The sequence below is a fragment of the Streptomyces sp. NPDC015127 genome (assembly GCF_043080095.1).
GTDB lineage: Bacteria > Actinomycetota > Actinomycetes > Streptomycetales > Streptomycetaceae > Streptomyces.
The window spans coordinates 59911-108502 of the sequence record NZ_JBIBVE010000006.1; the positions used below are offsets into that span (position 1 = coordinate 59911).

General features: G+C 71.3%; 47 protein-coding genes, 1 pseudogene and 1 riboswitch (1 of these 49 cut by a window edge). Of the genes and pseudogenes, 15 read left to right on the plus strand and 33 right to left on the minus strand.

Annotated elements, in window-relative coordinates; all coding sequences use genetic code 11:
* From ACF08N_RS13505 to ACF08N_RS13520, 4 genes are all read right to left on the minus strand, one after another.
* Positions 1-239: the beginning of a 6-phosphofructokinase gene (locus ACF08N_RS13505; protein WP_392324745.1), read on the minus strand. The gene continues 790 nt to the left of window position 1, outside the view; the window shows 239 of its 1029 coding nt (coding positions 1-239); the start codon lies at positions 237-239; its stop codon lies beyond the left edge, outside the window.
* A 160-nt stretch (positions 240-399) separates the two neighbouring features.
* Positions 400-1077, minus strand: coding sequence for a response regulator (locus tag ACF08N_RS13510; RefSeq protein ID WP_392324746.1), 678 nt, complete (start codon positions 1075-1077; stop codon positions 400-402).
* Positions 1074-2318, minus strand: coding sequence for a MacS family sensor histidine kinase (macS, locus tag ACF08N_RS13515; protein ID WP_392324747.1), 1245 nt, complete (start codon positions 2316-2318; stop codon positions 1074-1076). Before macS ends, ACF08N_RS13510 begins: the two co-directional genes overlap by 4 nt.
* 33 nt (positions 2319-2351) lie before the next feature.
* Positions 2352-3104 (minus strand): lysophospholipid acyltransferase family protein, encoded by a 753-nt coding sequence (locus tag ACF08N_RS13520; RefSeq protein WP_392324748.1) that lies wholly within the window; start codon positions 3102-3104, stop codon positions 2352-2354.
* 192 nt (positions 3105-3296) lie between these two features.
* On the opposite strand from ACF08N_RS13520, the gene ACF08N_RS13525 reads away from it, so the two are divergent.
* Positions 3297-4103: an alpha/beta hydrolase gene (locus ACF08N_RS13525; protein ID WP_392324749.1), complete on the plus strand. Its 807-nt coding sequence runs from the start codon at positions 3297-3299 to the stop codon at positions 4101-4103.
* Entirely contained in the window at positions 4096-4665 is a 570-nt protein-coding gene (locus tag ACF08N_RS13530) for a hypothetical protein (RefSeq protein WP_392324750.1), read from the plus strand. Before ACF08N_RS13525 ends, ACF08N_RS13530 begins: the two co-directional genes overlap by 8 nt.
* A 135-nt stretch (positions 4666-4800) precedes the next feature.
* Here the strand turns inward: ACF08N_RS13530 and ACF08N_RS13535 are convergent, their stop codons facing one another.
* The 6 genes from ACF08N_RS13535 to ACF08N_RS13560 form a co-directional block, all read right to left on the minus strand.
* A complete protein-coding gene (locus ACF08N_RS13535; protein ID WP_392324751.1) occupies positions 4801-5565 on the minus strand; it encodes an endonuclease/exonuclease/phosphatase family protein in 765 nt (254 codons plus the stop codon).
* Positions 5566-5633: 68 nt separating this feature from the next.
* On the minus strand, positions 5634-6575 hold the full coding sequence (locus ACF08N_RS13540; protein WP_392324752.1) for an ROK family glucokinase: 942 nt from the start codon (positions 6573-6575) through the stop codon (positions 5634-5636).
* Between the two features lie 65 nt (positions 6576-6640).
* Positions 6641-7087, minus strand: coding sequence for a DUF5304 domain-containing protein (locus ACF08N_RS13545; RefSeq protein WP_392324753.1), 447 nt, complete (start codon positions 7085-7087; stop codon positions 6641-6643).
* Positions 7088-7152: 65 nt separating this feature from the next.
* Positions 7153-8517 (minus strand): ArsA family ATPase, encoded by a 1365-nt coding sequence (locus tag ACF08N_RS13550; protein ID WP_392324754.1) that lies wholly within the window; start codon positions 8515-8517, stop codon positions 7153-7155.
* Positions 8517-8966: an SRPBCC family protein gene (locus ACF08N_RS13555; protein WP_392324755.1), complete on the minus strand. Its 450-nt coding sequence runs from the start codon at positions 8964-8966 to the stop codon at positions 8517-8519. Before ACF08N_RS13555 ends, ACF08N_RS13550 begins: the two co-directional genes overlap by 1 nt.
* Before the next feature lie 120 nt (positions 8967-9086).
* Positions 9087-9854, minus strand: coding sequence for a metallophosphoesterase (locus ACF08N_RS13560; protein ID WP_392325051.1), 768 nt, complete (start codon positions 9852-9854; stop codon positions 9087-9089).
* Between the two features lie 290 nt (positions 9855-10144).
* Between ACF08N_RS13560 and ACF08N_RS13565 the strand changes: the two genes are divergently transcribed.
* Positions 10145-11941, plus strand: a complete 1797-nt coding sequence (locus tag ACF08N_RS13565) for an AMP-dependent synthetase/ligase (RefSeq protein WP_392324756.1) — start codon at positions 10145-10147, stop codon at positions 11939-11941.
* Positions 11942-12101: 160 nt separating this feature from the next.
* On the opposite strand, the gene ACF08N_RS13570 is transcribed toward ACF08N_RS13565, so the two are convergent.
* Positions 12102-13244 (minus strand): glycosyltransferase family 4 protein, encoded by a 1143-nt coding sequence (locus ACF08N_RS13570; protein WP_392324757.1) that lies wholly within the window; start codon positions 13242-13244, stop codon positions 12102-12104.
* Positions 13245-13334: 90 nt separating this feature from the next.
* Between ACF08N_RS13570 and ACF08N_RS13575 the strand changes: the two genes are divergently transcribed.
* Positions 13335-14582 carry a glycosyltransferase 87 family protein gene (locus ACF08N_RS13575; protein WP_392324758.1) on the plus strand — a complete coding sequence of 416 codons (1248 nt, stop codon included), beginning with the start codon at positions 13335-13337 and terminating at the stop codon, positions 14580-14582.
* Here ACF08N_RS13575 and ACF08N_RS13580 read toward each other — a convergent pair.
* The 5 genes from ACF08N_RS13580 to ACF08N_RS13600 all read right to left on the minus strand — a co-directional run bounded on the left by ACF08N_RS13580 (position 14539) and on the right by ACF08N_RS13600 (position 20112).
* Complete coding sequence (locus ACF08N_RS13580) at positions 14539-15771, minus strand: hypothetical protein (protein WP_392324759.1); 1233 nt, start codon at positions 15769-15771, stop codon at positions 14539-14541. The two genes, ACF08N_RS13575 and ACF08N_RS13580, sit on opposite strands and share 44 nt — an antisense overlap.
* A gap of 85 nt (positions 15772-15856) precedes the next feature.
* Positions 15857-16888, minus strand: a complete 1032-nt coding sequence (locus ACF08N_RS13585) for an NlpC/P60 family protein (protein WP_392324760.1) — start codon at positions 16886-16888, stop codon at positions 15857-15859.
* Positions 16889-17122: 234 nt separating this feature from the next.
* Positions 17123-18148 (minus strand): NlpC/P60 family protein, encoded by a 1026-nt coding sequence (locus tag ACF08N_RS13590; protein WP_392324761.1) that lies wholly within the window; start codon positions 18146-18148, stop codon positions 17123-17125.
* A 318-nt stretch (positions 18149-18466) separates the two neighbouring features.
* The gene (locus ACF08N_RS13595) at positions 18467-19831 is read right to left on the minus strand and encodes an NYN domain-containing protein (RefSeq protein ID WP_392324762.1); all 1365 of its coding nucleotides are present in this window, start codon (positions 19829-19831) and stop codon (positions 18467-18469) included.
* A 38-nt stretch (positions 19832-19869) separates the two neighbouring features.
* Positions 19870-20112, minus strand: coding sequence for a hypothetical protein (locus tag ACF08N_RS13600; RefSeq protein ID WP_177152820.1), 243 nt, complete (start codon positions 20110-20112; stop codon positions 19870-19872).
* Between the two features lie 149 nt (positions 20113-20261).
* On the opposite strand from ACF08N_RS13600, the gene ACF08N_RS13605 reads away from it, so the two are divergent.
* Positions 20262-20996, plus strand: a complete 735-nt coding sequence (locus ACF08N_RS13605) for a rhomboid family intramembrane serine protease (RefSeq protein WP_392324763.1) — start codon at positions 20262-20264, stop codon at positions 20994-20996.
* Positions 20993-21274 carry an Lrp/AsnC family transcriptional regulator gene (locus ACF08N_RS13610; protein ID WP_031069742.1) on the plus strand — a complete coding sequence of 94 codons (282 nt, stop codon included), beginning with the start codon at positions 20993-20995 and terminating at the stop codon, positions 21272-21274. The genes ACF08N_RS13605 and ACF08N_RS13610 overlap by 4 nt, the downstream gene beginning before the upstream one ends.
* Positions 21275-21769: 495 nt before the next feature.
* Here the strand turns inward: ACF08N_RS13610 and ACF08N_RS13615 are convergent, their stop codons facing one another.
* The 6 genes from ACF08N_RS13615 to ACF08N_RS13640 all read right to left on the minus strand — a co-directional run bounded on the left by ACF08N_RS13615 (position 21770) and on the right by ACF08N_RS13640 (position 28978).
* Positions 21770-23167: an aminotransferase class V-fold PLP-dependent enzyme gene (locus ACF08N_RS13615; protein ID WP_392324764.1), complete on the minus strand. Its 1398-nt coding sequence runs from the start codon at positions 23165-23167 to the stop codon at positions 21770-21772.
* A 211-nt stretch (positions 23168-23378) separates the two neighbouring features.
* A riboswitch (SAM riboswitch) is annotated at positions 23379-23496 on the minus strand.
* 77 nt (positions 23497-23573) lie between these two features.
* Positions 23574-24638, minus strand: a complete 1065-nt coding sequence (gene trpD, locus ACF08N_RS13620) for an anthranilate phosphoribosyltransferase (RefSeq protein WP_392324765.1) — start codon at positions 24636-24638, stop codon at positions 23574-23576.
* Between the two features lie 125 nt (positions 24639-24763).
* The gene (locus ACF08N_RS13625) at positions 24764-26389 is read right to left on the minus strand and encodes a cytochrome bc complex cytochrome b subunit (RefSeq protein ID WP_392324766.1); all 1626 of its coding nucleotides are present in this window, start codon (positions 26387-26389) and stop codon (positions 24764-24766) included.
* The gene (locus tag ACF08N_RS13630) at positions 26386-27459 is read right to left on the minus strand and encodes a Rieske 2Fe-2S domain-containing protein (protein WP_392324767.1); all 1074 of its coding nucleotides are present in this window, start codon (positions 27457-27459) and stop codon (positions 26386-26388) included. Before ACF08N_RS13630 ends, ACF08N_RS13625 begins: the two co-directional genes overlap by 4 nt.
* A complete protein-coding gene (locus ACF08N_RS13635; RefSeq protein WP_392324768.1) occupies positions 27456-28265 on the minus strand; it encodes a c-type cytochrome in 810 nt (269 codons plus the stop codon). Before ACF08N_RS13635 ends, ACF08N_RS13630 begins: the two co-directional genes overlap by 4 nt.
* Before the next feature lie 92 nt (positions 28266-28357).
* The gene (locus tag ACF08N_RS13640) at positions 28358-28978 is read right to left on the minus strand and encodes a heme-copper oxidase subunit III (protein WP_005318575.1); all 621 of its coding nucleotides are present in this window, start codon (positions 28976-28978) and stop codon (positions 28358-28360) included.
* A gap of 169 nt (positions 28979-29147) precedes the next feature.
* On the opposite strand from ACF08N_RS13640, the gene ACF08N_RS13645 reads away from it, so the two are divergent.
* Positions 29148-29552, plus strand: a complete 405-nt coding sequence (locus ACF08N_RS13645; RefSeq protein WP_392324769.1) for a hypothetical protein — start codon at positions 29148-29150, stop codon at positions 29550-29552.
* A gap of 10 nt (positions 29553-29562) precedes the next feature.
* On the opposite strand, the gene ACF08N_RS13650 is transcribed toward ACF08N_RS13645, so the two are convergent.
* The 4 genes from ACF08N_RS13650 to coxB all read right to left on the minus strand — a co-directional run bounded on the left by ACF08N_RS13650 (position 29563) and on the right by coxB (position 34070).
* Positions 29563-30819 carry an Ig-like domain-containing protein gene (locus ACF08N_RS13650; RefSeq protein WP_392324770.1) on the minus strand — a complete coding sequence of 419 codons (1257 nt, stop codon included), beginning with the start codon at positions 30817-30819 and terminating at the stop codon, positions 29563-29565.
* Between the two features lie 121 nt (positions 30820-30940).
* Positions 30941-31339, minus strand: a complete 399-nt coding sequence (locus ACF08N_RS13655; protein WP_392324771.1) for a cytochrome c oxidase subunit 4 — start codon at positions 31337-31339, stop codon at positions 30941-30943.
* Entirely contained in the window at positions 31336-33075 is a 1740-nt protein-coding gene (ctaD, locus tag ACF08N_RS13660; RefSeq protein ID WP_392324772.1) for a cytochrome c oxidase subunit I, read from the minus strand. Before ctaD ends, ACF08N_RS13655 begins: the two co-directional genes overlap by 4 nt.
* Positions 33072-34070 (minus strand): cytochrome c oxidase subunit II, encoded by a 999-nt coding sequence (gene coxB / locus ACF08N_RS13665; protein ID WP_392324773.1) that lies wholly within the window; start codon positions 34068-34070, stop codon positions 33072-33074. Before coxB ends, ctaD begins: the two co-directional genes overlap by 4 nt.
* Positions 34071-34464: 394 nt before the next feature.
* On the opposite strand from coxB, the gene ACF08N_RS13670 reads away from it, so the two are divergent.
* Complete coding sequence (locus tag ACF08N_RS13670) at positions 34465-35847, plus strand: cysteine desulfurase/sulfurtransferase TusA family protein (RefSeq protein WP_392324774.1); 1383 nt, start codon at positions 34465-34467, stop codon at positions 35845-35847.
* Between the two features lie 33 nt (positions 35848-35880).
* Here ACF08N_RS13670 and ACF08N_RS13675 read toward each other — a convergent pair whose 3' ends face one another.
* Entirely contained in the window at positions 35881-36855 is a 975-nt protein-coding gene (locus tag ACF08N_RS13675) for a carbohydrate kinase family protein (protein WP_392324775.1), read from the minus strand.
* 136 nt (positions 36856-36991) lie between these two features.
* On the opposite strand from ACF08N_RS13675, the gene ACF08N_RS13680 reads away from it, so the two are divergent.
* Positions 36992-37198 carry a hypothetical protein gene (locus ACF08N_RS13680; protein ID WP_392324776.1) on the plus strand — a complete coding sequence of 69 codons (207 nt, stop codon included), beginning with the start codon at positions 36992-36994 and terminating at the stop codon, positions 37196-37198.
* A gap of 88 nt (positions 37199-37286) precedes the next feature.
* Entirely contained in the window at positions 37287-38759 is a 1473-nt protein-coding gene (locus tag ACF08N_RS13685) for a hypothetical protein (protein ID WP_392324777.1), read from the plus strand.
* A gap of 95 nt (positions 38760-38854) precedes the next feature.
* Here ACF08N_RS13685 and ACF08N_RS13690 read toward each other — a convergent pair whose 3' ends face one another.
* Positions 38855-39211, minus strand: coding sequence for an iron-sulfur cluster assembly accessory protein (locus ACF08N_RS13690; protein ID WP_030745999.1), 357 nt, complete (start codon positions 39209-39211; stop codon positions 38855-38857).
* Positions 39212-39454: 243 nt separating this feature from the next.
* On the opposite strand from ACF08N_RS13690, the gene nadA reads away from it, so the two are divergent.
* Positions 39455-40651, plus strand: coding sequence for a quinolinate synthase NadA (gene nadA / locus ACF08N_RS13695; protein ID WP_392324778.1), 1197 nt, complete (start codon positions 39455-39457; stop codon positions 40649-40651).
* 66 nt (positions 40652-40717) lie between these two features.
* Here nadA and ACF08N_RS13700 read toward each other — a convergent pair whose 3' ends face one another.
* The 4 genes and pseudogenes from ACF08N_RS13700 to ACF08N_RS13715 form a co-directional block, all read right to left on the minus strand.
* Positions 40718-41404, minus strand: a complete 687-nt coding sequence (locus ACF08N_RS13700; RefSeq protein ID WP_392324779.1) for a response regulator — start codon at positions 41402-41404, stop codon at positions 40718-40720.
* The gene (locus tag ACF08N_RS13705; protein ID WP_392324780.1) at positions 41401-42648 is read right to left on the minus strand and encodes a sensor histidine kinase; all 1248 of its coding nucleotides are present in this window, start codon (positions 42646-42648) and stop codon (positions 41401-41403) included. The genes ACF08N_RS13700 and ACF08N_RS13705 overlap by 4 nt, the downstream gene beginning before the upstream one ends.
* 185 nt (positions 42649-42833) lie before the next feature.
* Positions 42834-43106: pseudogene (locus tag ACF08N_RS13710) on the minus strand (hypothetical protein); the annotation flags it as partial.
* A gap of 35 nt (positions 43107-43141) precedes the next feature.
* Positions 43142-43933, minus strand: coding sequence for a PspA/IM30 family protein (locus ACF08N_RS13715; RefSeq protein WP_392324781.1), 792 nt, complete (start codon positions 43931-43933; stop codon positions 43142-43144).
* Positions 43934-44215: 282 nt separating this feature from the next.
* On the opposite strand from ACF08N_RS13715, the gene ACF08N_RS13720 reads away from it, so the two are divergent.
* From ACF08N_RS13720 to ACF08N_RS13730, 3 genes are all read left to right on the plus strand, one after another.
* Positions 44216-44812 (plus strand): DUF3043 domain-containing protein, encoded by a 597-nt coding sequence (locus ACF08N_RS13720; RefSeq protein ID WP_392324782.1) that lies wholly within the window; start codon positions 44216-44218, stop codon positions 44810-44812.
* Positions 44813-44880: 68 nt separating this feature from the next.
* Positions 44881-45618, plus strand: coding sequence for a class I SAM-dependent methyltransferase (locus tag ACF08N_RS13725; RefSeq protein ID WP_392325052.1), 738 nt, complete (start codon positions 44881-44883; stop codon positions 45616-45618).
* Between the two features lie 76 nt (positions 45619-45694).
* Positions 45695-46777 carry a S1C family serine protease gene (locus tag ACF08N_RS13730; RefSeq protein ID WP_392324783.1) on the plus strand — a complete coding sequence of 361 codons (1083 nt, stop codon included), beginning with the start codon at positions 45695-45697 and terminating at the stop codon, positions 46775-46777.
* 107 nt (positions 46778-46884) lie between these two features.
* Here ACF08N_RS13730 and ACF08N_RS13735 read toward each other — a convergent pair whose 3' ends face one another.
* Complete coding sequence (locus tag ACF08N_RS13735; RefSeq protein ID WP_392324784.1) at positions 46885-47088, minus strand: hypothetical protein; 204 nt, start codon at positions 47086-47088, stop codon at positions 46885-46887.
* A 92-nt stretch (positions 47089-47180) separates the two neighbouring features.
* On the opposite strand from ACF08N_RS13735, the gene ACF08N_RS13740 reads away from it, so the two are divergent.
* Positions 47181-48380 carry a bifunctional adenosylcobinamide kinase/adenosylcobinamide-phosphate guanylyltransferase gene (locus ACF08N_RS13740; RefSeq protein WP_392324785.1) on the plus strand — a complete coding sequence of 400 codons (1200 nt, stop codon included), beginning with the start codon at positions 47181-47183 and terminating at the stop codon, positions 48378-48380.
* Positions 48381-48592 lie beyond the last annotated feature (212 nt).

Here is a 48592-nt window from a genome sequence, read left to right on the forward strand (position 1 = left end):
GTCTCTTCCTTGAGGGGGTTGGTGCGCGAAGAGCCGAGGATGGTGCCGCCGCGGGGCAGAATGCCCCGGACGGCGGGGATGTCGAGCGGGACTGCGTCGCCGTCGAGCGGTCCGCGCCAGCCGTCGCGGTAGCCGACGAACTCGTACGCGTACTCCTGGACGCCCTTGCGGACGAGGCCGCGGATGACCGCGTTGAGGCCGGGGCAGTCGCCGCCCCCGGTCAGTACTCCGACGCGCATGGAACTTCCCTTCGCCTGGGGTGGGTGGGCCCTAGGACTGCCACGCTAATGGTGACGCACGTCACCCGGGGATGGGGCGAATGGTCAATTCCTGTACCGCTCGGGGAGGTTGAGCGCACATCATCACTCGTACGGGTAATACCGCGTGGGTGACGGTGACTCAGGCGTCGTCGAGACCCGCCTCGATGGCGTACCGGACGAGCTCCACGCGGTTGTGCAGCTGGAGTTTGCCGAGAGTGTTCTGCACGTGGTTCTGCACGGTGCGGTGCGAGATGACCAGGCGCTCGGCGATCTGCTTGTACGACAGCCCCTTGGCGACCAGCCGCAGCACCTCGGTCTCCCGGTCGGTCAGCTGCGGCGCCTTGGGGCCGTCGCCGCCCGGCGAGGGCGCGGGCTCGGACGCGAGGCGGCGGTACTCGCCGAGGACGAGACCGGCCAGGCCCGGCGTGAAGACCGGGTCGCCCGCGGCGGTGCGGCCCACGGCGTCCGTCAGCTCCTCGGTGCTCGCCGACTTCAACAGGTAGCCGGTGGCTCCGGACTTCACGGCCTCCAGGACGTCGGCGTGCTCACCGCTCGCGGAGAGCACCAGCACGCGCAGCCCGGGCAGGGCCGCGACGAGCTCCTTGCACACCTGGACGCCGGGCAGCTCGGGCAGGTTGAGGTCGAGCACGAGGACGTCGGGGACGGTGGCCTTCGCACGGCGCACGGCCTGCGCTCCGTCGCCCGCCGTGGCGACCACGTCGAACCCGGCCGCCGCGAGGTCGCGCGCGACCGCGTCCCGCCACATCGGATGGTCGTCGACGACCATCACCGTGATCGGCTGCGTCGCTCCGGTCATTTCTCCGCCTTCCCCCGAGGGATCCTCAACTCGACTTCCGTGCCCTGCCCCGGGACCGAGACCAGCTCGGCCGTGCCGCCCAGGTCCCGCAGCCTGCCGCGGATGGACAGGGCCACTCCCATCCGCCCCTCGCCCTCGGCCTGCGCGAGTCTGCCCTCCGGGATGCCCGGGCCGTCGTCCCGGACCGTGACGATCACCTCGTCCGGCCAGTCCTCGACCAGGATCCACGCCTGGGCGTCCACGCCGGCGTGCCGGCGCACATTGTCCAGAGCGGCGCCGGCGGCGGCCGCCACCTCCGCCGCCGCGTGCGCCGGAAGCATCACCGGGGCACCCGGCTCCGAGAGCGTCACGCGCGAATTCACGAAGGAGGCGAGGAGCGTCCGCACGTCGCACGGCTCGTCCGGGTCGGCGTCGAGGCCGGCGCCGGACAGGGCGGTGCGCGGGTCGCTCCCGGCCGGCACCGCGCCGGCGCCCTCCTTCGCCGGAGCCCCGTCCGGCACGGACCGCGGCGTGGGCAGCAGACCGCCCGCCACCAGGCTGCGCAGCGCGACCTCCTGCTCCCCCGCCATCCGGCCCAGCTCGGCGGCCTCGCCGCCGAGCGCGGTGCCGCGCCGCTGCACCATGGCCAGCACCTGGAGCACGCTGTCGTGGATGTCGCGGGCCAGGCGCTCGCGTTCGCGGGTCGCGGCCTCGATCTCCAGGGCGCGGGCGAGGGTGCGCTCGGAGGCGCGGGCGACCTCCACCACGTAGCCGATGGCGATGGAGGCGACCCAGACGAGCAGCACGTTGTGGAAGGTGTCCCGGCTGGGCTCGCCGCGCTCGATGATGTTGGCGACGGCGACCAGCGAGGAGGCGAAACCGGCCCAGCGCCAGCCGCCTTTGATGGCGAAGGCGAGGACGGAGCCCGCCGTCCATATCGTCGGCAGCGTGGGGCCGTCCTGCGTCTGCGCCTGGGCGTCGGCCAGCGGGGTGAGCAGGATGCCGGTCAGCGCGACGGTGAGGTCCGCGATCAGGAACCCGCGCGTGCAGCGGGCCGCGTTGGACACCTTGGGCAGCGTGGCGAGGGTCCAGACGACCATCACGGCGAGGAAGCCGACCGCGACGGCGGGGCGTTCGAACTTGTCCCGCTGGAAGGCGAACAGCAGCACCGCGTAGACCATCGTCAGGACGCGGTAGCCGGCCAGCGCACGCCACAGCGGCAGCTCGACCGACATCCGTACGACGCGTTCGCGCCCGGCCATCTCCCCCACCCCCGAATACAGTGTCCGCTGCGGCTATGCCGCCGGACGCTGCGCCTTCTTCGCCTTCTCGGCCTCCGCCCTGGCGGCCTTCTCGGCCTTCTCGGCGTCGGCGATCTGCCGCTTGGCGGCCGTCGCGTAGATGTCGACGTACTCCTGGCCGGACAGCTTCATGATCTCGTACATGACCTCGTCGGTCACCGAGCGCAGGATGAAACGGTCGCCCTCCATGCCGTGGTACCGGCTGAAGTCCAGCGGCCTGCCGATCCGGATGCCCGGGCGCATGAGCTTGGGGACGATCTTGCCGGGCGGCTGGATCTTCTCCGTGTCGATCATCGCGACGGGGATCACAGGCGCGCCGGTCGCCAGCGCCACGCGCGCGAGCCCGCCGGGCTTGCCGCGGTAGAGCCGGCCGTCCGGGGAGCGGGTGCCCTCCGGGTAGATGCCGAAGAGGCCGCCCGACTCGATGACCTCGATACCGGCCTTGATCGCCGCCTCACCCGCGCCGCGGGCACCGGAGCGGTCCACCGGGAGCTGGCCCACGCCCTTGAAGAAGGCGGCGGTCAGCTTGCCCTTGACGCCGGGCGAGGTGAAGTACTCCGCCTTGGCGATGAAGGTCACCTTGCGGTCGAGCACGGCGGGGAGGAAGAACGAGTCCGAGAAGGACAGGTGGTTGCTCGCGAGGATCGCCGGGCCCTCGGCCGGAATGTTCTCCAGGCCCTCCACCCAGGGCCTGAAGGCGACCTTCAGCGATCCCCCGATGGAGAACTTCATGGCACCGTAGATCAACTCGAAATCCTCCTGTGTGCTCTCGAACAGACCTTAACCCGTGGCGGCCCGCCCTCCCCCGTGCCGGTCGGCGCCCGTGCGGTGACGGCCCTGGTCGGTGTCGGTCCGGTCGCGTACCGTGAAGTACACCTTCGGGCCTCACACTCGCCCCCTGTACATCTCGCGTGTACACCTCACGAACAGGAGACCTTGGTGCCGGTCCTTCCTGGAGCCGAGCCTTTCCGCCACGAAGGCGGCGAGGTCGGAGTCCTTCTCTGTCACGGGTTCACCGGTTGCCCGCAGTCGCTGCGCCCCTGGGCCGAGTACCTGGCGGAGCGCGGGCTCACGGTGTCCCTGCCGCTGCTGCCGGGACACGGCACACGCTGGCAGGACATGCAGGTGACCGGCTGGCAGGACTGGTACGCGGAGGTGGACCGCGAGCTGCGCTCCCTGCTGGAGCGGTGCGGCCGCGTCTTCGTCTTCGGCCTCTCCATGGGCGGCGCGCTGACCCTGCGGCTGGCCGCCAAGCACGGGGACGCGGTTCAGGGCATCGCGCTCGTCAACCCGGCGAACAAGGTGCACGGCGCGATGGCGTCGCTGCTGCCCGTGGTGCGCCACCTGGTGCCCTCCACGAAGGGGCTGACCAGCGACATCGCGAAGCCGGGCGTGGAGGAGGTGGGGTACGACCGGGTGCCGCTGCACGCCGCGTACTCGGTCCGGCAGTTCTTCCAGCTCGTCGACGGCGAGCTGCCCCAGGTCACCCAGCCGTTGCTGCTGATGCACAGCCCCGAAGACCATGTGGTGCCGCCTGCGGACTCGGCGCGGATCCTCAGCCGCGTCTCGTCGACGGACGTCACGGAGATCCTGCTGGAACAGAGCTACCACGTGGCGACGTTGGACCACGATGCGGAGCGGATCTTCGAGGAGAGTTACGCGTTCATCGGCCGGCTCGCTCCGGAGGCCGGGACCACGGGGTCCCCCGCGACGGAGTCCCTGGGAGGGAGTACGACCGGTGGCTGAGCAGCACGATGCGGACCGAGAGCCGCAGCCGATCGACGAGGAGGCGGCGTGGGCGGCCATCGTCGCCGGGTACGGCGAGGAGCCGGCGGACCCGCCGGGCGCCAAGCCGTTCAAGTCCGTCGAGGACCTGGCGCGCCTGGAGGGCGGGGTGAACGAGTCGCTGCCGCCGTCGCCCGAGCCCCCGAAGGAGACCCCCGACGACAAGCCCGCGCTGGGCAGCTCGGTCACCTTCGCGCCCGGCGTCGGGGGCGGCGGCCCCCGCGACTACAAGGTCGCCGAGCCGAGCGACGACGACTTCGACGAGAGCGACGAGGGCCACTTCGTCCCCCCGGAGCCGCCGCCGCTGCCCGAGGCGGACGTGACGGCGAAGTTCGCGTGGCTGGCGGTGGTGGGCGGCCCGGTCCTGATGCTGGTCGCGGTGCTGCTGCGGTGGGACATGACGTGGTGGCTGACGACGCTGTGCATCGGTGGCTTCCTGGGCGGCTTCGCGACGCTGGTGGCGCGGATGTCGTCGGGCGACGACGAGGAAGACGACGATCCGGGGCGGGGCGCGGTGGTGTGAGGGGGTCGTTTCCGGGGGCTCCGCCCCCCCGGACCCCCGCGCCTCTATCTCCCCCTACGGCCTGGCGGCCGTGGGGGGAGGGCGGGTAGGGGAACGGCCCCGCGCAGCGGCCCCCACGCTCCCGCCACGCCCCGCCTACCCGCCCGCAGGCACCCGCAGCGCCGCCAGGACCGGCAAGTGGTCGGAGGCGGCGCGGAGGTCCGACTCCGTCACCCCGTCCAGCCCCCGCGGGACACCGCAGCCCAGCACCTCCACCCCCCGCGTCGCGAAGATCGCGTCGATCCGCTGGTGCGGATCCACGGGGGTCGACGTGCACTCGTCGCCCCATGGGCGCACCGCCCAGCAGTCCTGCAGCGCACCGGCGAGCCGTCCGAAGCTCCGGCCGCCGGGGCGTTCGTTGATGTCGCCCGCGGCGACCGCGTGCGGCGTCCCCATCGCTGCCAGCCGGTCCAGCAGCATCCCCGCCTGGGCGTAGCGCTCGTCCGCCTGCAGGCTCAGGTGGCAGCTGATCACCCCGAGCCGCGCCCCCGCGAGCCGGACCACCGCGGTGGCGAAGCCGCGCCGGTGCAGGCCCGGGGCCAGCGGCAGCAGGACGTCCTCGGTGCGCTCCACGGTCGCCCGCAGCGAGCACAGCAGCAGCGGCCCGGCGGCCGTCGCGCCGCCTGACAGCATCACGAGATCCGTCTTCGCGGCGAGCCGCGCCGCGTGCTTGCGCCAGCGGAAGAAGCGCGGGGCCTCCTGGACGAAGACGAGGTCCGGCTCGCAGGCGCGGATCACCCGGGCCAGCGCCTCCTCGTCGTCGCGCATCGACCGGATGTTGTAGCTCAGCACCCGGATCACGGCCGAACCATCCGGCTCGGTACGGGAGTTGGGAAGGGCGGGCAGCATGCTGATGGCCATGTGGATCAAGATACGACGGTGCCCGCCGCAATCCCACGAGGACGCGACGGGCACATGGTCGTACGGGTTCAGCCCTGGCGGGCCAGGTCGGCGGCACCCACCAGGCCCGCCTTGCCGCCCAGTTGGGCGGCGAGGACCTGGGCGTGCGGGCGCCACTGGCCGCCGATGAGCCAGCGGCGGAAGGACTTGCGGATCGGGTCGAGCACCAGGTCGCCCTCGTCCGAGACGCCGCCGCCCACGATGAACGCCGACGGGTCGAAGAGAGAGGCCAGGTCGGCCAGACCCGCGCCCGCCCAGCGCGCCAGCTCGCGGAAGGAGTCGATGGCGACCGGGCAGCCCTGCCGCGCGGCCTGGCTGATGTGCTTGCCCTCGATGCCCTCGATCGTGCCGTCGCCGAGACCGAGCAGGATGGTCGCGTTCTCCGGCGTGGCGTTGGCGCGCTGCTTCGCGTACCGCACGAGCGCGCGGCCCGACGCGTACTGCTCCCAGCAGCCCTGGCTGCCGCAGCCGCACAGCAGGCCGTCGGGGACGACGCGGATGTGGCCGAACTCCGCGGCGACGCCGAAGCGTCCGCGGCGCAGCTTGTTGCCGATGATGATGCCGCCGCCGAGGCCGGTGCCGAGGGTGATGCAGATGACGTCCTCGTGGCCCTGGCCGGCGCCGAAGCGGTACTCGCCCCAGGCGGCCGCGTTGGCGTCGTTCTCGACGACGACGGGGAGGCCGACGCGCTGTTCGACCTTGTCCTTCAGCGGTTCGTGGCGCCAGTCGATGTTGGGCGCGAACAGGACGGTGGCGCGCTTGTCGTCGACGTATCCCGCCGCACCGATGCCGACGGCCTCGATGTCGTGCCCCCGGCCGGCTCCCGCGACGGCGGCGCAGATCGCGTCGACGATGCCCTCGGGAGTCGACGGGGTGGGCACGGTGTGCGTCTCGAGAATGGTGCCCTCTTCGTCGACCACGCCCGCCGCGATCTTCGTGCCGCCGATGTCGACGCCGATGGTGAGTCCCATGTGTCCCTCAGTATTCGGTCGAGCCCCGCTACGGCCAACCGTACCCGAGGGCGGGCACACGACGGTCAGTCCAGGTCGATGTGCTCGCTCGGTCCGGGGCCGTCGTCGCGGGGGTCGTCGGTGTCCTTCGTGGGGTGGGAGCGCTGGGTCCAGCGGCGCTCCTGGTTCTCGACGGCGGAGCGGTAGGCGGCGAGCAGCTCGCCCCCCGCGGCCGCGAGATGGTCGAAGACCTGCGGGTTCCGCTCGATGACGGGCTCGACGGCGGCCTTCGCCTGGTTCACGAACTGCTGGACGGCGTTCTGCGCGGCCATGCCGGGCAGCGACGACTGGAAGGCGGTGACCTTGTCGGCGACGACATCGAAGAGCTTGCGCAGTTCCTCGGCCGCGGAGCCGGGCGGTGCCCCGTACTCCGCCCGGCGGCGGGCCTGCTCGGCCCGGAGGTCCTCCTCGCACGCCGTGGCCCAGGCGTCTGCGTCGGCGTCGGCGTCGGGACGCTCGGTGGCATCGCTCATGGCGTACTCCTGCGGCAGGGCTGAGGGGCTGTGTACTCGACGTTACCCGAACGGTGGTACGGCGTTCAGCGTGCCTGCGGCCACTGGGCCGGGTCCGGCGTGAAGCGCACGCTCAGGGTGCCGTCCTTGAGTCCCGCGCCGGCGACCGTGCAGCGGCGCAGCGCGGACGGCAGGTCGACGATCCTGCGGAACGGTCCGACGGTGATCAGCAGTTCATCCCCGCGGCGTACGAGGGTGAGCTCGTCCTTGACGGCGCCGGGCAGGTCGAGGTGCCAGACCAGCGTGCCGTCGTCTGCCATGGGACTGGGCTCGGGCTCCTTCGGGATCGTCCCGTTGCGGCCGTGCCAGATGTTGTCGGTGTCCGCGAGTGCGGCGATCTCCCGGTGGCGGCGGAGGGCCTCCTCGTACACGTTCTCCACCCGCCACGGGCCAGGGCGCGGGTCCTCCTGGTCCCCGTGCAGCGCCATGACCAGTCCGTCGAGGTCATAGCTCTCCGGGTCGGCCGCGAACTCGGGCTCGAAGGAGCAGCTCACCGTCTCCTTCTGGAGCCGCGCGAGGTCGTCGGCGCCGCGCGGGTCCCGGCCCAGATGCGGCAGCAGGTACACCGAGCCGGACGGTATCCAGGTCGCCAGCCACTCCCGCCGGCACTCCTCCTGCTGGGCCGCGACGGACGCCACCCAGGGGTCGGCGGACTCCTCGGGTACGCAGCGGTTGGCGACGACCGCGTCGACGCGGTGGCCGAACAGGGCCAGGCCGGTGCGGGCCGTGCGCAGGGCGTCCGCGGCCGCCGGCCCCGGCTCGGCGACAAGCGTGAGTCCGGTGTTCCCGGACTCGATCACCGACTGGACGCGGGCCAGTTCCGTGTCCCAGCGCTCAGTGGTCTCGTACAGCCACTGCGCGGGCATGGGCACGCCGGCGAGCTGGGCGAGCATGGGGCGCAGGGCGCGGGCGGCCTGCCGTTCGGCGGGCAGCAGACGGCGCAGATAGCGGCGCAGCTGCTCGGGCAGGGCGAGCAGCGCGAGGGTCTCGCGCAGGGGCGGCATGTCGGCGACGAGCACGTCCCAGTCGCCGCGGGAGGCGACCGTCAGGGCCCGCAGCAGCGCGAACTGGTCGCTGCCGGGAAGCTCGGTGAGCTCCTCGTCGTCGAGCCTCGCCGCGCCCAGCAGGTCGAGTCCGGCGGAGGCGCGTTCCTGGAGGTCGAGGAACTCGGCGCGGAAGTCCCCGCCCGCGTCGACGCGGGCGGCCCACAGCCCGTCCGCGATCCGCGCCGGGTGCTCGGGCGTGCCGGTGACGGGGGCGCCGAGCACCGTGTCCGCCTCCGCGGACAGCAGGAGCGTGCGGCGTCCCGCCGCGGCCGCGGCGAGGGCCGTGGCCGCCGCGACGGTGGTGCGGCCCGCGCCGCCGAGCCCGGTGACGAGGACCCGGCGCATCAGGCTGCCGCGCCGCTCTCGACGCGCTTCTTCAGACCGGCGAGTGCGCGGTCGATGATGACCTTCTCGGCCTTGCGCTTGATCATGCCGAGCATGGGGATCTTCACGTCGACGGTGAGCTGGTAGGTGACCTCGGTACGGTCGCCGCCGCCCACGGGGGCGAGGCTGTACGAGCCGTCGATGGCGCGCAGCATCTGCGACTTCACCAGGGTCCAGCTCACCTCGTTCGCGCCGTGCCAGGTGTACGCGAGGGTGTGGTCGTCCTTGATCGCGCCGGCGTCGAGGACCAGGCGGACCTGCTCGGCGCGCCCCTCGGCGTCGGTGGCGAGCACCTCGGCCTCCTTCACCTCGCCGGTCCACTCGGGGTAGCGGGCGAAGTCCGAGATCACGCCCATGACATCGGCCGGCGCCGCATCGATCGTGATGCTCGAGCTGGTGTGTTCCGCCATCGCTGCGGCTCCTCAACAGTGCGGTGATGACCCGGGTGGTGTGGTGGTGAGCAGGCTATCGCGACGGGGAGTCCCGTCTGCGGCGGGCCCGGGTCGGGCGCGGCACGCCGCCGCTTCCGCTCACCAGGTCAGCGTCCAGGGCCGGCCGGTGGACGCGAAGTGCCCGACGTTCACGCATTCCGTCGCCCCCAGACGCATCCGGCGGGCGAGCGGCTGGTGGACGTGGCCGAACAGGGCGTAGCGGGGCCGGGTGCGGCGGATCGCCGCGAGCAGGGCGCGGCTGCCGCGTTCGAAGCGGCGGGCGACGGTGTCGTACGTCAGTTCCGGGACGTCGGGCGGGATGTGCGAGCAGAGCACGTCGACGTCGCCGAGGGCCTCGACCTTGGCGGCGTACTCCTCGTCGGAGATCTCGTACGGGGTGCGCATCGGGGTGCGCAGGCCCCCGCCGACGAAGCCGAAGACGCGTCCGCCGATCTCGACGCGCTCGCCGTCGAGGACGGTGGTGCCGGGCCGGGCGAACTCCGGCCACAGGCCGGGGATGTCGACATTTCCGTATGTGGCGTACGTCGGCGTGGGGAAGGCCGCGAAGAGTTCGGCGTACTGGCGGCGCACCGCCGTCTCGATGGCGCTCTCGCGATCGATGCCGAGTTCGGCCCAGAGCCTGCGGCCGAGGTCACGGGCCTCGTCGAAGCGGCGGGCGGTGCGCAGTTCGACGATCAGGTGGGCGTTCTCGACGCCGAACAGGTCCGGGAAGATGCCGCGCGAGTGGTCGGCGTAGTCAAGGAAGAGCACCAGGTCGCCGAGGCAGACGAGGGCGTCGGCTCCGTCGCCCGCGGTGGCGAGATCCTGGGCATTGCCGTGCACGTCGCTGACCACGTTGACTCGCATGCCTCGCATGGCGATCACCCTAGAGCGCCCCTGCGGGACGCGGGTAGAGGGGGGCGGACCTGCGGTTACTTTCGAGTCGTGGGCGAAGTGCAATAGTGTGCCGGTTGTCCAGCCATTGACGTGTGACGCAGGGAACATTGGCCGGGAACCCCTATCGGGAACCGCGTACTGATGGGTAACGTCCGGGCAGTCCAGTCGTGCTCGCCCCCACGAGCACCTGCCCGATCTTGGACCGCAGCCGGTGCATCACACAGAGCCGTGGCGCCGGCGCCCGATGAGGAGCAGCAGTCTTGCGCGAGTTCAGCCTTCCGGCCCTGTACGAGGTCCCCACGGACGGCAACCTGACGGATCTCATCCGCCGCAATGCCGCTCAGCATCCCGATGTGGCGGTCATGGGCCGCAAGGTCGCGGGTGCGTGGACGGATGTCACCGCCACCCGCTTCCTGACCGAGGTGGTGGCCGCCGCCAAGGGCCTGATCGCCGCCGGCATCCGGCCCGGCGACCGCGTGGCCCTGATGTCCCGCACGCGCTACGAGTGGGTACAGCTGGACTTCGCGATCTGGAGCGCGGGCGCGGTCACCGTCCCCGTGTACGAGACCAGCTCGCCCGAGCAGGTCCAGTGGATCCTCGGCGACTCGGGCGCGGTCGCGGTCGTCGTCGAGAACGACGCACACGCCGCCGCCGTCGAGTCGGTGCGCGGATCGCTGCCGCTGCTGCGCCACGTCTGGCAGATCGAGAAGGGCGCGGTCGACGAACTGACCGCGGCGGGCGCGGACATCTCCGACGACCTGGTCGAGGAGCGCAGTGCGACCGCGAAGGCGGACGACCCCGCGACCATCGTCTACACCTCGGGTACCACCGGCCGCCCCAAGGGCTGCGTGCTCACGCACCGCGCCTTCTTCGCCGAGTGCGGCAACGTGGTGGAGCGCCTGAAGCCGCTGTTCCGTACGGGCGAGTGCTCGGTGCTGCTGTTCCTGCCCGCCGCGCACGTCTTCGGCCGGCTGGTCGAGGTGGCCTCCGTGATGGCCCCCATCAAGCTCGGCTGCGTGCCGGACATCAAGAACCTCACCGACGAGCTGGCCTCCTTCCGCCCGACGCTGATCCTCGGCGTGCCGCGCGTGTTCGAGAAGGTCTACAACTCGGCGCGCGCCAAGGCCCAGGCCGACGGCAAGGGCAAGATCTTCGACAAGGCGGCGCAGACGGCGATCGCGTACAGCCGCGCGCTGGCGACGCCCTCGGGTCCCTCCCTCGGCCTGCGGATCAAGCACAAGCTCTTCGACCGGCTCGTCTTCAGCAAGCTGCGCGCGGTGCTGGGCGGCCGCGGCGAGTACGCGATCTCCGGCGGCGCGCCGCTGGGCGAGCGGCTCGGCCACTTCTTCCGCGGCATCGGCTTCACCGTGCTGGAGGGCTACGGCTTGACCGAGTCGTGCGCGGCGACCGCGTTCAACCCGTGGGACCGGCAGAAGATCGGCACGGTCGGTCAGCCGCTGCCCGGTTCCGTGGTCCGGATCGCTGACGACGGCGAGGTGCTGCTCCACGGCGAGCACATCTTCTCGGGCTACTGGAACAACGAGGCGGCCACGGCGGAGGCGCTGGCGGACGGCTGGTTCCACACGGGCGACATCGGCACCCTCGACGAGGACGGCTACCTCGCGATCACCGGCCGCAAGAAGGAGATCCTCGTCACCGCGGGCGGCAAGAACGTCGCCCCGGCGGTGATAGAGGACCGCATCCGGGCGCACGCGCTGGTCGCGGAGTGCATGGTGGTCGGCGACGGCCGCCCGTTCGTGGGCGCGCTCGTCACCGTCGACGAGGAGTTCCTCGGCCGCTGGGCGGCGGAGCACGGCAAGCCGTCGGGTGCGACGGCGGCGGCGCTGCGCGACGACCCGGAGCTGCTGGCCGAGATCCAGAAGGCGGTGGACGAAGGCAACGCGGCGGTGTCGAAGGCGGAGTCGGTGCGGAAGTTCCGGGTGCTGGCGTCCCAGTTCACGGAGGAGGCGGGGCACATCACGCCGTCGCTGAAGCTGAAGCGGAACGTGGTGGCGAAGGACTTCGCGGACGAGATCGAAGCGATCTACACCGCCTGACCGGGGGCGGGCGCTCCTGTTGGGGCTCCGCCCCAAGCCCCGCGCCTCAAACGCCGGCGGGGCTGGATTTTCCAGCCCGTCCGGCGTTTGAGGACACCGCGCGAAGCGCGGTACGGGGTCCGGGGCCTGCCCCGGTCACGGGAAAACTCCCCCCGCCCCCTCAGAGCAGCTCCCGCAGCCTCTCCGCCAGCAGGTCCCAGCGCCACTTCTCCTCGACCCACGCGCGGCCCCGCTCCCCCATCCGCCTGCGCAGTTCAGGGTCGTCGAGGAGCGCCACGATCCGGTCCGCCGCGTCCTGGGGCGAGCCGCCGGGGACCACCCAGCCCGTCTCGCCGTCGAGCACCGCGTCCGGCGCGCCGCCGGAGTCGCCGGCCACCACCGGGAGTCCGGTCGCCGACGCCTCCAGGTAGACGATCCCGAGGCCCTCCACGTCGAGGCCGCCCCTGCGCGTACGGCACGGCATGGCGAACACGTCGCCCGCCCCGTAGTGCGCCGGGAGTTCCGACCACGGCACGGCGCCGGTGAAGCGCACCGCGTCGGTCACGCCCGTCTCGGCGGCCAGCTTGCGCAGGTCGTTCTCGTACGGGCCGCCGCCCACGATCAGCAGCACCGCGTCGGGGACCTTCGCCAGGATCTCGGGCATCGCGAGGATCAGCGTGTCCTGGCCCTTGCGGGGCACCAGGCGCGAGACACAGACGACCACGGGCCGGTCGCTGAGCCCGAGCCGGTCGCGGATCTCGTCGCCGCCGGAGCCGGGGTGGAAGGTCTTCTCGTCGACGCCGGGCGGCAGTTGGACCATGCGCGCCGCCGCCTCCGGAGTGAGCGCCCGGGCTATCCGCGAGCGGGTGTACTCACCCAGATAGGTGATCGTGTCCGTGCCTTCGCCGATCCGGCGCAGCAGCTGCCGTGACGCGGGCAGCTGGGCCCAGCCCGCCTCGTGCCCGTGCGTGGTGGCCACGATCCGCCGCGCACCGGCCCTGCGCAGGGCGGGTGCCATCAGGCCGAGCGGGGCCGCGGCGCCGAACCACACCGACTCACAGGCGTGCTCCCGCAGCAGCTCGACGGCCCGCCGGGTGACCCTCGGCGTGGGCAGGAGCATCGTCGTGCGGTCGCGTACGACGGTGAACGGCTGCTCCGCGTCGAAGGCGGCGGTCGCCTCGGCGCCCTCGTGTCCGCGCTTCCACGTGGAGGCGTAGACGACGAGCTGCCCGGGGTCGAGCCGCAGCGCCATGTTGTGCAGGAATGCCTGGATGCCGCCGGGCCGCGGCGGGAAGTCGTTCGTCACGATCAGGGTCTTGTGCATCGCCGCCGACAGTACCGAACGGTCTCCTCCCCGTCCCGCACGGCCCCGCGCGGCATGATGGGCAGCCACTCCCCCGACGAAAGGGGCGGCATGCCGAAGGCGGCGGCGCGGGGCGCGGGGGCCCCGCTCGCGGTGTGGGTCCTCACCCGTACGGCGCTGCTGCTGTGCGTCTCCAAGGCGGTCACGTTCCCCGGCCCCGATGTCACGCTCGACGTCTCGGTGATCTACCAGGGCTGGCACGAGGTGCTGCGCACGGGGACGTTTCCGCTGGACGACGTCACCTGGCAGTACCCGCCCGCCGCCGCGCTCGCGATCCTCGCGCCCGGTCTCGTGCCCGGCCTCGCCTACTCCACCGCGTTCTTCGTCCTCGTCCTCCTGTGCGACCTGCTGGTCCTCGGACTGCTGCGGTACGCGGAGCGGGGCGGGACCGGGCGGCGGGGCACCTGGATGTGGGTCGTGGGCGTGCCGCTGCTCGGGCCGACGGGCTACGCCCGCTACGACCTGATGGTCACCGCAGTCGCGGTGGCCGCTCTTCTGGCCGGCTGCCGCCGCCCGCACGCCCTGGGGGCGCTGGCGGGTCTCGGCGCGCTGCTGAAGGTGTGGCCGGTGCTGCTGCTCGTGGGCGTGCCGCGCGGGCGGGCGTCGCGCCGCGCCTGGGGCACGGCGGCGGTGACGGGCGCGTGGCTGACGCTGGCGTTCGCCTTCTCTCTGCCGGGTGCTCTGGCCTTTCTGACGTTCCAGCGCGACCGGGGCACCGAGGTGGAGTCGCTGGGCGCGCTCGTCTTCCATGTCGCCCGGCACTTCGGGTGGCACGGGCAGGTGCTGCTGAACTACGGCTCGGTCGAGTTCGTCGGCCCCTACGTCCCGCTGGTCAGCGGGGTCTCGATGGCACTGAGCGTCCTCGCCCTCGGCTGGCTGGTGGTGTGGCGGCTGCGGGCCCGTCAGTGGGGTGCGGCGACACTGCCCGACGCGGCGTTCGCGGCCGTGCTGCTGTTCACCACCACGAGCCGGGTGATCAGCCCGCAGTACCTGGTCTGGCTGGTGGGGCTCGCCGCGGTGTGCCTGGTGCGGCAGGAGACCCGGATGGTGCGCCCGGCGCTGCTCACGCTGGCCGCGGCCGGGGTCACAGTGCTGGAGTTCCCCGTGTGGTTCGCGCACGTCGTGGCGAGCGACGGTCTCGGCATCGCCCTGCTCTTCCTGCGCAACGGGCTGCTGGTGGCCGCGACGCTCGTCGCCTGCCGGCGGCTGTGGCGGGCCACGGTCCCGGGCCGGCGGGCCGGTGCGGAGGGAGCCGTCAGCCCAGACGCTCGCGCAGATAGTCCTGCCACCGCGCGGTGAACTCGTCCGCCGTGATGCCCAGCACCTCTCCCAGCGCCCGTTCGACCGCGCCCTCCCGATGCTCGGACGCGCCGACGGTCCGGTAGAACTCCCTGAGCGCGTCCTCGCCCCAGCGGTCCGCGACCATCTCGCAGGCCAGCCAGCCGCCTTCGTAGGCCCGTGCCAGGGCGTCGGCGTCCCCGCCGAACGCGAAGCCCTCGTCGTCGGGCAGGGCCACGGGCACCTCTCCGCCGCTCACCGCGTCCCGCAGCTCGGGCGCGGTCTCCGCGGCCGTACGGCCCGTGCCCCGGTAGGCGACCCAGTCGGCGAAGCCCTCGGAGAGCCACATCGGGGTGGCGGCCGAGGTATCGGCGCGGGTCGCCACATGGGTGGTCTCGTGGGTGAGCACGATGCCCCGTCCGAAGTCTCCGAGCAGGCCGTAGGCCTCCGGGTTCACGATCACCCGGTCGGCGGTCGTGCCGTCCTTCCGCCCCGTCTCGCCCGTGGTGACCGCGGCGATGCCCCGGTATCCGGCGGCCGGAGCGCCCAGCAGCCGGCCCATGGACTCGACGGACGACGGGACGAGGACGACCACCCGGCCGACCCACTTCGACGGCCAGGCGTCCATGACGGCGGGCACGGCCCGGTCGGCGGCGGCCGCGAGCTCCCGCAGCCGCTTGTCGTCCTGGCCGACGCCGAGGACCAGGCTGCGGCTGCCCCGTACGGCCCGCACGTCGCCCTGCTGCCACAGCTGCTGTGGGGCGCCCGTGCCCGGCTCGTCCGCGGTCACGTACCAGCGGCCGTCGCGCTCGGTGAGCTCCAGGGTGCGGTCGGCCGTGACGGGGGCGCTGTCGTAGCCGTCGACGCGGTAGCGCAGCTCGGTGTCGGCGACGGCGCGTGCGCCCTGGTGGCGTACGCCCCGGATGCGGTACTCCCACGCGTCGAAGGGGATGTCGGCCATGTTGTCGAACTCCCTGCCCTGCTGCTTCCGCAGGGCGGCGGCGCCGGGGTCGAGCGCTGCGAGATAGCCGGTGCGGTCCCCCTCGACGACGGCCTCGCCCCGCGCGTCCAGGGTCTGCTGGATCTCGTCCACGGTGGGGTCCACCGGCTTGTGGGCGGTCGTGCAGCCGGACGCGAGCACCAGCACGGCGAGCCCGAAGCCCGCCGTGCGCCGTGCCGATGTGCGCTGTGTGCGCCGCTGACCTGCCACCCTGTCGATCGTACGGAAAGCACGCCGGAACGGTACGGGGAGCGCAGCCCCAACCCCGCGGGCCTTCTCCGGGTCGGACCCCGGCTCAGACCCGTGTGACCGCGTGGACCGGCATCATGCCGACCGGGTCGTAGCGCACCGCGGCCCCCGGGTAGGGGGCGTGGACGACCTGGCCGTTGCCCATGTACATCCCGACATGGCTGGCGTCGCCGCGGTAGGTGACAATGTCGCCGGGCCGCGCCTCGGACAGCGGGATGCGGCGGCCGGCGTTCGCCTGCGCCTGCGAGGTGCGCGGCAGGCCGACCCCGGCCTGCGCGTACGACCACTGCACGAGGCCCGAACAGTCGAAGCCCGAGGGGCCGTTGGCGCCCCACACATAGGGGCGGCCGACCGCGCTGCGGGCGGCGAGCGCGGCGGCGGCCGCGTGCGCCGAGCCGGGCGCGAGGCCCGCCAGCTCCGGCAGGACATCGTCGCGGCCCGCGCGCGAGGCGCGGTCGACGTCGGCGCGCTCCTCGTCCGGCAGGGCGTTCAGGAGCCTGCGTGCCTCGGAGAGCTTGCGCTCGACGACGCGCTTGTGGCGGGCCACGGCGGACCGGCTGCGTTCCAGGTCGGCGAGGTCCCTGGCGGCCTCGGCCCGTTCCTGCCCCAGGTCGCGTTGTTCGCGGCGCAGGTCGCCCAGGGCGGCCGACTGGCGTTCGCTGACACGCTCCAGGACGGCGGCGCGTTCGAGGTAGGTGTCCGGGTCGGCGGACAGGAACAGCTCCAGCGCCGGGTCCACCCCGCCGGAGCGGTACTGGGCCCCGGCCACGGAACCCAGTGCCTCGCGCATGCGGTTGATGCGCTCCTGGCCGCGGGCGACGCTGTCCTGGGTGCGCGCCACGCGCTCGCGCAGCCGCTCGGCGGTCTCGCCGGCCGCGTTGAAGCGCTCGGTGGCCTTCTCGGCCTCCTCGTAGAGGCGGTCGACCTTGGCCCGGGTGGCCTGCGGGGACTCCTGGGGCTCGGCGCCCGCGGGCGCCGCTCCGAAGGCCGCGGCCGCTGTCGCCGCCGCGGCGGACAGGACGGTGATCCGGGCACTCGCGGTGAGACCGGTCTGTGAGGGTCGGCGGTGGGACACCACGTGCCGCGCTCCCTTCCGCACACTTCGCAGAACTCGAAGGACTGGGATCTTGCGCGGCAGAGAGTAGCCGTGCGACCACAGGGCGGCCAACGACCGCTGCGGGCACACAAAGTGACGCCCCGCCGGAGACCACAGGTCACCGGCGGGGCGGAGCGTCAGCGAGTTATGACGGAATTCCCCCGTTCGGGCGGGTGTGAAAGCCCGTCGAACGATTCGTCATGCAGGCGCGCAGGCTCAGACACGCACACCGAACATGTACGGCATGTTGTTGATGGACTCGTACCGCACGCTGGCACCCGGCTTGGGCGCGTGCAGCACCTGTCCGTTGCCGGCGTAGAAGCCGACGTGGTGCAGGTCGCCGTAGAAGAAGACCAGGTCGCCCTGCTGGAGCTGGCTCTGCGAGGAGATGCGCGTACCGGCACTGGCCTGGGCCTGCGAGGTGCGCGGTATGGAGACACCGGCCTGCGCGTACGCCCAGGAGGTGAGGCCGGAGCAGTCGAAGGAGCTCGGGCCGGAGGCGCCGTAGACGTACGGCGAGCCGATCTTGGACTGGGCGGCCGAGAACGCGGCAGCGGCACGCTGCGACGCGGGGACGGCGTTGCCGAGGTCGGCGCGCGAGCTGGCGCGGTTGGCGCGGCTCTCGTCGGCGGCGAGCGCGGCACGCTCGGCGGCGGTGAGGGTGTTGAGCAGCTTCTGCGCCTCGGCGAGCTTGCCCTGGACTTCCTTCTTCTTGGCGCCGAGTTCCTTGCGGGTGTCGGCCAGGTCCTTGAGCTTGCCCTGGGCCTCCTGGCGCTGCTGCGCGAGCGTGCGCTGCTTCGCCTGGATCTCCTGGATCGCCTCGGTCTGCTTGGCGCCGAGCTGGTCCAGCGCGGAGGCCTTGTCCAGGTAGGTGTCCGGGTCGCCGGAGAGGAAGAGCTGGACCGACGGGTCGATGCCGCCGGTGCGGTACTGGGCGCTCGCGACCGAACCGAGGCTGCCGCGCAGGGCGTTGAGCTCTTCCTGACCACGCGCCACCTTGTCCTGCAGCGCGTCGATCTGCTCGTCGAGCTTCTCCTGCTTCTCCTTGGCCCCGTTGTACTTCTCGGTGGCGTGCTCCGCCTCTTCGTAGAGCTTGTCGACCTTCGCCTTGACCTCGCTCTTGCTCGGCTTCGGGTCGGCCTGGGCGGTCTGGGCGGTCAGCGCGACAGCGGCAGCGGCGGTCGCGGTGAGCACGGTCACACGGGTGCGGCTCGGCTGCTTGGGACGACGGTGGGACGCCACGAAGGCGAGCTCCTTCTTCCTCAGCCGCCTACCGGGCTGTGGGGGGTTTAATCCCCGGCGTCCGCACGTCGGATCCCTGGGGGAAAAAGGGGCGAACTGTACGAACTCGGCGGTACCTTCGCTGTCGCCCCGGATGGACGATCAACCGCGCGAAGGTTCGAGGCCCGACCTTAGTGACCTTCTTGTGATCAGTTCAAATCCTCATCGGAAAAATATGGGCCGCCGCGCGCATTCTTTACTCACATCACACGCGTAGTAATGGTCACTTGACTCACTGTCCAGCGGCACCGATATCAATTCGGTCATTTGCGGCGGGAGTTACGACAGCCGCGAAAGCCGCTTCAGCAACAAGGCGGACGGGACCGGGCGGGCACCCGCCTTGGCCACCCCGTCGGCCACCTCGCGGTCGGTCGACACGACCACCACCGGCCGGCCGGGCGGCTCGGCACGCACCAGCTGACGGATCAGCTCGTCCGCGGTGACCCCCGGCTTGGAGAACAGCACCCGCACCCCACGCGGCGGCGCCAGCAGCACGGGCGCCGCCAGTTCGGCGCCGTCGAAGACACAGGTGACCTCGGCGCCGGTCTGCGCGGCGAGCACCGAGAGCCCGCCGAGCAGCCGCAGCCGCTGCTTCTCCAACGGCATCGTCGGATAGCCGGTCTTGGTGACGTTGTAGCCGTCGACGACGACATGCGCCTGGGGCAGCGCCAGCAGTTGGTCCAGCAGCGCGGGGTCGGTCTCCGAGAGGGCACGGGCCGCGATGTCCTTGGGGGACATCCGCCCCGGCTCGACGGCGTCGACCGTGTCGGCGGGGTGGACGCCGGCGGGCGGCAGCGCCAGTTCGCGGCGCAGCCCCTGGGCCGCGTCCAGCACGGTGTCCAGCAGCAGCCGCAGCCGCATGTCCTCGATGGAACGCCCCTCGCGGGCGGCCCGCCGCCCCGCCTCCACCGCCGCCTCGGCCTCGGCCAGGCGGGCCTTGAGCCGGCGGCTCTCGCTCTCCGCCGCCGACACCTGGGCCGCGGCCTGTGCCCTGATCGACTCCATCTCGGCGGCCGTACGGCGCAGCGCGGCCTCGCCGCGCTTCACGTCGGCCTGCGCGCTGCGCAGCTTGCGCCCCAGGGACTCGCTCTCCTTGCGGGCGGTGTCCAGCTCCGTGCGCAGCCGCTCGGTTTCGGCCCTGATCTGGCCGCGCGCCTCGGCCAGTTCCTCGCGCAGCCGCTCCAGCTCGCGCCGCCCGGCCTCGTCGGCACGCTCGGCGTCCGCGCGCTGGACCTCCTCGCCCGCCGCGGCGACGAGTTTCACCCATCCGGCGGGACGCAGCACATACGCGGCGGCCGCCACGTCGACCGGATCGGCGGCGGCGGGCGGCGCACCGGACTCCAGGGCGCGGGCGAGCTCGGGCTGCGCCTTGCCCAGCCGCTCGCCGATGCGCTGCCGGAAGAGCGTGTCGCTCTCCAGCGCGGCGGCCATCGCGTTGCCGGCGAACTTGGCCCGGCGGGTGGGGGTGAACCGGGCGTACTGCCTCAGCTGGGACGGCAGCTCGGCGACGGTCAGGCCGCCGAACGCGTCCGAGACCAGCGCGACGACCCGGCGCCGCACCCCTTCGGGCAGCGGGCGGTCGAGCGCCTCGGCGGCGTCACCGGCCGCACCGGCCGGCTCCGCGCCACTCGCGGGCTGCTCCACGATCCGTCACCCCTACCACCCTTGCGGGCCGCTCTCCCTCAGGAAGCGGCGCCCGGCCTGTCCACCAGCTCGATCTGATCCACCGCGTTGCACCAGCGGCAGCGGACCGACTCGATGGTCTCACTGACCACCTCGCGCTCTTCGACGGTCGGCTCCCCGGCGAGGTCGAGGTGGACGTACTCGACGACCTTGGACGAGCGCGTGACGTCGAAGCGTGTGAGATTGCCGCAGAGTGTGCAGCGCCACCTGGTCTCGGCGGTAGGCCAGGGAACCGTCGTCATCGTGCCGTCCTCTTCCGTCGTGCGGGTCCTGTGCCGCGGTGCGCCGTCGAACTGCGGATGTACTGCCTGCAACCCTACGGCCTCCCGGGTACCCGCGGTCACGGCGAGGCACTCTGTACCGTTCGGTCCCACTACGCCATGCTCTGTCCATGATCAGTCGGCAGGACACGGCGCGGGACGCGATCCGGGGGGCGGCGAGGGGGCCGGTCGTCACCTACGGGCTGATCGCGCTCTGCTGTGCGATCTTCGTCGTCAGCCCGGTGTCGGGACTCAATCCCGGCCACGGGCTCGGCGACGCCCTGCTCGCGGCCCAGGAGGCGTACTTCGAACACTGGGGCGTGATCCCGGCGGACCTCCTGAGCGGCTCCCCCCGCGCCCTGTTGACACCCCTCACCGCCCTGTTCATCCACGGCAGTTGGCTGCACCTGCTGGGGAACATGCTCTTCCTCTACGTCTTCGGCGCGATGGCCGAGGAACGCATGGGGCATGCGCAGTTCGCCCTGTTCTACCTGGGCGCCGGCTACGTGGCCCTGCTCGTGTACGCGGTGGCCAACGCGGACTCCCGGCAGACGCTGGTAGGCGCGTCGGGGGCGATCTCCGCGGTGCTCGGCGCGTTCCTGTTCCTGTTCCCGAAGGCGCGGGTGACGAGCCTGTTCCCGTTCCTCTTCTTCCTGCCGCTGCGGTTCCCCGCGTGGGCGGTACTGATCTTCTGGTTCGTCCTGCAATGGCTGGCGGCCCGCAACGCGGGCAGCGGCCCCGGGGTCGCCTATCTGGCGCACCTGGCCGGGTTCTCGGCGGGCTTCCTCTACGCGTGGGGCCGATTCCGGGGTGGGACTAGAGTGAGGACATCTGCAGCGGCCACCGAGGGAGAAAGCCAACCGTGATCACCGCGATCGTGCTCATCAAGACCAGCGTGGACCGCATCCCCGAGATCGCCGAGTCGATCGCGGCGCTGGACAGCGTCAGCGAGGTCTTCTCCGTGACCGGCACGTACGACCTGATCGCCATGGTGCGCGTGGCGAAGCACGACGACCTGGCGGATGTGATCCCGGGCCGCATCAGCAAGATCCCGGGCGTCGAGGCGACGGACACGCACGTGGCGTTCCGCACGTACTCACAGCACGACCTGGAGGCGGCGTTCGCGATCGGCCTCGACGCGTAGCACTTGCGCGGGCGACCGACCGGGTGACGCCCTCGGGCTTGGCCCGGCCCGTGACCGCAGCGCCTCTCGGAGCGCGGCGCGCTCGGGGCTTGACCAGGCTCTCGGGCCGGGCCCGGTCCGGGACCGCTGCGTCGGGCCCCTCCGGGGCTCGTATCCGGGACTGCTTTCACGAACCTGCGTTGCGGTATCTCACGACGCTTTACGTCCCGAACACGACCCCTGCACGTCCCTGACCCGGGGTTGGCCCCTGCGCCGACCGTCCGTGGACACCCGCCCGACCAGGGCAGCGACCACCGGTCGTGGAGACGGCCACCGGCCTGTCACAGCCGAGTCGACCGGAGGGGGTCGGGGTCGGAGGAGAGGGGTGCCCGGACGTAAAGCGCCGCAGCTCGCGCGAAGCGCGGTGAGTAAAGCAGTCCGGGTACCCCACTCCGGAGGCCCCGGCCCCCGGCACCACCCCCGGCAGGGGGCACCCGGGGGCGCGGCGCCCCCGGGTCAGACCGCCGGGACGCAGCGCCCGTCCTCCGTGTGGTACGTCCACTTCGCGCCCTCGCGCACCAGCTCCCGCACCGCCTCCACGAAACGCTCCACATGCTCGTCCGGCGTGCCCGCGCCGAAGCTCACCCGGATCGCGTTCAGCGACTTCTCCCCCGGCTCAGCCTCCGGCGCACCGCACTCGCCGACGTCCTGCGGGTCGCTGCCGAGCAGCGTGCGCACCAGCGGGTGGGCGCAGAACAGGCCGTCGCGGACGCCGATGCCGTACTCCGCCGACAGCGCCGCCGCGAAGTGCGAGCTGTTCCAGCCGTCGACGACGAAGGAGATGACTCCCACGCGCGGCGCGTCGTCGCCGAAGAGCGACAGCACGCGGACCTCCGGCACCTCCGCCAGCCCCTCGCGCACCTTCGCGATCAGGTGCTGCTCGCGCTCGACCAGCGCGTCGAAGCCGGCGTCCGTCAGCGCCTTGCACGCGGACGCGATCGAGTAGACGCCGATCACGTTCGGCGAACCGGCCTCGTGGCGCGCGGCCGTCGTGTGCCATTCGACGTCGACCCCGCCGTCCGTACGCCGCGCCACCTTCCGCGACGCGCCGCCGCCCGCCAGGTACGGCTCCGCGTCCTGGAGCCAGTCCGCGCGGCCGGCGAGGACGCCGGAGCCGAACGGCGCGTACAGCTTGTGCCCGGAGAAGGCGACCCAGTCGACGTCCAACTCCCGTACGGACACGGGGTGGTGAGGCGCGAGCTGAGCGGCGTCCAGCACGATGCGCGCACCGTGCGCATGGGCGGCGGCCGCGAGTTCCTTCACCGGCCACAGCTCACCGGTCACGTTGGACGCACCGGTGACGCAGACAAGCGCCGGACCGTACGGGTCCCGCTCGGCGAGCGCGTGCTCCAGCGTCCGTACCGCTTCCCCGGGCGTGCGCGGCGCGTTGAGGTACGTCACCCGCGCGTCGCGCCACGGGAGCAGAGAGGCGTGGTGCTCGGTCTCGAAGACGAAGACCTGGCAGTCCGCGGGCAGGGCGGCGGCCAGCAGGTTCAGCGAGTCCGTCGTGGACCGGGTGAAGACGACCTGGTCGCCGTCCCGACAGTCGAGGAAGGAGTGCACGGTCGCCCGGCTGTTCTCGAACAGGTCGGTGGACAGCTGGGACAGGTACCCGGCGCCCCGGTGCACGCTGCCGTAGTACGGGGCGTACGCGGCGACGTCGTCCCACACGCGCTGCAGCGCCGGCGCGCTCGCCGCGTAGTCGAGCGCGGCGTACGTGACTTCGCCACCGGTCACGAGCGGGACGGTGACGTCCCGGCCGAGGACCGGGAGCGGCTCGGCGCAGCAGGGGGCGGAGTCGGCGGAGGCAACAGCGGCGGAGGCGAGAGCGGAAGCGGCAGGGCGTGCGGACATGGCGGTATCTCCCGGCAGGAAAGGCGAGTTGGCTTCGACAGAACCCGTGACGGCACGACGGCGTACGGGGAAAGACCTCGACACACGGACATCACCGCGCGGAGGTGTGATGAAGAAGGGGCGGAAACGCCCTATCGCATTCGCTTGCTCACGAGACAGCTCCCTTGAGGACCAGGACCCCAGGGACGCGACATTCGAACGATGTCGCGGGGGTCCGCGCTTGCCACAGACCTCGCTGCCTGCGGCCTGGTCTTCACCCGGGGCACCCCGCCACGGACGGAGGGTTGCCGGACAGCGGGCCGGGGCCGTAATCGCTGTCACTCATGACCTTGAAGAGCATCTTGCCATACGTCTCGGATGACGCAAGGGCGCGGTCCGGATAGTGGACCGCGCCCTCGCGTCGGCGTCAGGAATGGCTCGCCGTCACCCAGCGCTCCAGCGCCGCCCGTGCCGCACCCGAGTCGATGGACTGCGCCGCCCGTGCCATGCCGGCCGCCAACTGCTCGTTCAGCGTGCCGTCGGTCGGCTCCAGCGCGGCCAGCGCGGCCGCCGAGTTGAGCAGGACGGCGTCCCGCACCGGGCCGGTCTCGCCGCCGAGCAGGCGGCGTGCCACGTCCGCGTTGTACGACGCGTCGGCGCCGCGCAGGGCCTCCACGGGCACCAGGTCGATGCCGAGGTCCCTGGGGTCGAACGCCTCCTCGCGCACCGCGCCGTTCCGCACGACCCACACGCGGGACGTCGCGGTCGTCGTGAGTTCGTCCAGGCCGTCGTCGCCGCGGAAGACGAGCGCGGAGGCGCCGCGCTCGGCGAGGACGCCGGCGACGATGGGCGCCATCCGGGCGTCGGCGACTCCGGTGGCCTGCGCCTTGACCCGGGCCGGGTTGGTGAGCGGCCCGAGGAAGTTGAAGGTGGTGCGGATGCCGAGCTCCCTGCGGGCCGCGGCGACATGCCGCAGCGCCGGGTGGAACTTCACCGCGAAACAGAAGGTGATCCCGGCTTCCTCGGCGACCTGGGCCACGCGCTGCGGGGTCAGCTCCAAGTTGACGCCGAGCTTCTCCAGGACGTCCGAGGCGCCGCTCGCCGACGACGCGGCCCGGTTGCCGTGCTTGACGACCTTCGCGCCCGTACCGGCGACGACGATCGCGGACATGGTGGAGATGTTGACCGTCTTGGCGCCGTCGCCGCCGGTGCCGACGATGTCGACGCTGGGGCCGGGGACGTCGATGAGGTTGGCGTGCTCGTACATGGTCCGTACGAGACCGCTGATCTCCTCGACGGTCTCGCCCTTGGCACGCAGGGCCACCGCGAAGCCGGCGATCTGCGCGTCGGTGGCTTCGCCGCTGAGGATGCGGTCCATGGCCCACGCGGTGGCGTCCGCGCTCTGGTCGCGGTTGTCGAGGAGGGCGTTCAGCACGCTGGGCCAGGAGTGGGCCGCCACGCTGTCGCCGCCAACCGGGGTCACAACGTTCATGGTCCGCTCCTGGGTCCACAGCCGATAAGGATGGCTCCCACCCTATCCAGCCCCGGGGCACAGCGAAGGGCCCCGTCCATTCGATGGACGGGGCCCCGCGCTGTGGCGACCAAGAGGTCAGGTGATCAGTGGTGGCCGTGGCCGCTGGTGATCTCCTTGTACTCGTCGGCGGTGGGCTTGGCGACCTGGTTGTCGCCGCCGTAGTAGCCCTTGCTGAGCTTGACCCGCAGCTTCTCCATACGGCTGACCTTGCGGCGCACGCCGTGCTCGTCGACCGTCGGGCCGATCTCGGCGGGCTTGTACTGCTCGTGCGCGGTCAGCTTGTACCGGTCACCCTGCGACAGCGGCTCGTGGATCTCGACGAACTCGCCGTGCGGCAGGCGCTTGATGATGCCGGACTCGCGTCCGTGCAGCACCTTCTCCTTGTCGCGCCGCTGCAGACCCAGGCAGATCCGCTTGGTGATGACGAAGGCGAGAACCGGTCCGACGAAGTAGGTGATCCGCACGAACCAGGTGATCGAGTTGATCGACAGGTGGAAGTGCGTGGCGAAGATGTCGTTTCCGCCACCGATCAGCATGATCACGTACGCGGTGACCCAGGCGACGCCCAGAGCGGTACGGGTCGGCGCGTTGCGCGGGCGGTCCAGGATGTGGTGCTCGCGCTTGTCGCCGGTGATCCACGACTCGATGAACGGGTAGACGGCGATCGCCGCGAGGACCAGACCGAAGATGACCAGCGGGATGAACACGCCCAGCACGAGCGTGTGACCCCACAGGTTGATCTCCCAGCCCGGCATCACACGGATCAGACCCTCGGCGAAGCCCATGTACCAGTCGGGCTGGGCGCCGGTGGACACCTGGTCCGGGCGGTACGGGCCGAGCGCCCACACCGGGTTGATGGTGAACAGGCCGGCGATGATCGCGATGACACCGAAGACCAGGAAGAAGAAGCCTCCGGCCTTGGCCATGTACACCGGCAGCAGCGGCATGCCGACGACGTTCTTGTTCGTGCGGCCGGGGCCCGCGAACTGCGTGTGCTTGTGGTAGAAGACCAGGATCAGGTGCGCCACCACGAGGCCAAGCATGATGCCCGGCAGCAGCAGGATGTGGATCGAGTAGAACCGCGCCACCATGTCGTGGCCGGGGAACTCGCCGCCGAACAGGAACATCGAGATGTAGGTGCCGACGATCGGCGTGGCCAGGATCGCGCCCTGCGTGAAGCGGACACCGGTGCCGGAGAGCAGGTCGTCCGGCAGCGAGTAACCGGTGAAGCCGGTGAACATGCCGAGGACGAACAGCAGGAATCCGAACAGCCAGTTGATCTCACGCGGCTTGCGGAACGCGCCGGTGAAGAACACACGCATCATGTGCACGAACATGGCGGCGAGGAAGATCAGCGCGGCCCAGTGGTGGATCTGCCGGATGAGCAGACCACCGCGGACGTCGAAGCTGATGTCCAGCGTCGAGGCGTACGCCTCGGTCATGCGGATGCCTTGCATCGGCACGTACGAGCCGTGGTACTCGATCTCGTTCATGCTCGGGTGGAAGAACAGCGTCAGGTACACACCCGTGAGGATGATGATGATGAAGCTGTAGAGCGCGATCTCACCCAGCATGAAGGACCAGTGGTCCGGGAAGATCTTCCGCATGTTGGCCTTGGCCAGGGAGTAGATCCCGAGCCGGCCGTCCGCCCAGTCGGCCACCCGCTCGCCGGCGGGCGCCTTCTTCTGCGTATCCGTCTGTGTACTCATCCGCGCTCCCAGAAGGCAGGACCGACAGGCTCTTCGAAGTCGCCGAGCGCCTCGAGCTCGCCCTGGGCGTTCACACCGATCCGCAGCTGCGGAAGCGGGTGACCGGCCGGGCCGAAGATGACGCGGGCGCCGTCGGAGAGGTCGAAGGTGGACTGGTGGCACGGGCAGAGGACGTGGTGCGTCTGCTGCTCGTACAGGCTGACCGGGCAGCCGACGTGGGTGCAGATCTTCGAGTAGGCGACGATGCCCTCGTGCGACCACTCGAGCTCGCGCCTGTCCTTGATGTCCTCCGGCTGGATGCGGACGAGCATGAGGGCGGCCTTGGCGATCTCGGTGTTGAACTCGTGGTCGCTCTCCTCCAGGCCCTCGGGCATGGCGAAGGTCAGCGACCCGACCGCGACGTCCTCGGGACGAAGCGGCTCGTTCGTGTTCATGTTGATGAGCGTCTTGCCCCGGGCCCACAGCGTGTGGCGGAGCTTGTCCTCGGGCAGCGGGCCGAGCTCGCGCAGCAGCACCACACCGGAGAGCGGCACCATGGCCAGCGCGCCGAACATGGTGGTGCGGATCAGGCCGCGGCGGCCGATCGCGGACTCACGCGCACCGTCGGCGAAGTCCGACAGCACCTTGGCCTTGACCTCGGGGGCGGCCTCGATCGCGTGGCGATCGTCGGCGACCTCGACGTCGGACATCAGGGTGCGCGCCCAGTGGACGGCACCGGCGCCGATGCAGAAGAGCGCGAGACCCAGGGTCACACCGAGCGCGAAGTTCAGCGCGCTGATGTGACCGAGCGGCCAGATGTAGACGATCTTCTTGACGTCGAAGATCACGAAGGAGGCGATGAAGCCGACCGTGGCGAGCATCGACAGCGTGAACAGGAAGGCGACGGTGCGCTCGGAGCGCTTGGCCGCACGCTCGTCGATGTCCTGGACGCGCGGCTTGTGGGCCGGCAGTCCCGGGTCGGCGAACGGGTTCTCGTCACGCTGTGCGACGGCGGTGCCGCCGTGAGCCGCGTCGTGCGCGGTGCCCTGCTCTGCCGGCAGGTTCTCTTCTGAATTCTCTTGGCTACTCATGACTTCTTGGCCTTAGCGGTGTGGGCCGCAACCCAGACGGCAACAGCGATCAGCGAACCCAGACCGAAGATCCAGCCGAACAGACCCTCGCTCACGGGGCCGAGGCCACCGAGGGCGAAGCCGCCGGGGGTCGGGGTTTCCTCACCGTTCACGGCGTTGACGTACGCGATGATGTCCCGCTTCTGCTGCTGGGGCATCACGGTGTCGGGGAAGGACGGCATGTTCTGCGGGCCGGTCTGCATGGCCTCGTAGAGGTGCTTCGCGCTGACGCCGTCGAGGCTCGGGGCGTACTTGCCGTCGGTCAGGGCGCCGCCCTCACCGGTGAAGTTGTGGCACTGGGCGCAGTTGGTGCGGAAGAGCTCGCCACCCTTGGCGATGTCCGCACCCTCCGGGCTGTAGTCCTTCTCGGTCGGCGTGATCGGGCCGGCACCCAGGGAGGCGACGTACGCAGCGAGCTGGTCGATCTCCTTCTGGGTGTAGATGACCTTCTTCTTCGGCACCTGCGCGCCGGGCTGCTGGGCGGGCATGCGTCCGGTGCCGACCTGGAAGTCGACCGCTGCGGAGCCGACGCCGACCAGGGAGGGGCCGTCGGAGGTGCCCTGACCGCCGGTTCCGTGGCAGCTGGCGCAGCCGACGGTGTAGAGCTTCTGGCCCTCCTTGATGGCGAGGGACTGGGCGGTTTCATCGGCCTGCGCCTTGTCCGCGGGTGCGAACGCGGCGTACAGCCCCCCAGTGGCCGCCAGCGCGAGGAGTAGGACGACGACCGCCGCCAGCGGATGGCGTCGTCGTGCGGAGAGCTTTTTCACGGATTACCCCGGTGTCAGGATCTTCTGCGTCGATGCTTCTGGACTGTGTCTGCTTCAGGCGGCGCCCGCTCGGTGCGTGCCGCCCGCGCCGATTACTTGATCATGTAGATCGTGGCGAAGAGGCCGATCCAGACGACATCGACGAAGTGCCAGTAGTAGGACACGACGATGGCGGCGGTTGCCTGCTCGTGGGTGAATCTCCTGGCCGCGTACGTCCTGCCGAGAACCAGCAGGAAGGCGATGAGACCGCCTGTCACGTGAAGGCCGTGGAAGCCGGTGGTCAGGTAGAACACGGAGCCGTACGGGTCGGACGAGAGGGAGAGCCCCTCGTGCTTGACCAGCTCGGTGTACTCGAAGACCTGGCCACCGATGAAGATCGCACCCATCACGAAGGTGATCACGAACCAGGTGCGCAGCTTCTTCACGTCGCCGCGCTCGGCGGCGAAGACGCCGAGCTGACACGTGAGGGAGGAGAGCACCAGGATCGTGGTGTTCGTCGCCGAGAACGGGAAGTTCAGGGCATCGGCTTTCTCTGCCCAGAACTCGGCACCCGTCACCGATCGCAGGGTGAAGTACATCGCGAAGAGGGCCGCGAAGAACATCAGCTCGGAACTCAACCAGATGATGGTTCCGACGCTGGTGAGGTTCGGCCGATTGACCGACGGGTGCGCGTGCCCGGTTTCTACTGTCGTTGCTGTCGCCACGACCGACATTATGTCGGTCGCTTATCCCGCCCTCACTCCGGGGGGTGCCGTTCGGTGTGTTGGTGGGCCCTGTCCAGCCCGAACGGCCCATCGAAGGCATGTCCGAACCGGTGTTGACAGCCAGTCGGGAGGAGTAGCATCCGCGCCACAAGCTCTGTTCGTACGAGGCGGAGGAACCATGCAGTCGAGCGCCACGGTCCTGGTCTACAGCGACGATGCCAATACCCGCGAGCAGGTCAGGTTGGCAACGGGTCGCAGGCCGGCCGCGGACGTGCCGCCGGTGCGGTTCGTGGAGTGCGCGACCCTGCCCGCCGTGCTCAAGGCGCTCGACGAGGGCGGCATCGACGCGTGCGTGCTGGACGGTGAGACCGTTCCGGCGGGCGGCATGGGCGTGTGCCGGCAGATCAAGGACGAGATCTTCGACTGCCCGCCGGTGCTGCTGCTCATCGGCCGCCCCCAGGACGCCTGGCTGGCGACCTGGAGCCGCGCGGAGGCGGCGGTGACGCTTCCGGTGGAGCCGGTGGAGTTCGCCGAGGCACTGGCCTCTCTGCTGCGCCGCCGGCTCTCCCACCACGCCGCCTGAGCGCCTCTTCCTAAACAGCGGGCCTGAGGCGGGCGGCGACGGCGGCACTGCCGGTTTCCTGGGGCGTGCCGCCGGTCAGGGCGCTGCCTTCGCGCCACTTGTCCCAGGACAGGTTCCAGTCGCCGAAGCCGTTGCCGAAGGTGTCCATTATGTCGCCGTAGCTGTTGACGACCTCGACGATGTCGCCCTCCCGGACCGTGTTGAAGAACCAGGCGGCGTTGGCGGTGGACATCCCGGTGCAGCCGTGGCTGACGTTGGCGAGGCCCTGTGATCCGACGGACCACGGCGCCGCGTGGACGTATTCACCGCTCCAGGTGACGCGGGTCGCCCAGTAGACAGGCAGGTCGTACGACTCCGAGCTGCCCTCGGCGATGCCGATGCTGGTGCTGCGCATCCGGACGAAGGACTCCTTGCCGAGCACGACCTTGATGCCGTTGCGCGTGGCGAAGCCGGGCTTGCCGGTGGTCACCGGAATGGTGTTGATCACTTCTCCGTTGCGCTTGACCACCATGGAGTGCGATGCGGCGTCGGTTATGGCCTCGATGCGGTCGCCGATGGTGATCTTCAGCGGGTTGGAGCGGCCGCCGTAGAGCTTGTTCTCGACCTTCACCCCCGCGAGGTTGCTGGTCGCGTTGACGACCGTTCCTGTGGGCCAGTACTCCTTCGGGCGGTAGTGGAGCGTCTTGTCGTCCACCCAGTACCAGGAGCCCTCCACGGCGGGCTTGGAGTTGACCTTCAGGGCGCGTTCGACGACCCGCCTGGCGTCGTTGCCCTTGACGGCCATGCTGAGCTTGGCGGTGACCGGCTGGCCCACGCCGTACGTGCCCGCCTTCGGGCCGAACTCGGCGGTCAGGAAGCGATTGGCGGGCTTGGTCTCGAAGGTGAGCGTACGCAGACCGGGCGCGCCGTCCTCGTCCTCCGTGGCGACCTTCATCGTGTAGCGGGCGCCGGCCGCGAGGGGGGCGGTGGAGCGCCAGCGCAGGCCGTCCGCGGAGAGTTCGCCGGCGAGGTAGTGCCCGGCGTTGTCGATGACGGTGACGTCGGTGATGCGGCCGGAGTCGCCTTCGGCGGTGACTTCGAGCGGCTTGTCGGGGTCCACCTTGCGGTCGCCGGCGTCGGCGTTGAAGCTGACCTGCCGCGCCGCGTCGTAGGGCTGGGCGGCGAGGGGATGGCCGTCGGGCTCGCCGCACGCGGTCGCGACCGCTCCGAGGGCCAGGGCCGCCAGAATGCAGCTGAGAACGGTGCGAAAGTGAGGCGTGTGGTTCATGAGCACACGCTATGAACGCTTGTCACGAGCGGCGCGCTGGATGACTCCAAACGAGGGGCCCGGATCCGCCTTCTTTGGAGTGAAGGGGACCCGGGCCCGACGTGTCGCGCTTGACGCGGCGTTACTGGTTCTGGCTCTCGCCGCGGTAGTACTCGAACACCCAGCCGAAGATGCCGACCAGGATCAGCGGCAGCGAGAAGTACAGCAGCCACCAGCCGATCGCGACACCGAGGAAGGCGAGGGCACCACCGATGGCCAGCGAGAGCGGCTGCCAGCTGTGCGGGGAGAAGAAGCCCACCTCGCCGGCCTCGTCGGCCACATCGGCTTCCTTGTTGTCCTGGGCCATGGCGTCCACCCGCCTGGCCGTGAAGGCCAGGTAGTAGCCGATCATGACGCTCAGGCCGAAGGCCAGGAACAGCGCGGTGGTACCGGCCGGCTCCTTCGACCACACGCCGTACAGGACGGCCATGGCCAGGATGAAGACGCCCAGCCAGAGGAACATCTTGCCCTGGATCTTCACTTGCTCTCCTCCTTGCCACCGGCCGTCACGCCGGCCGGGATGCCGCCGTGCTCGAGCTGGTCGAGAGCCGCGATCTCCGGGTGGTGCAGATCGAACGCGGGAGATTCGCTGCGGATGCGCGGCAGCGTGAGGAAGTTGTGCCGCGGCGGCGGGCAGGACGTGGCCCACTCCAGCGAACGGCCGTAGCCCCAGGGGTCGTCGACCTCGATCTGCTTGCCGTACTTCGCCGTCTTCCAGACGTTGTACATGAAGGGCAGGACCGACAGGCCCAGCACGAACGAGCTGATCGTGGAGATCGTGTTCAGCGCGGTGAAGCCGTCGGCAGCGAGGTAGTCCGCGTAACGACGCGGCATGCCCTCGGCACCCAGCCAGTGCTGCACCAGGAACGTGCCGTGGAAGCCGATGAACAGCGTCCAGAACGTGATCTTGCCGAGCCGCTCGTCCAGCATCTTGCCCGTGAACTTCGGCCACCAGAAGTGGAATCCGGCGAACATCGCGAAGACCACGGTGCCGAAGACGACGTAGTGGAAGTGCGCGACGACGAAGTACGAGTCGGAGACGTGGAAGTCCATCGGCGGCGAGGCCAGGATGACGCCGGTCAGACCACCGAAGGTGAAGGTGACCAGGAAGCCGATCGTCCAGAGCATCGGTGTCTCGAAGGACAGCGAGCCCTTCCACATCGTGCCGATCCAGTTGAAGAACTTCACACCGGTCGGGACGGCGATGAGGAACGTCATGAAGGAGAAGAACGGCAACAGCACGCCGCCGGTGACGTACATGTGGTGGGCCCACACCGTCACGGACAGACCGGCGATCGCGATGGTCGCGCCCACCAGGCCGATGTAACCGAACATCGGCTTGCGGGAGAAGACCGGAATGATCTCCGAGACGATGCCGAAGAACGGCAGGGCGATGATGTACACCTCTGGGTGCCCGAAGAACCAGAAGAGGTGCTGCCACAGCAACGCGCCGCCGTTGGAGGCGTCGAAGATGTGCGACCCGAACTTGCGGTCCGCCTCCAGGGCGAACAGCGCGGCGGCCAGGACCGGGAAGGCGAGCAGGACCAGCACACCGGTCAGCAGCACGTTCCAGGTGAAGATCGGCATCCGGAACATCGTCATGCCGGGGGCGCGCATGCAGATGATCGTGGTGATGAAGTTGACCGAGCCGAGGATCGTGCCGAAGCCGGAGAAGGCCAGACCCATGATCCACATGTCGGCGCCGACACCCGGCGAGCGGACGGCGTCCGACAGCGGGGAGTAGGCGAACCAGCCGAAGTCGGCCGCACCCTGCGGGGTGAGGAAGCCGGCCACCGCGATCAGCGAGCCGAAGAGGTAGAGCCAGTACGCGAACATGTTCAGCCGCGGGAACGCCACGTCGGGCGCGCCGATCTGGAGCGGCATGATCCAGTTCGCGAATCCGGCGAACAGCGGCGTCGCGAACATCAGCAGCATGATCGTGCCGTGCATCGTGAACGCCTGGTTGAACTGCTCGTTCGACATGATCTGCGTGCCCGGACGGGCCAGCTCGGCGCGCATGAAGAGCGCCATCAGGCCACCGATGCAGAAGAAGATGAACGAGGTGACGAGGTACAGCGTGCCGATCGTCTTGTGGTCGGTGGTCGTCAGCCACTTCACGACGACATTGCCGGGCTGCTTGCGCCGGACCGGCAGCTCGTTCTCGTACGAGTCTTCATCTGCCGTGGCGGCACCCTGGGGTTCGTTGAGGATGCTCACAGTTGGTTCTTCTCCGCATTCCTGGCCGGGTCCGTCTGCTCAATGCCCGACGGGATGAAGCCGGTCTGCCCCTTTTCGGCGAGCTCCTTCAGGTGCTGCTGGTAGCGCTCCGGGGAGACGACCTTGACATTGAAGAGCATCCGGGAGTGGTCGACGCCGCAGAGCTCGGCGCACTTGCCGAGGAAGGTGCCCTCCCTGTTGGGGGTCACCTCGAAGACGTTGGTGTGGCCGGGGATGACGTCCTGCTTGAACAGGAAGGGGACCACCCAGAAGGAGTGGATGACGTCGCGAGAGGTCAGGATGAACCGGACCTTCTCTCCCTCGGGCAGCCACAGCGTCGGGCCCGGGTTACCGGTCTGCGGGTTCCGGGTCCCGGGGATACCGGCGTCGTAGACGCCCTCGGCACCCTCGGGGAAGTTCTCCTGGTACTTGTCCGGAACGGCGTCGAGCTCCTTGGGGACCTCGACTCCGGTCTTGGCGTCACCGTCGACGTTCTCGACGTAGTTGAAGCCCCAGCTCCACTGGTAGCCGACCACGTTGATGGTGTGGGCGGGCTTGTCCGAGAGGGCGAGCAGCTTCGACTCGTCACGCGCGGTGAAGTAGAAGAGCACCGAAACGATGATGATCGGGACCACGGTGTACAGGGCCTCGATGGGCATGTTGTACCGGGTCTGCGGAGGTACCTCCACCTTGGTGCGGCTGCGCCGGTGGAAGAAGATGCTCCACAGGATCAGACCCCACACCAGCACGCCCGTGGCGAGCGCTGCCGCCCACGAGCCCTGCCAGAGGGAGAGGATCCGCGGGGCCTCCTCCGTCACCGGAGTGGGCATGCCCAGCCGGGGGAAGTCCTCCCAGTTGTATGAGCAACCGGAGGCGGTAGCCAGGATCAGGCCCGCAGTCAGCACCTGCGGCAGCTTCCGCCGCATCGGGCGCCGCGACGTGGGGGTACCACCCGCGCCTTGGCTGCGGGGGAGGTCGGAGCCGTTGGGACTCACGTAGCGCCTTCCCGAGAGTCTCGGCCCGCGCGACCGGCTGCGGCCGTCTCGCTGGTCGGTCGCCGGCCCTGACGCGGGCAGGGGTTTGGATGTTTATGCGGACCAAACCCTACTGGACGCTATTTGGGGTCGCGCGGGGAGGGTGCCCAACGCGCCGTCCGACACCCCGAAGGGGTGGAAAGCCCGGTCCGGGGGCCCGGAATGCCCCGCTCCGGCCCCGAATCTGACGCCCTCTCTCCTGCCCGGAGCCGACGGGAGGACCGTCCGGAGCCGGCGTGCGGACCGTCGCGGAGCCAGTGTGAGGACCGTCCGGAGCCAGTGTGAGGACCGTCCGGAGCCAGTGTGGGGACCGTCCGGAGGCGGCGCGAGGACCGTCCGGAGTTAGCGTGAGGACGTGCCCTACTTCGATGCCGCATCCTCCGCGCCCCTGCACCCGGTCGCACGTCAGGCCCTCCAGGCCTCGCTCGACGAGGGCTGGGCCGACCCGGCCCGGCTCTACCGCGAGGGGCGGCGGGCGCGGCTGTTGCTGGACGCCGCCCGGGAGGCGGCCGCGGAGGCCGTCGGCTGCCGGCCCGACGAGATCGTCTTCACTCCTTCGGGGACGCACGCACTGCACTCCGGGATCTCCGGGGCGCTCGCCGCGCGTCGGCGTGTCGGCCGCCACCTCGTGGTGTCCTCCGTCGAGCACTCCGCCGTGCTGCACTCGGCGGCCTCGTGGGAGTCGTCGGGCGGGTCGGTGACGGAGGTGGGGGTGGACCGGCTCGGCTCGGTGTCCGCCGACGAGTTCGCCGCCGCCCTCGGGCCCGTGACGGCGCTGGCCTGCCTCCAGTCCGCCAACCACGAGGTGGGCACCGAGCAGCCGGTCGCCGCGGTGGCCGCCGCCTGCCGGGAGGCGGGCGTACCGCTGCTGGTGGACGCGGCGCAGTCCCTGCCGTGGGGGCCGGTGGAGGGCGACTGGTCGCTGCTGGCCGCGAGCGCGCACAAGTGGGGCGGGCCGGCGGGGGTCGGGCTGCTCGCGGTGCGCAAGGGTGTCCGGTTCGCCCCGCAGGGCCCCGCCGACGAGCGGGAGTCGGGGCGCGCGCCGGGCTTCGAGAACATCCCCGCGATCGTGGCGGCGGCGGCGTCGCTGCGCGCGGTCCGCGCGGAGGCGGCGGAACAGGCGGTACGCCTGCGGGCCCTGGTGGACCAGATCCGCACGCGGGTGCCGGAGCTGGTGCCGGACGTGGAGGTGGTGGGCGACCCGGTGCGGCGGCTGCCCCACCTGGTGACGTTCTCCTGTCTCTATGTCGACGGGGAGACAGTGCTGCACGAGCTGGACCGGGAGGGCTACTCGGTGTCGTCCGGTTCGTCGTGCACGAGCAGCACGCTGACGCCGAGCCATGTGCTGCGGGCGATGGGGGTGCTGTCGGAGGGGAACGTCCGGGTGTCGCTGCCGCTCGGTACGACGGCTTCGGACGTGGACGCCTTCCTGGAGGTGCTGCCGCGGGTGGTGTCGTCGGTCCGCGAGCGGCTCGGCGCGCCGGAGCCCTCCGTGGAGCCGTCCGGCAAGGGCTCGTCACTCGTCGTGGACGCGCTGGGCAGGAGGTGCCCGATCCCGGTCATCGAGCTGGCGAAGGTGATCGGCGACGTGCCGGTCGGCGCGACGGTCACGGTGCTCTCGGACGACGAGGCGGCCCGGCTGGACATCCCGGCGTGGTGCGGGATGAGGGGCCAGGAGTACGTGGGGGAACAGGCGGCGGAGCGCGGGGTCGCGTACGTGGTGCGTCGGCTGGTGTAGGGACCCCGCCGGACCGGCGGGGTCCCCTGAGCATCAGGACAGGTGGGCGTGGACCTCGGAGGCCGCGTCGTGGCCGTACGCCTTGGTGAAGCGGTCCATGAAGTGCGCACGCCGCAGCGTGTACTCCTGCGTGCCCAGCGTCTCGATCACGAGCGTCGCCAGCATGCAGCCCACCTGCGCCGCCCGCTCATGGCCCACGCCCCACGACAGGCCCGACAGGAAGCCGGCCCGGAAGGCGTCGCCGACGCCCGTCGGGTCGACCTTGGCCTCCTCCTCCGGGCAGCCGACCTCGATGATCTCCTCGCCCGCCGCCTCGATGCGCACACCCCGCGAGCCGAGGGTGGTGACCCGGTGGCCGACGCGGGCCAGGATCTCCTCGTCGGTCCAGCCGGTCTTGGACTCGATGAGGCCCTTCTCGTACTCGTTGGAGAAGAGGTACGCGGCACCGTCCAGCAGTATCCGGATCTCGTCGCCGTCCATGCGCGCGATCTGCTGCGAGAAGTCCGCGGCGAACGGGATGGCGCGGGAGCGGCACTCCTCGGTGTGGCGCAGCATCGCCTCGGGGTCGTCCGCGCCGATCAGGACGAGGTCCAGGCCGCCGACCCGGTCGGCCACGGACTTGAGCTCGATCTGGCGGGCCTCGCTCATCGCGCCCGTGTAGAAGGAGCCGATCTGGTTGTGGTCCGCGTCGGTGGTGCACACGAAGCGGGCGGTGTGCAGGACCTCGGAGATGCGCACCGACGCGGTGTCCACGCCGTGGCGGTCGAGCCAGGCACGGTACTCGTCGAAGTCCGAGCCGGCGGCGCCGACGAGGATCGGACCGGTGCCCAGCTGGCCCATGCCGAAGCAGATGTTCGCCGCGACACCACCCCTGCGGACATCGAGGTTGTCGACGAGGAAGGACAGGGAGACCGTGTGCAACTGGTCCGCGACCAACTGGTCGGCGAAACGGCCGGGGAAGGTCATGAGATGGTCAGTGGCGATGGAGCCGGTGACTGCGATACGCACGGTGAGGCGCTCCTGGGGCGGTTGGCCGGGTTGGCGGTGCCCGTCCACGCTACCGGGTTCCGCACCCCTGCCACGTGCGGAAACTACCCGATAGTAGGGCTTTTTTCCGTCAGCCCCCGGTGCGTACGGTGCCGCTATGACCAAGCACATCGCCGCGCGCGAGTCGCGGGAGTCCGAGATGAGTCTCGACCAGCTGCGCGGCGACTGCGCGCGCATGGCACCGCACTGGGTCGTCCCCGCGGAGACGGCGCCCGCGCCGGTGCACCACTCGCTCATCCACGGGGTCGTCGTGCCGCCGGCCTCGGCCCGGCTCGTGGACGCGATGTCCGACTACGGCGACTGAGCCGAGCGACGCGAGGGAACCACACGCTCCCCCGCTCCGTCCCATCCGTGCCCTCCGCAGCAGGAGGCACGAGACAAGGAGCGATGCGGTGAGCAGCACGGACAAGACGCACGACAGCCCTCGCCACCGGCGTTCCCCGCTCGTCGTCGCCTCGGTGGCGGCGGCGGTGCTGGTCGCCGGCGGAGGCGGGGCGTACGTCGCGACCGCCGGACTGGGCGGCGGCACGGACACGGCGGCCGACGCGAAGAACGGCGCCGACGGGCCCGCTCCGCTGCTCTCCCTGGACGCGCCGGGCGGCGCCGACGGGAGTACGGGCTCCATCGCTCCGGGCGAGCCCGACCCGAACGGCGGCGGAGTCGTCTACCGGGCCGCGGACGATCTGCCGGAGGGGCCCGAGCGGGCCGCCGTGCACCGGGCGGCCGGCTCGGTGACGGAGTCCGAGGTCGCGCGTCTGGCGAAGGCGCTCGGTGTGGCGGGTTCGCCGCAGCTGGTCGGTGCCGCCTGGAAGATCGGGGCGGACAAGGACGGTTCGGGCCCCATGCTCCAGGTGAACAAGGACGCTCCGGGCACCTGGACGTTCGCCCGTTACGGGGCTTCGCCCGGCGGCGACAACTGCCTGAAGGGCAAGGACTGTCCGGCCGGCGGCTCCGTCGCGCCGGACGAGCCCGGCCCGGCGGTCGACGAGGCGGCCGCGAAGAAGGCGGCGGCACCGGTGCTGGCCGCGGTCGGCCAGGACGACGCGAAGCTCGACGCCCGGCAGCTGATGGGCGCAGTACGGGTGGTGAACGCCGACCCGGTCGTGGGCGGCCTGCCCACGTACGGCTGGACCACCGGCATCCAGGTCGGCGCGGACGGCCAGGTGGTCGGCGGCAGCGGGCAGCTGAAGAAGCCCGTGAAGTCCCACAGCTATCCGGTGATCTCCGCCGACGAGGCGGTGAAGGCGCTGAACGAGGCCGGGAAGGGCGGCGGCCCGATCGGCATCGGCGGCTGCGCGACGCCCGTACCGCACGAGGACAAGGCCCGGGAGGGCGAGCAGCGGCCCTCCGCGCCGTGCGAGCCGGCGAGCGGCACTCCGGCACCGGAGGTGCTGACGATCGAGAAGGCCGTCTTCGGTCTGGCCGCGCAGTACGTGGACGGGCGGCAGGCGCTGGTGCCGTCCTGGCTGTTCCAGGTGGCGGCGAAGGGTCAGGCCGATCCGTTCACGGTCACGCATCCCGCGGTGGAGCCGGCGTATCTCAAGCCCGCGGAGCCGCCGCAGAAGGACGTCACTCCGACCGACCCGGAGAAGAAGGTGCCCTCCCCGCCGGCCATCTCGTACAGCGCCGAGGGCAGGACGCTGAAGGTGACGTTCTGGGGCGGGGTGTGCAGCGACTACGAGGCGCGGGCGACCGAGAGCGCCGATCAGGTGACGGTCGAGATCGTCGAGCCGAATCCGGACCCGGACCGGGTGTGCATCGCCATGGCCAAGGAGCTCACGGAGTCGGTGACGCTGGACGCGCCCCTGGACGGCCGGAAGGTCGTGGACGCGAGCACGGGCAAGGCACTGCCCCGCAAGGGATAGCAGCGCCCGCACACGCCGAAGGCGGCGGTCCCGGGATCGGGGCCGCCGCCTTTCGCCGTGCTTCGCCGGGCTTCGGCGTGCGAGGCGGGGTCGTCTCAGCTGAACGAGTCGCCGCAGGCGCAGGAGCCCGTCGCGTTCGGGTTGTCGATGGTGAAGCCCTGCTTCTCGATGGTGTCGACGAAGTCGATCGACGCACCGCCCAGGTACGGGGCGCTCATGCGGTCGGTGACGACCTTGACGCCGCCGAAGTCCTTGACGACGTCGCCGTCCAGCGAACGCTCGTCGAAGAACAGCTGGTAACGCAGACCGGAGCAGCCGCCGGGCTGAACCGCGACGCGCAGGGCCAGGTCGTCACGGCCTTCCTGGTCCAGCAGGGCCTTGACCTTGGCCGCGGCGGCGTCGGACAGGAGGATGCCGTCGCTCACGGTGGTGGTCTCGTCCGATACGGACATCTGCTTCTCTCCCGGGTAGTACGGAGACTGCTTGCCGACGGGTGCAACCGGCCGGGTCCCGGATTCATTCCGGGCGAGCCCTAGTCTTTCCCTTTCATGCTCGCACACCTGGTCGGCGCAAGGCACCGGCCTGTGGACAGGGGGTGCGTCACATCGACGCTATGGCCATCGTCAAAGTGACGTGAAGCGGTTATGATAGATAGCGTCAAATAGACGAGAAGCCCTCTGTCAGACGAAGAAAGGGTGCGTGTCGTGACCACCGCCCCAACCCGCCCCGAGCTCGACGTCCAGCCGACGCCGCTCGCCCTGCTGCTGCTCGGCCGCGAGGCCGACCCCCGCAGCGAGCGCGGAGTCGAGTGCCCCGGCGACCTGCCCTCGCCGTCCGATCCGGACCTGGTGGAGCGCGCCCGCGCGGCCAAGGAGAAGCTCGGCAGCAAGGTCTTCGTCCTGGGCCACCACTACCAGCGTGACGAGGTCATCCAGTTCGCGGACGTCACCGGCGACTCCTTCAAGCTGGCCAAGGACGCCGCGGCGCGGCCGGAGGCCGAGTACATCGTCTTCTGCGGTGTGCACTTCATGGCCGAGTCGGCGGACATCCTGACCTCCGACGATCAGAAGGTCGTGCTGCCCGACCTGGCGGCCGGCTGCTCGATGGCCGACATGGCCACGGCCGAACAGGTCGCCGAGTGCTGGGACGTGCTGACGGAGGCGGGCATCGCCGAGCAGGTCGTGCCCGTCTCGTACATGAACTCCTCCGCGGACATCAAGGCGTTCACCGGCAAGCACGGCGGCACGATCTGCACGTCGTCGAACGCGAAGCGGGCGCTGGACTGGGCCTTCGAGCAGGGGGAGAAGGTCCTGTTCCTGCCGGACCAGCACCTGGGCCGCAACACGGCCGTCCGCGACATGGGCATGTCGCTGGACGACTGCGTGGTCTACAACCCGCACAAGCCGGGCGGCGGGCTGACGGCCGAGCAGCTGCGAAACGCGAAGATGATCCTGTGGCGCGGGCACTGCTCGGTGCACGGCCGCTTCTCGCTGGACTCGGTCGACGACGTGCGTGAGCGGATCCCGGGCGTGAACGTGCTGGTGCACCCGGAGTGCAAGCACGAGGTCGTCGCGGCCGCGGACTACGTGGGCTCGACCGAGTACATCATCAAGACGCTGGAGGCGGCGCCGGCCGGCTCGAAGTGGGCCATCGGCACGGAGCTGAACCTGGTCCGCCGCCTGGCGAATCGTTTCGCGGACGAGGGCAAGGAGATCGTCTTCCTCGACAAGACGGTCTGCTTCTGCTCCACGATGAACCGCATCGACCTGCCGCACCTGGTGTGGGCGCTGGAGTCGCTGGCCGAGGGGAACCTGGTCAACCGCATCCAGGTCGACAAGGAGACGGAGAGCTTCGCGAAGCTGGCGCTGGAGCGGATGCTGGCGCTGCCGTAGCCGTTCCGCACCGTACGCCGAGGGGCGCCCCACCGGACGGTGGGGCGCCCCTCGGCGTACGGCGGGCTACTCCGCCCTCGGACGTACCAGTCCGGACTCGTACGCCGTGACCACCAGCTGGGCCCGGTCGCGGGCGCCGAGCTTGGCCATCGCCCGGTTCACATGGGTCTTGACGGTGAGCGGGCTGACCTCGAGGCGGTCGGCGATCTCGTCGTTGGAGTGCCCGCCGGCGACCAGCACCAGCACCTCGCGCTCGCGGCCGGTGAGCGCGGACAGCCGCTCCGTGTACACGCCGGGTTCGGCCGGGTTGTCCGAACGGCCGCCCTGGGCGAGGAACTTGGCGATCAGCCCCTTGGTCGCCGCCGGGGACAGCAGCGCCTCTCCGGCGGCGGCGACACGGATGGCGTTGAGCAGTTCCTCGGGCTCGGCGCCCTTGCCGAGGAAGCCGGAGGCACCGGCGCGCAGCGACTGGACGACGTACTCGTCCACCTCGAAGGTCGTCAGCATGACCACCCGTACGTGCGACAGATCGGGGTCCGCACTGATCATGCGGGTGGCGGCGAGCCCGTCCGTGCCCGGCATCCGGATGTCCATCAGAACGACGTCGGCGCGTGCGGTCCGCGTCAGGGCGACAGCCTGCTCGCCGTCGGCGGCCTCGGCGACGACCTCCATGTCCGGCTCGGAGTCCACGAGGACCTTGAACGCGCTGCGCAGCAGCGTCTGGTCGTCGGCGAGCAGCACCCTGATGGTCATCGGTCCTCCCCCGCGCGGGCGGCCCGCGCATTCAGGGGCAGTATCGCCTGCACCCGGAAGCCGCCCCCGTAGCGGGGGCCCGCGGTCAGGGTGCCGCCGAGCGCGATGACCCGCTCGCGCATACCGATCAGCCCGTGGCCGCCGCCGTCCGACGGGCCCGTGCCATCGGACGGGCCCGGGAGGTCGGCGCCGTTGTCGATGACGGTCACCTCCAGCGTGGCGCCGACGCGCACCACGCTCACCTCGGCCTTCGCGTCCGGGCCCGCGTGCTTCTGCACATTGGTCAGCGACTCCTGGATGATCCGGTACGCGGCCAGGTCCACGGCCGCGGGCGGGGCGGCGTCGTCGTCGGCGCGGGCGACCTCGACGGGCAGGCCCGCCTGGCGGAAGGTGACGACCAGCTGGTCGAGGACCGCGAGGCCCGGGGCCGGTTCGGTGGGTGCCTCGGGGTCGCCGGACTGGCGCAGCAGCCCGACGGTGGCGCGCAGTTCGTTGAGGGCGGAGCGGCTGGCCTCGCGGACATGGGCGAGGGCTTCCTTGGCCTGGTCGGGCCGTTTGTCCATGACGTGGGCGGCGACGCCGGCCTGCACGTTGACCAGGGCGATGTGGTGGGCGACGACGTCGTGCAGATCGCGGGCGATGCGCAGCCGCTCCTCGGCGACGCGGCGCCCGGCCTCCTCCTCACGGGTCCGCTCGGCGCGCTCGGCCCGCTCCCGTATGGCGTCGACGAAGGCGCGGCGGCTGCGGACCGCGTCGCCCGCGGCGGCGGCCATGCCGGTCCAGGCGAAGATGCCGAGGTTCTCCTGGGTGTACCAGGGCGTGGAGCCGAAGGACATCGCGGCGCCGGTCAGTACGGCCATCGTCAGCAGCCCGACGCGCCAGGTCGTGGGCCGGTCGGTGGTGGAGGCGACGGTGTACAGGGCGATGACGGCGCTCATGGCGACGGGCGCGGCGGGGTCGCCGACCACGAGCTCGACGACGGACACGAGACCGGTCACCCCGAGCACGGCCATCGGTTCGCGCCGCCTGAAGACGAGGGCGCCCGCGGCGACGACCATCAGGACGGCGCTGCGGAGCTCGGGCGTGCGGGTGCCGAAGGTGGGGCCGTGGGGTCCGTGCGGGTCGGCGAAGGAGCCGGTGACCATGCAGGCGAGCACGGCGACGGCGAGCGCGGCGTCGAACGCGAGCGGGTGGGCGCGCAGCCAGTGCTGGGTCCGGGAGACCCGATCGGCGAGTGAGGTCACGTCCAGTTACGTTACGGGGTGCGCGGCGGAGGCGGACCGGCCGCGCGAAGCCGCTCCCCCCGTGGGCCGGCATAGGGCCCCCGGGCAGGAGGGCGCAGGGGGAGGAGTCCCCGTCAGTCCGGTGGCTCGACGGGCTCCGGGTTCTCGGCGGGGGCCGTGCGGGAGGATTCCGGTTCCGTGGCCGCCGGGATCAGGCCGTCCTCGCCCAGCAGCTCGCGGACCTCCTCCAGAGTCGCGTCCGGCGCGGGGAGGATCAGCTCGGACGGCTCCAGGGAAGCGTCGGGCAGCGGCCGGCCGAGCTCGCGGACCTTTTCGAGCAGCGCGTGCAGGGTGCGGCGGAAGCCGGTGCCGTCGCCGCTCTCCATCTCCGCGAGCAGCTCGTCGTCGAGCTTGTTCAGCTCCGGGAAGTGGCTGTCCGCCACCTCCAGCTGCCCCTCCCCCATGATCCGTACGATCATGACGAGTCCTTTACCTCGTGCGGGTACCTGCGGGACTACTGCTTGTCGAACTTCGGCGAGTTCTGCTGCTGCGCGGCGTCCTGCCGGCCCGCGCCGCCCTCGATCGCCTGCTGCGACGCCGAACCGCCGGCCAGCTCGGCCTTCATCCGCTGGAGCTCCAGCTCGACGTCCGTGCCGCCGGAGAGGCGGTCGAGCTCTGCCTGGATGTCGTCCTTCGCCAGGCCCGACTGGTCGTCGAGAGCACCGGAGGCCAGCAGCTCGTCGATCGCACCCGCCCTAGCCTGGAGCTGCGCGGTCTTGTCCTCGGCGCGCTGGATGGCGACGCCGACGTCGCTCATCTCCTCCGAGATGCCGGAGAAGGACTCCGCGATCCGGGTCTGCGCCTGGGCCGCCGTGTACGTCGCCTTGATCGTCTCCTTCTTCGTACGGAAGGCGTCGACCTTGGCCTGCAGCCGCTGCGCGGCGAGCGTGAGCTTCTCCTCCTCGCCCTGCAGGGTCTGGTGCTGGGTCTCCAGGTCCGTGACCTGCTGCTGGAGCGCCGCGCGGCGGGAGAGCGCCTCGCGTGCCAGGTCCTCGCGTCCCAGCGCCAGCGCCTTGCGGCCCTGGTCCTCCAGCTTGGCGGACTGGCCCTGGAGCTGGTTCAGCTGGAGCTCCAGGCGCTTGCGGGACGTCGCGACGTCCGCGACTCCACGGCGTACCTTCTGGAGCAGCTCCAGCTGCTTCTGGTACGAGTAATCGAGGGTTTCGCGCGGGTCCTCGGCCCGGTCAAGGGCCTTGTTCGCCTTCGCGCGGAAGATCATCCCCATACGCTTCATGACACCGCTCATGGGCTTCGCGCGCCCCCTTCTGACGGACTCGGCTTCCACCACTCCAACAGAACCCACAGTACGGGCCCTGCAACCATTACCGCACTGTTCGAGCGCGGATGCGCTCCTCCCCAAGGACGACTGCGGACGACTCCGATCCGGCCCAGGGAGTAGGTGATCGTCAGGGACCCGCCACCGGGCGTCCGCTCTGTGGCGCTTGTGTCCATTAGGGACGCACGCCGTTGCGGGATCGTTCCCCGCCGGGGTGGGGTCCATGCCTGGCACCCCGTACCCTTGGGCTTTGTGTTCCGTAGCCGTTCCAAGGACGAGAAGGCCCCCACCGAAAAGGTGACGGCGGACCTCTCCAAGCAGCCCCGCGACCCCGAGGCCCCCAAGGGCCGCCCGACACCGAAGCGCGCCGAGGCCCAGGGCCAGCGGCGCCGTGCGTCCACCCCACCGCAGGACCGCAAGGAGGCGATGAAGCGCCAGCGCGAGACCCGCCGTGCGGAGCTGGCCAAGCAGCGCGAGGCCCTCGCCAGCGGTGACGAGCGCTACCTGCCGGCCCGTGACAAGGGTCCCGTGCGGCGCTTCGTGCGCGACTTCGTCGACTCCCGCTTCTGCATCGCCGAGTTCTTCCTGCCGCTCGCGGTGGTCATCCTCGTACTGAGCATGATCCGCGTCGCGCAGTTGCAGAACATCGCGCTGCTGCTGTGGCTCGGCGTGATCGTGCTCATCGTCATCGACTCGATCGGTCTGGCGATCCGCCTGAAGAAGCAGCTGCGCGAGCGCTTCCCGCACGAGGCGAAGCGCGGCGCCGTCGCGTACGGCCTGATGCGTACGCTCCAGATGCGCCGGCTGCGTCTGCCCAAGCCGCAGGTCAAGCGCGGAGAGCGACCCTGAGCACGCACTCCGCCGAGCCCTCCGGTTTTTCCGGGGCGTCGGCCGAGTGGCTCGCGGGTGCCGGCGGACTGCGCAACACCGTCCGCCAGGAACTCGTCGCGCGTCAGCTGGAGGAGCAGATCTCCGCCCGCTACCCGGTCGGGCAGCGGCTGAGGGTGCTCGACGTGGGCATGGGCCAGGGCACGCAGGCCCTGCGGCTCGCGCGGGCCGGGCACACGGTCACGGGCCTGGAGTCGGACGCGGTCATGCTGAAGGCGGCGCGTGACGCGCTGGCCGGCGAACCGGCCGGGATCCGCGAGCGGGTCCGGCTGATCGAGGGCGACGGACGCGACACCGGCGTGCACTTCCTGCCCGGCAGCTTCGACGTGGTGCTCTGCCACGGCGTCCTGATGTACGTCGCCGAGCCGGACGCGATGCTCGCGGGCCTCGCTCGCATGCTGGCGCCGGGCGGCCTGCTGTCCCTCCTCGTGCGCAACGGGGACGCCCTGGCGATGCGGCCGGGTCTCGCCGGTGACTGGCCCGCGGCCCAGTGCGCGTTCGACACGGACATGTACACGAACCGGCTCGGGCTGACCGTACGGGCCGACCGGCTGGCCGCGCTGAGCGAGACGCTCGAGGGGATCAACGCCCCGCTGCACGCGTGGTACGGGGTGCGGGTCTTCACGGACAACGTCGGCAACGACGTCGAACTGCCCGCGGCGGAGGAGCTCCAGCGGCTGCTGGCCGTGGAGGAACGCGCGGGTCGTACCGATCCCTACCGGCGGGTGGCGGCACTGCTGCACCTGTGCGGAGTGCGGCGGGCCTGAGGGGCCGGGGCCCACCGGCCCCTGATCGGCGGCGCCCGACAGGCACCCGCCATGGGGCAAAAGGGATACTCCGGGCATGAGCGCATCCCCGCACCGCCGTACGCCCCGCCGCCGTCCACTGCCCGTCACGGCCGCGCTCTGCGCGGCCGTTCTCGTCGCCGGCTGCTCGCAGGCACCGTCGCCGCAGCCGTCCGCGCCGTCGACCGCGGCCGCGCGCGCTCTGGCGCCGACGGCCGCGAACGAGCTGGAGGACGACTACCGGGCCGTCATCGGGAACGTGCTGCCGTCGGTCGTGCAGATCGAGGCGGGCGAGAGCCTCGGCTCCGGGGTCGTCTACGACGACAAGGGACACATCGTCACCAACGCGCATGTCGTGGGCGACGCCGAGTCGTTCCGGGTGACGCTGGCGACGGGCGAGGCGCCCGTCACGGCGCGGCTGGTCTTCTCGTATCCGGAACAGGACCTCGCGGTCATCCGGCTGGAGTCCGTGCCCGACGGGCTGAAGGCGGCGAAGTTCGGCGACTCGTCCACGGTCGCGGTCGGCCAGATCGTGCTCGCCATGGGGTCGCCGCTGGGGCTGTCCAGCAGCGTCACGCAGGGCATCGTCTCGGCCGTGGGCCGCACGGTGAGCGAGAGCGACCAGGACGGCGGGACCGGGGCGACCATCGGCAACATGGTGCAGACCTCGGCCGCGATCAACCCGGGCAACAGCGGGGGCGCCCTGGTCAATCTGGACAGCGAGGTCATCGGCATCCCGACGCTCGCCGCGACGGACCCCTCGCTGGGTCAGGGCGCGGCGCCCGGCATCGGCTTCGCGATCCCGGTGTCGATGGTGCGTACGGTCGCCGACCAGATCATCAGGACGGGCCGGGTCACGGACTCCGGCCGGGCGGCGCTCGGCATCACGGGCCGTACGTTCCTCGACGCCGGCTACAACCCGGCAGGCGTGGTGGTGGTCGAGGTCATGGAGGGCGGCGCCGCGGAGAAGGCCGGGCTGCGGGCGCGCGACATCATCAGGAAGCTGGGGAACGCGGAGATCACGACGATCACGTCGCTGGCGGAGGCGCTGGCGTCGCGGCGGCCGGGCGACGAGGTGACGGTGACGTACGAGCGGGGCGGGTCGGAGCGCACGGCTCGGATCACGCTGGGCGAGATCTGAGGCCCCGGCGGGCCGGGGGCCGTCGCGCCCGGGGTACGTGCGGGCCGGGGTACGTGCGGGCCGGGCCACGCGCGTGGCCCGGCCCGGTGTGGGGCGTACGCCCGGGGCTACGACGCGTGGAGGCTCATCGGGCCGTAGATCTTCGCCCCGTCCTCCGACAGCACCACCTGGTCCGCCCCGCCCTCCTGGAGCTCCTTCCAGTGCTCACCGATCCACGACTCGGCGTCGCCCTGGGTGGTGAACTCCTCCGGCTCCACGGCCGGAGGCACCTCCGTACCGTCGGACTTCTCGAACCGCCACGTCCATGCCATGTGCGCCTCCGGGTCCCTGGCAGCTGATCAGTTTGCTGCCCGCAGCGTAGCCGGGCGCGCACCCGCTGCGGGGACGCGGGAGGATCAGGGGCGTGGAACTGACTCTGCTCGGCACCGGCGCGCCCGCCGGACTCCCCCGCTCCGACTGCCCCTGTGCCGTGTGCGCGACCGCTCGCGGCGCCGAGGCGCGGGCCGCCACCGCCCTCCTCGTGGACGGGGCGCTGCTGCTCGACCTCACGCCGGGCGCCGCGCTGGCGGCTGCGCGGGCGGGGCATTCGCTCGTCGGCGTACGCCAGGTACTGCTGACCCACCCGCACGACGGGCCCGCGGTCGACCTCCCGGCCGGGCTGCCGGCGGCCGGCCGGGTCCCGGACGGGCGCGAGCTGACGCTGATCAGCGGGCACCGGGTGCGGGCGGTGTCGGTCGACCACCCGGGGACGGGGTACGAGGTGACGTCGCCGGAGGGCGAGCGCCTGCTGTACCTGCCGCCGGGCGCGGCACCGGCCGGCCTGGCGGAGGGGCTCGCGGCGTACGAGATGGTCGTCGCCGACGTCGTCGGGCGGCCCGACGCGGTGGCGCGGCTGCGGGCCGCGGGGGCGATCGGGTCCACGACCGACGTGATCGCGGCCCATCTGGACCACGACGTGCCCGGCGGTCCCGAGCTGGCGCGGCGGCTCGCAGCCGCGGGGGCGCGGGCGGTGCCGGACGGGACGACGCTGATCGTCGGCGAGTACCACGCCGTCCCGGACGTGCCCCGGCGCACGCTGGTGACCGGCGGGGCCCGTTCGGGCAAGTCGCTGGAGGCGGAGCGGCGGCTGGAGGCGTTTCCGGACGTGCTGTACGTCGCGACCGGCGGGCGCCGCGACGGCGACGCGGAGTGGGCGGCGCGGGTGGCGGCGCACCGCGAGCGGCGGCCCGGCTCGTGGCGTACGACCGAGACATGCGACCTGGTGCCGCTGCTCGGCGAGGACGGGCCGCCGCTGCTGATCGACTGTCTGTCGCTGTGGCTGACCGACGCGATGGACCGTGCGGACGCGTGGGACGACGCGAAGTGGGCGGCGCAGGGCGAGCGGACGCTGCGCGCGCGGACGGCCGAACTGGTCGCTGCGGTGCGGGAGACGGGGCGCACGGTGGTGGCGGTCACGAACGAGGCGGGCTCGGGCGTGGTCCCGGCGACGTCGTCGGGGCGCCGCTTCCGTGACGAACTGGGGCGCCTGAACGCGGCGTTCGCGGCGGAGTGCGAGCACGTGCTGCTGGTGGTGGCGGGCCAGGCGCTTCCGCTGCGCGGCTGAGGGGTGCGTCGCCCGCGGGTGCGCGTGTGGCCGGGGGTCGTGTGGTGCGTCGGCGTCGGGGGCGCGTGGGGGCCCAAGGCGGGCGAACCGGTTCGCACGGCGGTCCCGCGGGGCTCTGCCCCGGACCCCGCGCCTCAATCGCCGGCGAGGCTGGAGTTGCCCGGACGCCGAGCGAGGCCGGAGTGGGCCCCACGGCGACCGGCCGGAGTCGC

What these genes read in the sequence shown, in the direction of transcription:
- ACF08N_RS13680 (WP_392324776.1), top strand. Translation starts at nt 36,992, where the DNA reads ATGACCAAGCACATCGCCGCGCGCGAGTCGCGGGAGTCCGAGATGAGT.
- ACF08N_RS13575 (WP_392324758.1), top strand. Translation starts at nt 13,335, where the DNA reads ATGCCGAAGGCGGCGGCGCGGGGCGCGGGGGCCCCGCTCGCGGTGTGG.
- ACF08N_RS13715 (WP_392324781.1), bottom strand. Translation starts at nt 43,933, where the DNA reads ATGAGCGGTGTCATGAAGCGTATGGGGATGATCTTCCGCGCGAAGGCG.
- ACF08N_RS13545 (WP_392324753.1), bottom strand. Translation starts at nt 7,087, where the DNA reads ATGAGCGATGCCACCGAGCGTCCCGACGCCGACGCCGACGCAGACGCC.
- ACF08N_RS13600 (WP_177152820.1), bottom strand. Translation starts at nt 20,112, where the DNA reads ATGACGACGGTTCCCTGGCCTACCGCCGAGACCAGGTGGCGCTGCACA.
- ACF08N_RS13625 (WP_392324766.1), bottom strand. Translation starts at nt 26,389, where the DNA reads ATGAGTACACAGACGGATACGCAGAAGAAGGCGCCCGCCGGCGAGCGG.
- ACF08N_RS13690 (WP_030745999.1), bottom strand. Translation starts at nt 39,211, where the DNA reads ATGTCCGTATCGGACGAGACCACCACCGTGAGCGACGGCATCCTCCTG.
- ACF08N_RS13555 (WP_392324755.1), bottom strand. Translation starts at nt 8,966, where the DNA reads ATGGCGGAACACACCAGCTCGAGCATCACGATCGATGCGGCGCCGGCC.
- ACF08N_RS13540 (WP_392324752.1), bottom strand. Translation starts at nt 6,575, where the DNA reads ATGGGACTCACCATCGGCGTCGACATCGGCGGCACGAAGATCGCGGCG.
- macS (WP_392324747.1), bottom strand. Translation starts at nt 2,318, where the DNA reads ATGGCCGGGCGCGAACGCGTCGTACGGATGTCGGTCGAGCTGCCGCTG.
- ACF08N_RS13630 (WP_392324767.1), bottom strand. Translation starts at nt 27,459, where the DNA reads ATGAGTAGCCAAGAGAATTCAGAAGAGAACCTGCCGGCAGAGCAGGGC.
- ACF08N_RS13550 (WP_392324754.1), bottom strand. Translation starts at nt 8,517, where the DNA reads ATGCGCCGGGTCCTCGTCACCGGGCTCGGCGGCGCGGGCCGCACCACC.
- ACF08N_RS13510 (WP_392324746.1), bottom strand. Translation starts at nt 1,077, where the DNA reads ATGACCGGAGCGACGCAGCCGATCACGGTGATGGTCGTCGACGACCAT.
- ACF08N_RS13535 (WP_392324751.1), bottom strand. Translation starts at nt 5,565, where the DNA reads ATGGCCATCAGCATGCTGCCCGCCCTTCCCAACTCCCGTACCGAGCCG.
- ACF08N_RS13730 (WP_392324783.1), top strand. Translation starts at nt 45,695, where the DNA reads ATGAGCGCATCCCCGCACCGCCGTACGCCCCGCCGCCGTCCACTGCCC.
- ACF08N_RS13700 (WP_392324779.1), bottom strand. Translation starts at nt 41,404, where the DNA reads ATGACCATCAGGGTGCTGCTCGCCGACGACCAGACGCTGCTGCGCAGC.
- ACF08N_RS13560 (WP_392325051.1), bottom strand. Translation starts at nt 9,854, where the DNA reads ATGCGAGTCAACGTGGTCAGCGACGTGCACGGCAATGCCCAGGATCTC.
- ACF08N_RS13605 (WP_392324763.1), top strand. Translation starts at nt 20,262, where the DNA reads ATGATCAGTCGGCAGGACACGGCGCGGGACGCGATCCGGGGGGCGGCG.
- ACF08N_RS13645 (WP_392324769.1), top strand. Translation starts at nt 29,148, where the DNA reads ATGCAGTCGAGCGCCACGGTCCTGGTCTACAGCGACGATGCCAATACC.
- ACF08N_RS13640 (WP_005318575.1), bottom strand. Translation starts at nt 28,978, where the DNA reads ATGTCGGTCGTGGCGACAGCAACGACAGTAGAAACCGGGCACGCGCAC.
- trpD (WP_392324765.1), bottom strand. Translation starts at nt 24,638, where the DNA reads ATGAACGTTGTGACCCCGGTTGGCGGCGACAGCGTGGCGGCCCACTCC.
- ACF08N_RS13735 (WP_392324784.1), bottom strand. Translation starts at nt 47,088, where the DNA reads ATGGCATGGACGTGGCGGTTCGAGAAGTCCGACGGTACGGAGGTGCCT.
- ACF08N_RS13650 (WP_392324770.1), bottom strand. Translation starts at nt 30,819, where the DNA reads ATGAACCACACGCCTCACTTTCGCACCGTTCTCAGCTGCATTCTGGCG.
- ACF08N_RS13570 (WP_392324757.1), bottom strand. Translation starts at nt 13,244, where the DNA reads ATGCACAAGACCCTGATCGTGACGAACGACTTCCCGCCGCGGCCCGGC.
- ACF08N_RS13615 (WP_392324764.1), bottom strand. Translation starts at nt 23,167, where the DNA reads ATGTCCGCACGCCCTGCCGCTTCCGCTCTCGCCTCCGCCGCTGTTGCC.